At 72.0% G+C, this 55,942-nt stretch carries 55 protein-coding genes, 5 tRNA genes and 1 pseudogene (1 of these 61 cut by a window edge); 50 read left to right on the forward strand and 11 right to left on the reverse strand.

Annotation, left to right across the window (positions count from 1 at the left end):
- The first annotated feature begins 159 nt into the window (after window positions 1–159).
- The 6 genes from ABT106_RS00005 to ABT106_RS00030 all read left to right on the forward strand — a co-directional run bounded on the left by ABT106_RS00005 (window position 160) and on the right by ABT106_RS00030 (window position 1,471).
- On the forward strand, window positions 160–888 hold the full coding sequence (locus ABT106_RS00005; RefSeq protein WP_351269938.1) for an HAD family hydrolase: 729 nt from the start codon (window positions 160–162) through the stop codon (window positions 886–888).
- Window positions 889–974: 86 nt separating this feature from the next.
- Window positions 975–1,046: transfer RNA gene (locus ABT106_RS00010), tRNA-Gln, on the forward strand.
- A 28-nt stretch (window positions 1,047–1,074) separates the two neighbouring features.
- Window positions 1,075–1,147: transfer RNA gene (locus tag ABT106_RS00015), tRNA-Glu, on the forward strand.
- Between the two features lie 61 nt (window positions 1,148–1,208).
- Window positions 1,209–1,281: transfer RNA gene (locus tag ABT106_RS00020), tRNA-Glu, on the forward strand.
- 21 nt (window positions 1,282–1,302) lie between these two features.
- A tRNA-Gln gene (locus ABT106_RS00025) sits at window positions 1,303–1,374 on the forward strand.
- Window positions 1,375–1,398: 24 nt separating this feature from the next.
- Window positions 1,399–1,471, forward strand: a tRNA-Glu gene (locus tag ABT106_RS00030).
- A gap of 166 nt (window positions 1,472–1,637) precedes the next feature.
- Here the strand turns inward: ABT106_RS00030 and ndgR are convergent.
- On the reverse strand, window positions 1,638–2,354 hold the full coding sequence (ndgR, locus tag ABT106_RS00035) for an IclR family transcriptional regulator NdgR (RefSeq protein WP_150517662.1): 717 nt from the start codon (window positions 2,352–2,354) through the stop codon (window positions 1,638–1,640).
- A 184-nt stretch (window positions 2,355–2,538) separates the two neighbouring features.
- Here ndgR and leuC point away from each other — a divergent pair, with 184 nt between their 5' ends.
- From leuC to ABT106_RS00055, 4 genes are all read left to right on the forward strand, one after another.
- Window positions 2,539–3,966, forward strand: a complete 1,428-nt coding sequence (leuC, locus tag ABT106_RS00040; RefSeq protein WP_351269941.1) for a 3-isopropylmalate dehydratase large subunit — start codon at window positions 2,539–2,541, stop codon at window positions 3,964–3,966.
- A gap of 5 nt (window positions 3,967–3,971) precedes the next feature.
- A complete protein-coding gene (gene leuD / locus ABT106_RS00045; protein ID WP_351269943.1) occupies window positions 3,972–4,565 on the forward strand; it encodes a 3-isopropylmalate dehydratase small subunit in 594 nt (197 codons plus the stop codon).
- A gap of 137 nt (window positions 4,566–4,702) precedes the next feature.
- Window positions 4,703–4,930, forward strand: coding sequence for an SCO5555 family protein (locus ABT106_RS00050; RefSeq protein WP_351269946.1), 228 nt, complete (start codon window positions 4,703–4,705; stop codon window positions 4,928–4,930).
- Between the two features lie 145 nt (window positions 4,931–5,075).
- Window positions 5,076–5,765, forward strand: coding sequence for an HU family DNA-binding protein (locus ABT106_RS00055; protein WP_351269949.1), 690 nt, complete (start codon window positions 5,076–5,078; stop codon window positions 5,763–5,765).
- Between the two features lie 300 nt (window positions 5,766–6,065).
- Here the strand turns inward: ABT106_RS00055 and cofC are convergent.
- Window positions 6,066–6,713, reverse strand: a pseudogene (cofC, locus tag ABT106_RS00060) (2-phospho-L-lactate guanylyltransferase); the annotation flags it as partial.
- A 192-nt stretch (window positions 6,714–6,905) separates the two neighbouring features.
- Here cofC and ABT106_RS00065 point away from each other — a divergent pair.
- Genes ABT106_RS00065 through ABT106_RS00075 form a run of 3 tightly spaced genes read left to right on the forward strand, consistent with a single transcriptional unit; the run spans window position 6,906 to window position 9,862 of the window.
- Window positions 6,906–7,658 (forward strand): lysophospholipid acyltransferase family protein, encoded by a 753-nt coding sequence (locus ABT106_RS00065; protein ID WP_351269952.1) that lies wholly within the window; start codon window positions 6,906–6,908, stop codon window positions 7,656–7,658.
- A complete protein-coding gene (locus ABT106_RS00070) occupies window positions 7,655–8,665 on the forward strand; it encodes an NAD(P)H-dependent glycerol-3-phosphate dehydrogenase (RefSeq protein WP_351269954.1) in 1,011 nt (336 codons plus the stop codon). Before ABT106_RS00065 ends, ABT106_RS00070 begins: the two co-directional genes overlap by 4 nt.
- A 39-nt stretch (window positions 8,666–8,704) precedes the next feature.
- A complete protein-coding gene (locus ABT106_RS00075) occupies window positions 8,705–9,862 on the forward strand; it encodes a D-alanine--D-alanine ligase family protein (RefSeq protein ID WP_351269956.1) in 1,158 nt (385 codons plus the stop codon).
- 138 nt (window positions 9,863–10,000) lie between these two features.
- Here ABT106_RS00075 and ABT106_RS00080 read toward each other — a convergent pair whose 3' ends face one another.
- Window positions 10,001–10,495, reverse strand: a complete 495-nt coding sequence (locus ABT106_RS00080; protein ID WP_351269958.1) for a DUF3515 family protein — start codon at window positions 10,493–10,495, stop codon at window positions 10,001–10,003.
- 23 nt (window positions 10,496–10,518) lie between these two features.
- Window positions 10,519–10,752 carry an Lrp/AsnC family transcriptional regulator gene (locus ABT106_RS00085; protein ID WP_030011290.1) on the reverse strand — a complete coding sequence of 78 codons (234 nt, stop codon included), beginning with the start codon at window positions 10,750–10,752 and terminating at the stop codon, window positions 10,519–10,521.
- 245 nt (window positions 10,753–10,997) lie between these two features.
- Between ABT106_RS00085 and ABT106_RS00090 the strand changes: the two genes are divergently transcribed.
- Together ABT106_RS00090 and thiD are read left to right on the forward strand one after the other, a co-directional pair.
- Window positions 10,998–11,981 (forward strand): thiamine-phosphate kinase, encoded by a 984-nt coding sequence (locus ABT106_RS00090; protein WP_351269961.1) that lies wholly within the window; start codon window positions 10,998–11,000, stop codon window positions 11,979–11,981.
- Entirely contained in the window at window positions 11,978–12,778 is an 801-nt protein-coding gene (gene thiD / locus ABT106_RS00095) for a bifunctional hydroxymethylpyrimidine kinase/phosphomethylpyrimidine kinase (RefSeq protein ID WP_351269963.1), read from the forward strand. The genes ABT106_RS00090 and thiD overlap by 4 nt, the downstream gene beginning before the upstream one ends.
- A 121-nt stretch (window positions 12,779–12,899) precedes the next feature.
- On the opposite strand, the gene rpmB is transcribed toward thiD, so the two are convergent.
- Window positions 12,900–13,085, reverse strand: coding sequence for a 50S ribosomal protein L28 (gene rpmB / locus ABT106_RS00100; RefSeq protein ID WP_073911113.1), 186 nt, complete (start codon window positions 13,083–13,085; stop codon window positions 12,900–12,902).
- A gap of 240 nt (window positions 13,086–13,325) precedes the next feature.
- On the opposite strand from rpmB, the gene ABT106_RS00105 reads away from it, so the two are divergent.
- The 9 genes from ABT106_RS00105 (at window position 13,326) to mutM (ending at window position 22,418) form a co-directional block, all read left to right on the forward strand.
- Complete coding sequence (locus tag ABT106_RS00105) at window positions 13,326–14,978, forward strand: DAK2 domain-containing protein (RefSeq protein WP_351269967.1); 1,653 nt, start codon at window positions 13,326–13,328, stop codon at window positions 14,976–14,978.
- 26 nt (window positions 14,979–15,004) lie between these two features.
- A complete protein-coding gene (recG, locus tag ABT106_RS00110; RefSeq protein WP_351269970.1) occupies window positions 15,005–17,209 on the forward strand; it encodes an ATP-dependent DNA helicase RecG in 2,205 nt (734 codons plus the stop codon).
- A gap of 61 nt (window positions 17,210–17,270) precedes the next feature.
- On the forward strand, window positions 17,271–17,849 hold the full coding sequence (rsmD, locus tag ABT106_RS00115; protein ID WP_351269973.1) for a 16S rRNA (guanine(966)-N(2))-methyltransferase RsmD: 579 nt from the start codon (window positions 17,271–17,273) through the stop codon (window positions 17,847–17,849).
- 29 nt (window positions 17,850–17,878) lie between these two features.
- The gene (gene coaD / locus ABT106_RS00120) at window positions 17,879–18,358 is read left to right on the forward strand and encodes a pantetheine-phosphate adenylyltransferase (RefSeq protein ID WP_351270253.1); all 480 of its coding nucleotides are present in this window, start codon (window positions 17,879–17,881) and stop codon (window positions 18,356–18,358) included.
- A gap of 103 nt (window positions 18,359–18,461) precedes the next feature.
- On the forward strand, window positions 18,462–19,592 hold the full coding sequence (locus tag ABT106_RS00125) for a F0F1 ATP synthase subunit B (protein WP_351269975.1): 1,131 nt from the start codon (window positions 18,462–18,464) through the stop codon (window positions 19,590–19,592).
- 129 nt (window positions 19,593–19,721) lie between these two features.
- Complete coding sequence (locus ABT106_RS00130) at window positions 19,722–20,369, forward strand: YceD family protein (protein ID WP_351270256.1); 648 nt, start codon at window positions 19,722–19,724, stop codon at window positions 20,367–20,369.
- A gap of 2 nt (window positions 20,370–20,371) precedes the next feature.
- Window positions 20,372–20,545 (forward strand): 50S ribosomal protein L32, encoded by a 174-nt coding sequence (rpmF, locus tag ABT106_RS00135; protein ID WP_003965982.1) that lies wholly within the window; start codon window positions 20,372–20,374, stop codon window positions 20,543–20,545.
- 19 nt (window positions 20,546–20,564) lie between these two features.
- Window positions 20,565–21,425: a ribonuclease III gene (gene rnc / locus ABT106_RS00140; RefSeq protein WP_351269977.1), complete on the forward strand. Its 861-nt coding sequence runs from the start codon at window positions 20,565–20,567 to the stop codon at window positions 21,423–21,425.
- 132 nt (window positions 21,426–21,557) lie between these two features.
- Window positions 21,558–22,418 carry a bifunctional DNA-formamidopyrimidine glycosylase/DNA-(apurinic or apyrimidinic site) lyase gene (gene mutM / locus ABT106_RS00145; protein ID WP_351269980.1) on the forward strand — a complete coding sequence of 287 codons (861 nt, stop codon included), beginning with the start codon at window positions 21,558–21,560 and terminating at the stop codon, window positions 22,416–22,418.
- On the opposite strand, the gene ABT106_RS00150 is transcribed toward mutM, so the two are convergent.
- Window positions 22,391–22,798: a winged helix-turn-helix transcriptional regulator gene (locus tag ABT106_RS00150; protein ID WP_351269982.1), complete on the reverse strand. Its 408-nt coding sequence runs from the start codon at window positions 22,796–22,798 to the stop codon at window positions 22,391–22,393. The genes mutM and ABT106_RS00150 overlap by 28 nt on opposite strands.
- Window positions 22,799–22,931: 133 nt before the next feature.
- Between ABT106_RS00150 and ABT106_RS00155 the strand changes: the two genes are divergently transcribed.
- Window positions 22,932–23,543 carry a flavodoxin family protein gene (locus ABT106_RS00155; RefSeq protein WP_502979129.1) on the forward strand — a complete coding sequence of 204 codons (612 nt, stop codon included), beginning with the start codon at window positions 22,932–22,934 and terminating at the stop codon, window positions 23,541–23,543.
- Window positions 23,544–23,562: 19 nt separating this feature from the next.
- Here the strand turns inward: ABT106_RS00155 and ABT106_RS00160 are convergent, their stop codons facing one another.
- Window positions 23,563–24,549 carry a CAP domain-containing protein gene (locus ABT106_RS00160; RefSeq protein WP_502979119.1) on the reverse strand — a complete coding sequence of 329 codons (987 nt, stop codon included), beginning with the start codon at window positions 24,547–24,549 and terminating at the stop codon, window positions 23,563–23,565.
- A 103-nt stretch (window positions 24,550–24,652) separates the two neighbouring features.
- Here ABT106_RS00160 and ABT106_RS00165 point away from each other — a divergent pair, with 103 nt between their 5' ends.
- The 4 genes from ABT106_RS00165 (at window position 24,653) to ABT106_RS00180 (ending at window position 31,344) form a co-directional block, all read left to right on the forward strand.
- Window positions 24,653–24,934, forward strand: a complete 282-nt coding sequence (locus ABT106_RS00165) for an acylphosphatase (RefSeq protein ID WP_351269990.1) — start codon at window positions 24,653–24,655, stop codon at window positions 24,932–24,934.
- Window positions 24,935–25,283: 349 nt separating this feature from the next.
- Window positions 25,284–25,502, forward strand: a complete 219-nt coding sequence (locus ABT106_RS00170) for a hypothetical protein (RefSeq protein ID WP_351269993.1) — start codon at window positions 25,284–25,286, stop codon at window positions 25,500–25,502.
- A 193-nt stretch (window positions 25,503–25,695) separates the two neighbouring features.
- Window positions 25,696–29,658, forward strand: a complete 3,963-nt coding sequence (locus ABT106_RS00175; protein WP_351269996.1) for an AAA family ATPase — start codon at window positions 25,696–25,698, stop codon at window positions 29,656–29,658.
- A gap of 255 nt (window positions 29,659–29,913) precedes the next feature.
- Window positions 29,914–31,344, forward strand: coding sequence for a sugar porter family MFS transporter (locus tag ABT106_RS00180; protein WP_351269998.1), 1,431 nt, complete (start codon window positions 29,914–29,916; stop codon window positions 31,342–31,344).
- A gap of 48 nt (window positions 31,345–31,392) precedes the next feature.
- Here ABT106_RS00180 and ABT106_RS00185 read toward each other — a convergent pair whose 3' ends face one another.
- On the reverse strand, window positions 31,393–32,379 hold the full coding sequence (locus ABT106_RS00185; RefSeq protein WP_351270001.1) for an LLM class flavin-dependent oxidoreductase: 987 nt from the start codon (window positions 32,377–32,379) through the stop codon (window positions 31,393–31,395).
- A 63-nt stretch (window positions 32,380–32,442) separates the two neighbouring features.
- On the reverse strand, window positions 32,443–33,906 hold the full coding sequence (locus ABT106_RS00190; protein WP_351270004.1) for a cytosine permease: 1,464 nt from the start codon (window positions 33,904–33,906) through the stop codon (window positions 32,443–32,445).
- A 143-nt stretch (window positions 33,907–34,049) separates the two neighbouring features.
- Here ABT106_RS00190 and ftsY point away from each other — a divergent pair, with 143 nt between their 5' ends.
- Entirely contained in the window at window positions 34,050–35,273 is a 1,224-nt protein-coding gene (gene ftsY, locus ABT106_RS00195) for a signal recognition particle-docking protein FtsY (protein ID WP_351270007.1), read from the forward strand.
- Between the two features lie 97 nt (window positions 35,274–35,370).
- On the opposite strand, the gene ABT106_RS00200 is transcribed toward ftsY, so the two are convergent.
- Complete coding sequence (locus ABT106_RS00200) at window positions 35,371–36,039, reverse strand: bifunctional DNA primase/polymerase (protein ID WP_351270009.1); 669 nt, start codon at window positions 36,037–36,039, stop codon at window positions 35,371–35,373.
- Window positions 36,040–36,446: 407 nt separating this feature from the next.
- Here ABT106_RS00200 and nsdA point away from each other — a divergent pair, with 407 nt between their 5' ends.
- From nsdA to ffh, 5 genes are all read left to right on the forward strand, one after another.
- Window positions 36,447–37,937: a transcriptional repressor NsdA gene (gene nsdA, locus ABT106_RS00205; protein ID WP_351270012.1), complete on the forward strand. Its 1,491-nt coding sequence runs from the start codon at window positions 36,447–36,449 to the stop codon at window positions 37,935–37,937.
- A 312-nt stretch (window positions 37,938–38,249) separates the two neighbouring features.
- Window positions 38,250–39,590, forward strand: a complete 1,341-nt coding sequence (locus ABT106_RS00210; protein WP_351270015.1) for an ammonium transporter — start codon at window positions 38,250–38,252, stop codon at window positions 39,588–39,590.
- The gene (locus ABT106_RS00215) at window positions 39,587–39,925 is read left to right on the forward strand and encodes a P-II family nitrogen regulator (RefSeq protein ID WP_267717597.1); all 339 of its coding nucleotides are present in this window, start codon (window positions 39,587–39,589) and stop codon (window positions 39,923–39,925) included. The genes ABT106_RS00210 and ABT106_RS00215 overlap by 4 nt, the downstream gene beginning before the upstream one ends.
- 17 nt (window positions 39,926–39,942) lie before the next feature.
- Window positions 39,943–42,372 carry a [protein-PII] uridylyltransferase gene (locus ABT106_RS00220; RefSeq protein ID WP_351270018.1) on the forward strand — a complete coding sequence of 810 codons (2,430 nt, stop codon included), beginning with the start codon at window positions 39,943–39,945 and terminating at the stop codon, window positions 42,370–42,372.
- Between the two features lie 152 nt (window positions 42,373–42,524).
- On the forward strand, window positions 42,525–44,096 hold the full coding sequence (ffh, locus tag ABT106_RS00225; RefSeq protein WP_351270021.1) for a signal recognition particle protein: 1,572 nt from the start codon (window positions 42,525–42,527) through the stop codon (window positions 44,094–44,096).
- 116 nt (window positions 44,097–44,212) lie between these two features.
- Here ffh and ABT106_RS00230 read toward each other — a convergent pair whose 3' ends face one another.
- Window positions 44,213–44,932 (reverse strand): class I SAM-dependent methyltransferase, encoded by a 720-nt coding sequence (locus ABT106_RS00230; protein WP_351270023.1) that lies wholly within the window; start codon window positions 44,930–44,932, stop codon window positions 44,213–44,215.
- A gap of 130 nt (window positions 44,933–45,062) precedes the next feature.
- Between ABT106_RS00230 and proS the strand changes: the two genes are divergently transcribed.
- From proS to ABT106_RS00305, 15 genes are all read left to right on the forward strand, one after another.
- Window positions 45,063–46,475, forward strand: a complete 1,413-nt coding sequence (gene proS / locus ABT106_RS00235; protein ID WP_351270025.1) for a proline--tRNA ligase — start codon at window positions 45,063–45,065, stop codon at window positions 46,473–46,475.
- 203 nt (window positions 46,476–46,678) lie between these two features.
- Window positions 46,679–47,275 (forward strand): hypothetical protein, encoded by a 597-nt coding sequence (locus ABT106_RS00240; protein WP_351270027.1) that lies wholly within the window; start codon window positions 46,679–46,681, stop codon window positions 47,273–47,275.
- A gap of 168 nt (window positions 47,276–47,443) precedes the next feature.
- Window positions 47,444–47,884, forward strand: a complete 441-nt coding sequence (gene rpsP, locus ABT106_RS00245) for a 30S ribosomal protein S16 (RefSeq protein ID WP_267717590.1) — start codon at window positions 47,444–47,446, stop codon at window positions 47,882–47,884.
- A gap of 2 nt (window positions 47,885–47,886) precedes the next feature.
- On the forward strand, window positions 47,887–48,126 hold the full coding sequence (locus tag ABT106_RS00250; protein WP_150517622.1) for an RNA-binding protein: 240 nt from the start codon (window positions 47,887–47,889) through the stop codon (window positions 48,124–48,126).
- A gap of 93 nt (window positions 48,127–48,219) precedes the next feature.
- Window positions 48,220–48,771 carry a ribosome maturation factor RimM gene (gene rimM, locus ABT106_RS00255; RefSeq protein ID WP_267717589.1) on the forward strand — a complete coding sequence of 184 codons (552 nt, stop codon included), beginning with the start codon at window positions 48,220–48,222 and terminating at the stop codon, window positions 48,769–48,771.
- Window positions 48,771–49,592, forward strand: coding sequence for a tRNA (guanosine(37)-N1)-methyltransferase TrmD (gene trmD / locus ABT106_RS00260; RefSeq protein ID WP_351270031.1), 822 nt, complete (start codon window positions 48,771–48,773; stop codon window positions 49,590–49,592). The genes rimM and trmD overlap by 1 nt, the downstream gene beginning before the upstream one ends.
- Window positions 49,593–49,725: 133 nt before the next feature.
- Entirely contained in the window at window positions 49,726–50,076 is a 351-nt protein-coding gene (rplS, locus tag ABT106_RS00265; RefSeq protein ID WP_267717586.1) for a 50S ribosomal protein L19, read from the forward strand.
- 44 nt (window positions 50,077–50,120) lie between these two features.
- Window positions 50,121–50,843 carry a signal peptidase I gene (gene lepB, locus ABT106_RS00270; RefSeq protein ID WP_351270034.1) on the forward strand — a complete coding sequence of 241 codons (723 nt, stop codon included), beginning with the start codon at window positions 50,121–50,123 and terminating at the stop codon, window positions 50,841–50,843.
- Window positions 50,836–51,690, forward strand: coding sequence for a signal peptidase I (gene lepB / locus ABT106_RS00275; protein WP_502979122.1), 855 nt, complete (start codon window positions 50,836–50,838; stop codon window positions 51,688–51,690). The genes lepB (ABT106_RS00270) and lepB (ABT106_RS00275) overlap by 8 nt, the downstream gene beginning before the upstream one ends.
- A gap of 112 nt (window positions 51,691–51,802) precedes the next feature.
- On the forward strand, window positions 51,803–52,699 hold the full coding sequence (gene lepB, locus ABT106_RS00280) for a signal peptidase I (protein ID WP_502979123.1): 897 nt from the start codon (window positions 51,803–51,805) through the stop codon (window positions 52,697–52,699).
- Between the two features lie 43 nt (window positions 52,700–52,742).
- Window positions 52,743–53,525, forward strand: coding sequence for a signal peptidase I (gene lepB / locus ABT106_RS00285; protein WP_351270040.1), 783 nt, complete (start codon window positions 52,743–52,745; stop codon window positions 53,523–53,525).
- Window positions 53,515–54,063, forward strand: coding sequence for an NUDIX hydrolase (locus ABT106_RS00290; protein ID WP_351270043.1), 549 nt, complete (start codon window positions 53,515–53,517; stop codon window positions 54,061–54,063). Before lepB (ABT106_RS00285) ends, ABT106_RS00290 begins: the two co-directional genes overlap by 11 nt.
- A 13-nt stretch (window positions 54,064–54,076) precedes the next feature.
- Entirely contained in the window at window positions 54,077–54,385 is a 309-nt protein-coding gene (locus tag ABT106_RS00295) for a DUF2469 domain-containing protein (RefSeq protein ID WP_003965949.1), read from the forward strand.
- A 126-nt stretch (window positions 54,386–54,511) separates the two neighbouring features.
- Window positions 54,512–54,883, forward strand: a complete 372-nt coding sequence (locus ABT106_RS00300) for a YraN family protein (RefSeq protein WP_267717581.1) — start codon at window positions 54,512–54,514, stop codon at window positions 54,881–54,883.
- Window positions 54,883–55,942 carry the 5' portion of a YifB family Mg chelatase-like AAA ATPase gene (locus tag ABT106_RS00305; protein ID WP_351270046.1) on the forward strand. Its footprint extends 566 nt past the window's final position, so the window shows 1,060 of its 1,626 coding nt (coding positions 1–1,060); the start codon lies at window positions 54,883–54,885; the stop codon falls past the right edge of the window. The genes ABT106_RS00300 and ABT106_RS00305 overlap by 1 nt, the downstream gene beginning before the upstream one ends.

The raw sequence follows: 55,942 nt of genomic DNA on the forward strand, positions 1-55,942 counted from the left end.
GGCGAGCATCGCCTTGTCGAGGGCGGCGTCGCGGTCGAAGGAGCGGGGCCTGCCGCGCTGTCCGGTCACCATGCGCCGATTCTATAGCGGCCGCTTCCGGGGCCGGGCCTCTTCGCCGTATCCGGGGTGCGGCGGACGGCCTCCTCGCATACTTGGCCCATGGTGATCAGAGCCGTGCTGTGGGACATAGACGACACGTTGTTCGACTACACCGGAGCCGACCGGGCCGGGCTGGCGCGCCAGCTCGCCGACGAGGGCCTCGAAGGGCGGTACGGGTCTCCCGCACGGGCGCTGGCCCTGTGGCGGGAGATCACCGAGCGGAACTGGGCGCGCTTCGCCGCCGGGCAGGTGGACTTCCGGGAGCAGCGCCGCGACCGGGTTCGCGACTTCCTCGGCGCCCCCGCCATGACCGCGGCCGAGACGGACTCCTGGTTCGACCGGTACGTCGCGCACTACAAGGCCGCCTGGGTCCTCTTCCCCGACGTGGTGCCCGTACTGGACGCCCTCGCCGGCGGCTACCGGCACGGGGTGCTCACCAACTCCTCCGTCGCCAACCAGGACCCCAAGCTGCGCCACCTCGGGCTGCGCGACCGCTTCGAGGTCCTGGTCTGCGCCGCCGAGCTGGGGGTGAGCAAGCCCGAGGCCGCCGCCTTCCTCGCCGCGTGCGAGGCGCTCGGGCTGCCGCCGGGCGAGGTGGCGTACGTGGGGGACGAGCCCGAGATCGACGCCCGGGGGGCCCGTGACGCCGGCCTGCTGGCGGTCTGGCTGGACCGCGACGGGGCCCGCGGGCCGGGCCCCGGGGGGATCCACCGCATCGAGGGGCTTGACCGGCTTCCGGAGCTGCTGGCAGGGGATACCCGTTTTGGAGCACGGTCAGGCATCCGGTAATGTTCTTTCTGCGCCGCCGAAGCGGGCCGAAAGGCCGGACGGAGGCGCCACCCGAAAGAAAACCCCGACAAGGGGTTGACTTATGGTGGGGTATAGTGTAATTGGCAACACGAGGGTTTCTGGTTCCCTTATTCTAGGTTCGAGTCCTGGTACCCCAGCGCAGTGCAAGAAGTAACGCAGTGCTTTGCCCCCGTTGTGTAGCGGCCTAGCACGCCGCCCTCTCAAGGCGGTAGCGCCGGTTCGAATCCGGTCGGGGGTACAGATCCTTCCCGCGAGATCTCCAGGGTCGCACCCGGACGTCTTGATGCAGGATCGCTAGGGCCCCCGTTGTGTAGCGGCCTAGCACGCCGCCCTCTCAAGGCGGTAGCGCCGGTTCGAATCCGGTCGGGGGTACTGGTCTGGTCTAGACCATTTTGGGCTATAGTGTAATTGGCAACACGAGGGTTTCTGGTTCCCTTATTCTAGGTTCGAGTCCTGGTAGCCCAGCGCAGTACAGAGCAAGAGCAGCTAGCCCCCGTTGTGTAGCGGCCTAGCACGCCGCCCTCTCAAGGCGGTAGCGCCGGTTCGAATCCGGTCGGGGGTACGCATCGAAGAGGCCCTCCGCGATCATCGCGGAGGGCCTCTTCGCCGTTTCCCGACAAGGCCGGCGTGGCTGCAAGTGCGGGCCCGGAGGCGCGTGTTCGGACGTGTGCGGCGTCTGCGCGCCCCCGGGCCCGGGGGAGTGGCGGGGGATATGGGGAACGGGAGGGTCAGCCGGTGCGGCGCAGGGCCTCCGTGAGGCGTGCGGCCGCGTCGATGACGGCCTGGGCGTGCATCCGGCCCGGGTGGCGGGTCAGCCGCTCGATCGGGCCGGAGACCGACACCGAGGCCACCACCCGGTTCGAGGGGCCGCGCACCGGCGCCGATACGGAGGCCACGCCGGGCTCCCGCTCGCCGATCGACTGCGCCCAGCCCCGGCGGCGTACGCCCGAGAGCGCCGTCGCCGTGAAGCGCGCGCCCTGGAGGCCGCGGTGGAGCCGCTCGGGCTCCTCCCAGGCCATCAGGATCTGCGCGGCCGAGCCCGCCTTCATCGGGAGGGTGGAGCCCACCGGGACGGTGTCCCGCAGGCCCGACAGCCGCTCGGCGGCCGCCACGCAGATGCGCATGTCTCCCTGACGGCGGTAGAGCTGCGCGCTCTCCCCCGTCACGTCCCGGAGGTGGGTGAGTACCGGTCCCGCCGTGGCCAGCAGGCGGTCCTCGCCGGCCGCGGCGGCGAGCTCCGCCAGCCGCGGACCGAGGATGAAACGTCCCTGCATGTCCCTCGCCACCATCCGGTGGTGTTCCAAAGCCACGGCAAGGCGATGCGCCGTGGGTCGTGCGAGCCCTGTCGCCGCGACCAGCCCGGCGAGGGTGGCCGGACCGGACTCCAGTGCGCTCAGTACCAGAGCTGCCTTGTCGAGAACGCCGACGCCGCTAGAGTTGTCCATGAAACGATATTCGCGTCTCACACTGTGAAACGCAAGTTCAATTTTTCCAAGAACCAGCGAGTCTGTATGTGCGGGTCCACGAACCAATGGGTCCGAGCCGTCGTCCGGTGCGTGGGGTACGGGCGATCAGGCGCAACAGATCTCTATGAAGCGCCGGCCGGACCGGCCGGCCGGAGGGAAAGCGATGGGTAGGACACTCGCGGAGAAGGTCTGGGACGACCATGTCGTCCGGCGCGCCGAGGGCGAGCCCGACCTCCTCTTCATCGATCTGCACCTGCTGCACGAGGTGACCAGCCCGCAGGCCTTCGAGGGTCTGCGCCAGGCCGGCCGGCCCGTCCGGCGCCTCGACCTCACCATCGCCACCGAGGACCACAACACCCCCACCATCGACATCGACAAGCCGATCGCGGACCCGGTCTCCCGGGCCCAGCTGGAGACGCTGCGCAAGAACTGCGCCGAGTTCGGCGTACGCCTGCACTCGCTGGGCGACGTCGAGCAGGGTGTCGTCCACGTGGTGGGGCCGCAGCTCGGCCTGACCCAGCCCGGCACCACCGTGGTCTGCGGCGACTCCCACACCTCCACGCACGGCGCCTTCGGCGCGCTGGCCTTCGGCATCGGCACCAGCCAGGTCGAGCACGTGCTGGCCACCCAGACGCTCCCGCTGGCCCGCCCCAAGACGATGGCCATCACCGTCACCGGCGCGCTGGCCGAGGGCGTCACCGCGAAGGACCTGATCCTGGCCATCATCGCCCGGATCGGCACCGGCGGAGGCCAGGGCTACATCCTGGAGTACCGCGGCGAGGCCGTCGAGCAGCTGTCGATGGAAGCCCGCATGACCATCTGCAACATGTCGATCGAGGCCGGCGCCCGCGCGGGCATGATCGCCCCCGACGAGACCACCTTCGAATACCTGCGGGGCCGTGACCACGCGCCCGCCGCGGGCGAGGAGTGGGACGCGGCGGTCGCGTACTGGAAGACGCTGCGCACCGACGACGACGCGGTCTTCGACGCCGAGGTCGTCATCGACGGCACCACCCTGTCCCCGTTCGTCACCTGGGGAACCAACCCGGGCCAGGGCGCACCGCTGTCCGCCCGCGTCCCCGATCCCGCTTCGTACGAGGACGCTTCGGAGCGCAACGCCGCCGAAAAGGCCCTGGAATACATGGGGTTGACCGCCGGACAGCCGCTGCGGGACATCAGGGTCGACACCGTCTTCGTAGGTTCCTGCACCAACGGCCGCATCGAGGACCTGCGCGCCGTGGCCGGCATCATCGAGGGCCGCAAAGTCGCCGACGGCGTACGGATGCTGGTCGTCCCCGGCTCGGTCCGGGTCGCTCTGCAGGCCGTGGAAGAGGGCCTGGACAAGGTCTTCAAGGAGGCCGGGGCCGAATGGCGGCACGCGGGCTGTTCGATGTGCCTGGGCATGAACCCCGACCAACTGGCGCCGGGCGAGCGCTCCGCGTCCACCTCCAACCGCAACTTCGAGGGCCGGCAGGGCAAGGGCGGGCGGACCCACCTGGTCTCCCCGCAGGTGGCCGCCGCCACCGCGGTACTGGGCCATCTGGCCTCGCCCGCCGACCTGTCCGACGCCCACGCGACCGCCGGAGTCTGAACACCATGGAAGCCTTCACCACCCACACCGGCCGGGCCGTCCCGCTGCGCCGCAGCAATGTCGACACCGACCAGATCATCCCGGCCCACTGGCTGAAGAAGATCACCCGCGACGGGTTCGAGGACGGCCTCTTCGAGGCATGGCGCAAGGACCCGGAGTTCATCACCAACCGCCCCGAGCGCGCGGGTGCCACGGTGCTGGTCGCCGGCCCCGACTTCGGTACCGGCTCCTCGCGCGAGCACGCCGTATGGGCCCTGCAGAACTTCGGCTTCAAGACGGTCATCTCCTCCCGCTTCGCCGACATCTTCCGCGGCAACTCGCTGAAGAACGGTCTGCTGACCGTCGTGCTCCCGCAGGAGACGGTCGAGCGGCTGTGGAAGCTGACCGAAGCCGACCCGAACACCGAGATCACCGTCGACCTGGTCGACCGCCAGGTGCGTGCGCAGGGTGTCGTCGCGGAGTTCGAGCTCGACGACAACGCCCGCTGGAGGCTGCTGGAGGGGCTGGACGACATCTCCCTCACCCTTCAGAACGAAGCGGACATCGCCACGTACGAAAGCACCCGACCGGCCTTCAAGCCCCGCACGATTCGGCTCTGATTCCAGCCTGATCAGCGCTTATTCGCCATTTGGCGACCACATCGACAACACTGTGCCCCCCACCGTCCGGTGGGGGGCACAGCTGTGTGTTGAGGCCCCGTGAGGCGACAACTCGCCCCAGATGGCACAATCTGTGCATGGAACGCGACAGTCAACTTGAGCTCTACGAACTCGTCGCGGACCGACTGAAAGAAGCGCACACAAGGGTGCGCTCACTGCAAGTCCCGGAGGGCGTAAGGATGGCGCTGTCCCGGAAGCTGTTGGTCGCCACGGCTTCGGCGAAGCACGATCTCGCCGATGCGGCAAGGCGCCTGGACAGGTTGATGAAGGACCTCGACGAGGGTCGATTCCCTGAAGGCGACTGATGCGAAGGAACTCCGTAACGGCCTACAGCGTTGCGGCACTAGGGTGATTAGCCCGTTTCGTGTTTGATTTGCGGTATATATCCGCCTAACGTGCGAAATAAGCTTGAACACATTCGTTCTGGCGAAGTCTCCGAAGGGGAAGACGTTGAACAAGGCGCAGCTCGTAGAAGCGATTGCCGACAAGCTGGGCGGCCGTCAGCAGGCCGCGGACGCCGTCGACGCGGTACTGGACGCGATCGTCCGGGCTACCGTCGGAGGCGACCGGGTCTCGGTCACGGGCTTCGGCTCGTTCGAGAAGGTCGACCGCCCGGCCCGTTACGCCCGCAACCCGCAGACCGGAGAGCGCGTCCGGGTCAAGAAGACCTCGGTGCCCCGCTTCCGTGCGGGCCAGGGCTTCAAGGACCTGGTCAGCGGCACCAAGAAGCTGCCCAAGGGCGGCGAGGTGTCCGTGAAGAAGGCGCCGAAGGGCAGCCTGACCGGTGCCGCCTCCGCGACGGTCAAGAAGGCCGCCGCGAAGAGGGCCACGACCGCCAAGAAGGCCGCGGCGAAGACCGCGGTCGCGAAGAAGACCACGGCCACCGCCAAGAAGGCCGCCACCGCGACCGCCAAGAAGGCGGCGGTGAAGAGCACGGCCACCGCGAAGAAGGCGACGGCCACGGCGAAGAAGACCTCGGCCACCGCCAAGAAGGCCACCCCGGCGGCGAAGAAGACCACCGCCGCCGCGAAGAACACCGCTCCGGCCGCCAAGAAGGCCACCGCAGCGACGAAGGCGCCCGCCAAGAAGACGGCGACGCGCAAGGCCACCGCGAAGAAGACCACCGCCCGCAAGAAGTAGGGGCACGAGTCACACACGCCGGGCCGGCTTCCCCTCAGGGGGAAGCCGGCCCGCGGTGCTGTCCGGACGCCGTCGGGCGGTCGAAAGGCCAGGTCAGAAGGTTTGCAGCGTGACCAGGGTGATCCGCAGGCCCGCGCCCTCGCCGTCCGTCTCGATCCGGACCCGCTGTCCGGGCCGCAGCAGCCGCAGGCCGCCCGCGTCGAACGCCGGCGAGTCGAAGGACACCGGGGTGCCGTCGTCCAGCAGCACGCTGCCGCTGCGGGTCTGGGAGTCGTACGTGTACGCGGTCGCCTGCATACCGGCACTGTATCGGGCCGTGTGCCGGCCCACCCCGAGGACGAGCGCCGCCCGCAGATCGGCGCCGGTGTCCACGTCCCGGCGCACGCTGTCGACCCCCGACAACGCGATTTCCACCGCCCCCGACGCCGAATGCCTGGCCCTGGACGGGCCGCCGAACGAGGGTGCCAATTCCACGTACGGCGCAGCGGAAAGCAAGGTCGTCCCGATTCCGGCGGCATCCGCCAGAAAGGCCCGGGGAAATGCCGAAGCGTTATCGAGCACGCGTAGCAATTCGATGGGCCGAAGTGCCGGGAGATCGGCGTTCATCGCGGCCACCGCCGCTCCCGGCCGGGCCGTCCGCGCCGCCCGCGCCCCGTGGGCCAGCGCCGCGTTGAGCCCGGAGGCGGGGACGTCCGCGACGATCCGGGCCCCCAGCCGGGACAGTTCCCCGCCGGCCGCGCGGTCGTCCGTGACGACCACCACATCCGCGACCGCGGCGCAGGCCAGCGCCCCGGCCACGGTGTCCTGGGCGAAGGCCAGGGCCAGCCCCGGACGCGACGCCCCGACGGCCGCCGCGAGGCGGCTCTTGGCCACCGCGAGGGGCTTCAGCGGGACCACCAGACTCCAGACGGCGTTCGTGGCCGCTCCCTTCCCCGCGCGTGCTCCCACACCGGTTTATGCCATGGTCAGGTCATGGCCCGGTCACGTCTCGGCTCATTGTCGCCCTCCCCGGGCGACCCGGGGGACCGGTGGCACGAGCGGGGCGTACGGTGTTCTCGACAGAGACCGGGCCCGGGGCGACACTTGTCCGGCCGACGAGGTGGCCCGAGCCGCGCACCGGTCCTAGAGGAAGGTGTCCGAGTGTCCCGCCGCAGAATCGGCTTCTGGTACCGCCTGGCGGCGGTCATCGCGAAACCGCCGCTGGTAGTGCTCTTCAAGCGGGACTGGCGGGGAATGGAGCACATTCCGGCCGAGGGCGGATTTATCACCGCCGTCAATCACAACTCGTATCTGGACCCGCTCTCCTACGCGCACTTCCAGTACAACACCGGGCGCGTGCCCCGATTGCTCGCCAAGGCGGGGCTCTTCAGGGTCCCTATTGTCGGCACGATCCTGCGCGGCTCCGGTCAGATCCCGGTCTACCGGGAGAGCAGCAACGCCCTGGACGCATTCCGGGCCGCGGTGGACGCGATCGAGAGCGGCGAATGCGTGGCCTTTTACCCGGAGGGCACCCTCACCCGCGACCCGGAGATGTGGCCGATGGCCGGCAAGACCGGCGCCGCGCGCGTGGCGCTGATCACCAGGGCCCCCGTCATTCCGGTGGCCCAGTGGGGTGCGAACCTCGCGATGCCGCCGTACGCGAAGGAGAACAGGCTCCGCCTGTTCCCGCGCAAGACGCTCCAGGTGCTCGCGGGGCCGCCGGTGGACCTCTCCGCCTACTACGACAGGGAACCGACCCCGGAAGTCCTCAAGGAGGCCACCGAGGTCGTCATGGCGGCCATCACATCCCTTCTGGAGGAGGTGCGGGGCGAGAGCGCGCCCGCGCAGCCGTACGACCACCGCAAGGCCAGGGCACAGCAGCGGCGCAAGGCCGCAGGGGAGGGCAAGAAGTGACACGTCCCGTGAAGGCAGCCGTCTACGGAACCGGCTCCTGGGGCACCGCCTTCGGCATGGTGCTCGCCGACGCCGGCTGCGAGGTGACCCTGTGGGGCCGCCGCCAGGAGCTGGTCGACGCCGTCAACACCGGCCACACCAACCCGGACTATCTCCCCGGCGTGGAGCTCCCGGAGAACCTCCGGGCCACCACCGACCCGGCCGAGGCCGCGGCGGGCGCCGACTTCACCGTCCTCGCCGTCCCCTCCCAGACCCTGCGCGGCAACCTCGCCTCCTGGGCCCCGCTGCTTGCCCCCGACACGGTCCTCGTCTCCCTCATGAAGGGCGTCGAACTCGGCACCGCCAAGCGGATGAGCGAGGTCGTCGAGGAGGTCGCCAAGGTCGCCGCCGACCGGATCGCCGTGGTGACCGGCCCCAACCTGGCCCGCGAGATCGCCGCCCGGCAGCCCGCCGCCTCCGTCGTCGCCTGCGTGGACGAGGCCGTGGCCCGGCGCCTCCAGGCCGCCTGCCACACCTCGTACTTCCGGCCGTACACCAGCACCGACGTCCTCGGCTGTGAACTCGGCGGCGCGGTCAAGAACGTCATCGGCCTCGCCGTCGGCATCGCGGACGGCATGGGCCTCGGCGACAACACCAAGGGCTCCCTCATCACCCGCGGACTGGCCGAAGCGACCCGGCTGGGCGTGGCGATGGGCGCGGACCCGCTCACCTTCTCCGGCCTCGCGGGCCTCGGCGACCTCGTCGCCACCTGCTCCTCGCCGCTCTCCCGGAACCACACCTTCGGCACCAACCTCGGCCGCGGGATGACCCTGGAGGAGACCATCGCGGTCACCCGGCAGACCGCCGAGGGAGTCAAGTCCTGCCAGTCGGTGGCCGATCTGGCCCGGCGCCACGGGGTCGACATGCCGATCACGGACACCGTCGTCGACATCGTCCACCACGGCAAGCCGACCCTGGTCGCGCTCAAGGAACTGATGGGGCGCAGCGCCAAACCGGAACGGCGCTGACTCCTTTCCGGCCGTCCGAGCGGGTACCCTCGTGGCGATATGAGCAGCGAGAACCTCCCCCAGACCCCTGAGCAGCAGGGCCGCAAGCCCCGCGTGGCCGTCGTGTTCGGCGGCCGCAGCTCGGAACACGCCATCTCGGTCGTCACGGCGGGCGCGGTGCTGCGCTCCATCGACCGCTCCAAGTACGAGGTGCTGCCCATCGGCATCACCACGGACGGCCGGTGGGCGCTGACCGCCGACGAGCCCGAGCGGATGGCCATCGCCGACCGCCGGCTCCCGAACGTCGCCGAACTGGCCGACTCCGAGGACGGCGCCGTCGTGCTCTCGGTCGACCCGGCCAACCGCGAGGTCGTCTACACCGAGCCGGGCGCCGTCCCCAAGGCACTGGGCGAGGTCGACGTCGTCTTCCCCGTGCTGCACGGCCCGTACGGCGAGGACGGCACCCTGCAGGGCCTGCTGGAGCTCTCCGGCATCCCGTACGTCGGCTCCGGCGTCCTCGCCTCGGCCGTCGGCCAGGACAAGGACTACATGAAGCGGGTGTTCACGTCCTTCGGGCTGAATGTCGGCCCGTACGTGACCATCCGCCCGCGCGAGTGGGAAGCCGACCGGGACGCGGCGCGCGCCAAGGTCCTGGACTTCGCCGGCGAGCACGGCTGGCCGCTGTTCGTGAAGCCCGCCCGGGCCGGATCCTCCATCGGCATCACCAAGGTCGACGACGCCGGGGCGCTCGACGCCGCGATCCACGAGGCCCGCCGCCACGACCCGAAGGTCATCGTGGAGGCGCTGCTGCGCGGCCGCGAGATCGAGTGCGGCGTCCTGGAGTTCGAGGACGGCCCGCGCGCGAGCGCGCCCGCCGAGATCCCGCCGGTCTCCAGCCACGACTTCTACGACTTCGAGGCGAAGTACATCGACTCCGCCTCCGGGATCGTGCCCGCCCCGCTGACCCCGGAGCAGACCGCCGAGGTGCAGCGGCTCGCGATCGAGGCCTTCGAGGCCGCGTCGTGCGAGGGCCTGGTGCGTGCCGACTTCTTCCTCACCGAGGACGGCGAGTTCGTCATCAACGAGATCAACACGATGCCGGGCTTCACCCCGATCTCCATGTACCCGCGGATGTGGCAGGAGTCGGGCATCGAGTACCAGGAGCTGGTGGACCGCCTGATCCAGGCGGCCCTGCGCCGCTCCACCGGCCTGCGCTAGCAGCGCTCCGGAACAGCACACCGCCCGCCGGCCCGCCCTGAAGGGCGAGGGCCGGCGGGCGGCGGCGTGCCGGGACGGGGTCCGGCGCCGCGCGGACGCGGCGTGCGGGGCTCGGGAAGTCGCGGAGCCGGGGGCGGTTCAGTAGGAGGAGATGCCCTCGGGCACGGTCCTGGCGATCACATCGGACAGGCCGACCAGCATCCCGGCGTCCTCGGCGTGCTCCCGGTCGACCCGCACCTGCGTGTACGCGAGCCGGCCCCCGGTGGTGAAACGGAAGCCGCCGCCGTCGGGAAGCTTCTCCAGCAGCCAGGCCACGTCGTTCACGTGGACGCCCTCCTGTGCCGGATCGGCCATCTCGGGGGGCTTGGGGATCCCGCACCGCAGTACGATCGCCGAGCCGCCCCACGAGGCCGTCAGATCCGATGCCGGTTCGGTGGTGGTCCGCGCCAGGCCGGCCACCGTTTCGGGGAGTTCCTCGTGCAGCGCTGCACAGAACCCCGCGACGTCGGCGGGCGGCGTGGCGGGCGGATCCACCCGGGCCCGGGAACCGCCCGGTGAACACGCCGCGAGGGCCAGGACGGACAGCGCGGCGGGCAGGGCCAGGACACGGAGGGGCCGGTGGTGGAGGGACATCACCGGCCAAGAGTAGACGGGGGCTACAGATGGACCACCGGGCAGGTCAAGGTGCGGGTGATCCCCTCCACCTGCTGGACCTTGGCGACGACCATGCGACCGAGGTCGTCCACGGTGTCGGCCTGGGCGCGCACGATCACGTCGTACGGACCCGTCACGTCCTCGGCCTGGATCACCCCCGGGATCTGGCCGATGGACTCGGCGACGAACGACGCCTTGCCCACTTCGGTCTGGATGAGGATGTACGCCTGTACCACGGAACCTCCAGGGCGGCCACGAGGATCATTTCCCCTAACCTTCGGGTGGGCCCCACACGATCGAAGGGGCTGGGGGAAGAAGGGACGCCACGGTACCGCGTCGCCGAGGGCCGCGGGGAGACCCGCGAGCCCGGCGCCGCGCACGGCGGGGCGTGCGGAGAGCAGAAGTTGACGTATCTGTTGACGGTACCCAGAGCTGTGACGGCTCGCGACCGCAAGCGGACTGGGCAAGAAGGGGCACAGCGATGAAGGGCACTGTGGGCGAGCTGGGGGAGTTCGGGCTCATCAGGGAACTCACCTCACGGCTCACCACCACCCCGGCCGTCCGGCTCGGGCCGGGCGACGACGCCGCGGTGGTGTCGGCCCCCGACCGGCGGGTCGTGGCGAGCACGGACATCCTGCTGGAGGGCAGGCACTTCCGGCGCGACTGGTCCACGGCCTACGACGTCGGCCGCAAGGCCGCCGCGCAGAACCTCGCCGACATCGCCGCGATGGGCGCGGTGCCGACCGCGCTGCTCCTGGGCCTGGTCGTCCCGGCCGAGCTGCCGGTCACCTGGCCCACCGAGCTGATGGACGGCATCCGGGACGAGTGCCAGGTCGCCGGCGCCGCCGTGGTCGGCGGGGACGTGGTCCGCGGCGACACCATCACCGTCGCGATCACCGCCCTCGGCGACCTGCGCAACCACGAGCCCGTGCTGCGCTCCGGCGCCCAGCCCGGCGACGTCGTCGCCGTCACCGGCTGGCTCGGCTGGTCCGCGGCCGGCTTCGCGGTCCTCTCGCGCGGCTTCCGCTCGCCGCGGGCCTTCGTCGAGGCGCACCGGCGACCTGAACCGCCGTACCACGCGGGACCCGCGGCCGCCGGGCTCGGCGCCACCGCCATGACCGACGTCAGCGACGGCCTGATCGCCGACCTCGGGCACATCGCCGAGGCCAGCAAGGTGCGGATCGACCTGCGCTCCGCGGCCGTGGACATCCCCAGCCAGATGCACGACATCGGCCAGGCCGTCGGCGTCGACCCGCTCCAGTGGGTCCTCACCGGGGGAGAGGACCACGCGATCGTGGCGACCTTCCCGCCCGACGTGAAGCTGCCGGCCCGCTGGAAGGTCATCGGCGGAGTGCTCAACCGCTCCGCGCTGCCCCAGGTGACCGTCGACGGAGCGCCCTGGACCAGCACCGGCGGCTGGGACCACTTCGGCGCCGACCCGGCCTCCGAGGACGGCGCCCCGTGAGCACGGCGCCGCCGCTGTGCCTGACCGTCGCCGGATCCGACTCCGGCGGCGGCGCGGGCATCCAGGCCGACCTGAAGACCATGCTCGCGCTCGGCGTCCACGGCATGAGCGTGGTGACCGCCGTGACCGCGCAGAACTCCCTCGGGGTACGCGGAGCCTGGGAACTCCCCGCCGAGGCCGTGACGGCCCAGTACCGGGCCGTCGTGGACGACATCGGGGTACGGGCCGTCAAGACCGGCATGCTCTCCTCGGCCGTGCTGGTGGAGACCGTGGCCGCGCTGCTGGCCGAGACCCCGGCGCCGGCCGTCGTCGACCCGGTCGGCGTCTCGAAGCACGGGGACGCGCTGCTCGCCGCCTCGGCGCTGGACGCCGTACGCGGGGAACTGCTGCCGCGGGCCACCGTGGCCACGCCCAACCTGGACGAGGTGGCGCAGCTCACGGGCCTGCGGGTGGAGAGCGAGGACGACATGCGCCGGGCCGCCGACGCGGTCCTCGGCTTCGGGCCGCGCTGGGCGCTCATCAAGGGCGGTCACCTCGCGGCGAACGCGGACGAGGCGGTGGATCTGCTCAGCGACGGCACCGAGGAGCGCTGGCTGCGGGCCCCGCGCTACGACAACCGGCACACCCACGGCACGGGCTGCACCCTCGCCAGCGCCATCGCGGCGGGCCTCGCCAAGGGCCTGAGCGTCCCGGAGGCGGTCACCGAGGCCAAGGCATACGTGACCGGGGCCATCGCCGCCGGTTTCGCGCTCGGCGCGGGCATCGGCCCGGTGGACCACGCCTGGCGGTGGCGCTGAGCCCCGCCGGGCCCGCCGGATCCGGGGCGTCGCCCGGGTCCGGGAAAGGCAAAAGGCCGGTTCACCAGAGGTGAACCGGCCTTCTTGGCAACCGGAAAGGGCTGCGCTACGACGGGAGGCGTCAGCGCGAGACCTTGCCGGCCTTGATGCACGAGGTGCAGGCGTTGAGGCGCTTCGGCGTCCCATTGACCACGGCACGCACGCGCTGGATGTTCGGGTTCCAGCGACGCGAGGTACGGCGGTGCGAGTGGGAGATGCTGTTGCCGAAGCTCGGCCCCTTGGCGCAAACGTCGCAGTTGGCAGCCACAGGTCACTCCAAAGACTTCAGGTGCAATTACAGTGAAACCGGCGCACCGGATCCAGAGATCTGAAGTGGCTTGCCGGGGAATGGCCCGACTCTCATCGGGCAACCGGAGCAGCATACAACGCCTGCACCGGTCCAAGAAAACTACCATGGCCGCCGCCGCCCCCGCCCCGAGGTCCGGACGCCCCGGCGGTCCTTCGTTACCCTGCGGTGAACCCTGGCCCGCACAAGGAGGAACACCCGGTGCCGCACGAGCCGCAGCCGCAGCCCCCGGACGAGCTCGACGCCCAAGCGGTGCGCGCCTGGAGCTCGCTGGCCGTGGCCGCACTGGGCCGGGCCCGCGAGGACATCGACGCGATCAACGTCTACCCCGTCGCCGACGCGGACACCGGAACCAACCTCTACCTGACCGCCGAATCGGCCGACCGCGCCCTCGACGAGGCCCTCGGCGAGGTGACCGAGGGCACACCGCAGACCTCCCTCGCCCAGGCCGTACGGGCCTACGCGCACGGAGCGCTCGTCGGCGCCCGGGGCAACTCCGGGACGATCCTGGCGCAACTGCTGCGCGGGGTCGCGGACGTGCTCGGGGACGAGCCCGGCGCCCGGGGCCCCGGGGCCGTGCTGGCCCAGGCGCTGACCCGCGCCGCGGAATCGGCGTACGCGGCCGTCGCGCACCCCGTCGAGGGCACCATGCTCACCGTGGCCACCGCCGCGGCCCGGGCCGGCGAGGCCGCCGGAGCCGCCGCCGGGACCGCCGCCGACGTGGCCCGGGCCGCCTACGACGGGGCCCGCGCCGCCCTGGCCGAGACCCCGGGGCAGCTGGCCGTGCTCGGCCGGGCCGGGGTCGTCGACGCCGGGGGCTGCGGTGTGGTCGCCGTACTCGGGGCCCTGTGGCAGGCGCTGTCCGGGCAGGAGCCCGCCGCCGAACCGGTGCGCGGGCGGGCCGTGCCCGTACCCCGTCCCGCGGAGCCCTGCGCGAGCGGGCAGGACGGGCCGGCGTACGAGGTGATCTACCTGCTGGAGGCCGCGGAGCCGGCGGTGGCGGACCTGCGCGCCCGGCTCGACGGTCTCGGAGACTCCCTCGTGGTGATCGGCGGCGACGGCCTGTGGAACGTCCACGTGCACGTCGACGACCCCGGCGCGGCCGTGGAGGCCGGGGTCGTCGCCGGGCGGCCGTACCGGATCCGGATCACCCACTTCGGCGACGAGATGCGCCGGGCCCGCGGCGAGCGCGCCCAGCGGGCCGTGGTCGCCGTAGTCCCGGGGGAGGGGCTCGCGGGACTGTGCGCGCGGGCGGGCGCCACCGCCGTCCTCGCCCGCCCCGGGGAGGTCCCGACGGCGGCCGGGCTGCTCGACGCCATCCGCCGCGCGCACGCCCGCGAGGTGGTGCTGCTGCCCGGCGGCGCCGACGTGCGGGCCGTCGCCGCCGCGGCGGCCGAGCAGGCCCGGGCGGACGGCGTACGGGTGGCCGTGATCCCCACCCGCTCCGCCGTCCAGGGGCTGGCCGCGCTCGCCGTGCACGACCCGGACGGCAGCTTCGACGAGGACGTGGTCGCCATGACGGCGGCGGCCGGCGCCACCCGCTGCGCGGAACTGGCCGTCGCCGAACGGCAGTCCTTCACCTCCGCCGGGATCTGCCAGGCCGGTGACGTGCTCGGCCTCATCGACGGCGACGTCGCGGTCATCGGCGCGAGCCTGGCCGAGACCGCCGAGGCGGTCCTGGAGCGGATGCTCGGCTCCGGGGGCGAACTCGTCACCCTGGTCCTCGGCCCGGAGGTGCCGGACGCGCTCGCCGAGCGCCTGGAGGCGTACGTCCAGCACGGGCACCTGGCCGTGGACACGGTCACCTACCGGGGCGGGCGGCACTCGGCGCCGCTCCTCATCGGGGTCGAATAGCGGCCTTGTCAGCGGCATGGTGTGCAATGGAACACGTGCCCGCGCTCGACGAAGACCTCAAGAAGACGCTCGGCCCCGCCACCGCGAAGGTGCTGGCCGAGCAGCTCGGCCTGCACACGGCCCTGGACCTGCTCCACCACTACCCCCGGCGGTACGCGGAGCGGGGCGAGCTGACCCCGCTGACCGAACTCGCCGACCAGCTCGACGAGCACGTGACCGTCGTCGCCCAGGTCGCCGACGCCCGGATCCTGACCTTCAACGGCGGCCGCGGCAAGCGCCTGGAGGTGACCATCACCGACGGCAGCGGCCGGCTCCAGCTCGTCTTCTTCGGCGCCGGGGTCCACAAGCCGCACAAGGACCTGCTGCCCGGCACCCGCGCGATGTTCGCGGGCAAGGTCGGCATGTTCAACCGCAAGCTCCAGCTCGCCCACCCCGCCTACGAGCTGCTGAGCGCCGACGCCTCCGACGAGGACGCGGCCGGCGCGTTCGCGAGCCGGCTCATCCCGATCTACCCGGCCTGCGCCAAACTGGAGTCCTGGAAGATCACCAAGTGCGTGGACGCGGTCCTGCCCGCTGTCCGGGAAACCGTGGACCCGCTGCCCGCCGCCCTGCGCGAGGGCCGCGCACTGGTCCCGCTCACCGAGGCTCTGCTGAAGATCCACCGGCCGGCCACCAAGGCCGACATCGAGGACGCCCGCCGGCGCCTGAAGTGGGACGAGGCCTTCGTCCTCCAGGTCGCCCTGGCCCGCCGCCGCCACGCGGACTCCCAGCTCCCCGCCGTGCCCCGCCGTCCCACCCCCGGCGGCCTGCTGGACTCCTTCGACGCCAAGCTCCCCTTCACCCTCACCGACGGCCAGCTGAAGGTCTCCGCGGAGATCTTCGACGACCTGGCCACCAGCCACCCCATGCACCGCCTCCTCCAGGGCGAGGTGGGCTCGGGCAAGACGATGGTGGCCCTGCGCGCGATGCTCGCCGTCGTCGACTCCGGCGGACAGGCCGCGATGCTCGCGCCCACCGAGGTGCTCGCCCAGCAGCACCACCGGTCGATCACCGAGATGATGGGCGAGCTGGCCGAGGGCGGCATGCTCGGCGGGTCCGACCGCGGCACCAAGGTGGTGCTGCTCACCGGGTCGATGGGGATGCCCGCCCGCCGCCGGGCCCTGCTCGACCTGGTCACCGGGGAGGCCGGGATCGTCATCGGCACGCACGCCCTGATCGAGGACAAGGTGCAGTTCCACGACCTCGGCCTGGTCGTCGTCGACGAACAGCACCGCTTCGGCGTGGAACAGCGCGACGCGCTGCGCTCCAAGGGCAAACAGCCCCCGCACCTGCTGGTGATGACCGCGACCCCGATCCCGCGCACCGTCGCCATGACCGTCTTCGGCGACCTGGAGACCTCCGTCCTCGACCAGCTGCCCGCCGGGCGCTCGCCCATCGTGACCCACGTGGTGCCCGCCCAGGACAAGCCGCACTTCCTGGCCCGCGCCTGGGAACGGGTCCGCGAGGAGGTGGAGAACGGCCACCAGGCGTACGTCGTCTGCCCGCGCATCGGGGACGACGACGAGACCGCCGGCTCCAAGAAGAAGAAGGCCGCCGCCGAGGCCGACGGGGACAAGCGCCCCCCGCTCGCCGTCCTGGAGATCGCCGAGCAGCTCGCGCGCGGCCCGCTCGCGGGGATCCGCGTCGAGGTGCTCCACGGGCGGATGGACCCGGCCGACAAGGACGACGTCATGCGGCGCTTCGCCGCCGGCGAGGTCAAGGTGCTGGTCGCCACCACCGTCATCGAGGTCGGGGTGAACGTCCCGAACTCCACCGTCATGGTGATCATGGACGCCGACCGGTTCGGCGTCTCCCAGCTCCACCAGCTCCGCGGCCGCGTCGGCCGCGGCACCGCCCCGGGCCTGTGCCTGCTGGTCAGCGAGATGCACGAGGCCAGCCCCGCCCGGGCCCGGCTCGCCGCCGTCGCCGCCACCCTCGACGGCTTCGAACTCTCCCGGATCGACCTGGAACAGCGCCGCGAGGGAGATGTCCTGGGCCAGGCCCAGTCCGGGGTGCGCTCCTCGCTGCGCATGCTCGCCGTCATCGAGGACGAGGAGGTCATCGCCGAGGCCAGGGAGGAAGCCACCCGGGTCGTCGCCGAGGACCCCGGGCTGCAGGGCCTGCCGGGTCTGCGCACCGCGCTGGACGCCCTGCTGGACACCGAGCGGGAGCAGTACCTGGAGAAGGGCTGACCGGTACGACCTATCGTTGGAGCCCAGTAACCCCCCGCGACCGCCGTACGAAGGACACCAGATGACCCGCGTGATCGCCGGCAGCGCCGGCGGGCGACGGCTGGCCGTGCCCCCGGGCACCGGCACCCGCCCGACCTCTGACCGGATGCGGGAGGGCCTCTTCTCCACCTGGGAGTCCCTGCACGGCATCGAGGGGTCCCGGGTGCTCGACCTGTACGCGGGCTCCGGGGCGGTCGGCCTGGAGGCGCTGTCCCGCGGCGCCGGGCACGCCCTGCTGGTCGAGCCCGACGCCAAGGCCGCCAAGGCGATCCGGGAGAACATCGCGGTGCTGGGCCTGCCGGGCGCCGAGTTCCGGGCCGGCAAGGCCGAGCAGATCGTCGCGGCCGTTGCCGCCGGGGACCCGTACGACCTGGTCTTCCTGGACCCGCCGTACGCCGTCGGTCACGACGATCTTCGGGAGATCCTCCTCACACTCCGGTCCCAGGGCTGGCTCACCGGCGATGCGCTCGTCACCGTGGAGCGCAGCACGAGGAGCGGCGCGTTCCCGTGGCCCGACGGCTTCGAGCCGCTCCGGTCGCGGAAGTACGGCGAGGGCACCCTTTGGTACGGTCGCGCCGCCTTCACCAGCGAAGATTCATGACTTCCGTACCGGAGAGCGAGGGACTTCACGTGCGCCGCGCCGTCTGTCCGGGGTCGTTCGACCCCATCACCAACGGACACCTCGACATCATCGGGCGGGCCTCCCGGCTCTACGACGTGGTCCACGTCGCCGTGATGATCAACCAGTCGAAGCAGGGCCTGTTCACCGTCGAGGAGCGGATCGAGCTGATCCGCGAGGCGACCGCCGACTACGGGAACATCGAGGTCGAGTCCTTCCACGGCCTGCTCGTCGACTTCTGCAAGCAGCGGGACATCCCGGCCATCGTCAAGGGCCTGCGCGCCGTCAGCGACTTCGACTACGAACTCCAGATGGCCCAGATGAACATAGGGCTCTCCGGCGTCGAGACGCTCTTCGTCCCGACCAATCCCACGTACAGCTTCCTGTCGTCCTCGCTGGTCAAGGAGGTCGCGACCTGGGGCGGCGACGTGGCCCACCTGCTGCCCGCGCACGTGCACGCCGCCCTGCTGGAACGGCTGCGCGACCGCTGACCGTCCGCGGGGCCGTCAGCCGGTGCCGGTGGTCCGCCCGTCGGCCTTACAGTCGTTGCGTCCGACTCGGGAACCGCCCGAGGCCGAGAGAGTGCGAGTCCCCATGGACGTGCAGAAGAAGCTCGACGAGATCGTCGCGGCCGTCGGCGGCGCCCGCTCCATGCCGATGTCCGCCTCCTGCGTGATCAACCGTGCCGAACTGCTCGCCCAGCTAGAAGAGGTCCGCGCCGCGCTCCCCGGCTCCCTCGCGCAGGCCCGCGAACTCATCGGAGACCGGGAGCAGATGGTCGAGGAGGCCCGCCGCGAGGCGGACCGGATCATCGAGTCCGCGCACAGTCAGCGCGGTTCGCTGATCTCCGACACCGAGGTCGCGCGGCGCTCCCAGACCGAGGCGGACCGGATCCTGGAGGACGCCCGCCGGGAGGCGGAGGAGATCCGGGCCGAGGCCGACGACTACGTGGACAGCAAGCTCGCCAACTTCGAGGTCGTGCTCAGCAAGACCATCGGCTCGGTGGACCGCGGCCGCGAGAAGCTGCTGGGCCGCGGACCGGGCCTGGACGAGCAGGGCTACCCCGACGCCGAGGCACCCGAGCGCAGCCACGACCCCGAGACGCAGCGCCGGCAGGCCGACGCGTACGTGGACACCAAGCTGGCCACCTTCGAGGCGGTGCTCTCCAAGACCCTCGACGCGGTGGGCAAGGGCCGCCAGAAGCTGCTGGGCCGGATGCCCACGGACGACCTCGGCGCCCACATGGCCGCCCAGGACGCGGCGGGCTCCCAGCAGTCCCGCTCGTCGAGCGACGCGGACTTCCTGGCGGGCCTCGCGGAACCGGAGCGGGCCGCCGCGCCGGCCCAGCCGCTGATCCCCGCCCAGGCGCAGCCGGAGCCCGTCTACGACGCCTACGCCGCGCAGTACTCCGCCGGGCCCGACACCGGGCACCAGGACGCGTACGGCTACCAGGACCCGTACGGCGGCTACCAGCAGCAGCCCGACCCGTACTCGGGGGCCGGCTCCGTGGGCGCGCCGTACGCGGGCCACTACGACGCGCAGCAACAGCAGCACGACCCCTACGCGGCCTACCAGCAGCAGGGCCAGCAGTCGCAGCAGCCCCGGCACGACCAGCAGCACCAGCAGCCGCATCAGGCCCAGCAGCCCGCGCTCGACGAGACCAGCCTCTTCGACACGAGCATGATCAACCTGGACCAGCTGCGCCAGTACGAACAGGGGCGCTAGCTCCGGATTGGGCTCAGGGCTCCCCGGCGGGTATCCTGGCTGTTCGGTCGCGCGTATGCACCGCGATCCAGGCTGCCCATATGTGGCGGAATCTTTGATCTTGAGCAATCCGTGAAAGCAGGAACAGCCCTGAATACCCGCCTCGACCACCGCAACCCCCTCGTGTTCGACACGCACGAGCTGGGTCGGCGTCCTGGTGCCATGCAGAAGCTGTTCCGTGAGATCGCGGCACCGGCGGACCTCGGTCTCGCCGGGGTCATCGGAGTGCCGCAGGGCGCCCCGCTCAAGCTCAAGCTCCGCCTCGAGGCGGTCATGGAAGGGGTGCTTGTCACAGGCACCGCCCGTGCATCGGCCGTAGGGGAGTGCGTAAGGTGTCTGGAGGCCGTCGAGCGCGAGCTCAAGGCGGACTTCCAGGAGATGTTCTCGTACCCTGACGCCGACGACCGGACCCGCTCCAAGGCGGAGCCGGCCGACGACGCCGAGGACGACGAGGACACGCTCTTTCTCGAGGACGGCTTGTTCGACCTCGAACCCGTGCTGCGCGATGTGGTGGTGCTCGCACTGCCGCTGCAGCCGGTGTGCCGGGAGGACTGTCTCGGACTGTGCCCCGATTGCGGGCTCAGCCTGAACGACGACCCGGACCACCACCATGACGCCGTCGACATCCGTTGGGCGGCATTGCAGGGACTCGTCACCGATCAGGGCGTCGAGAAGGACAACATGAGCGGCACTGCCTCTGACGGAGTTCAGGGCGCCGCCGAGAAGCAGGAGAAGTAGCCGTGGCTGTTCCGAAGCGGAAGATGTCGCGCAGCAACACGCGCCACCGCCGGTCGCAGTGGAAGGCTGCGGTCCCCACTCTGGTTTCGTGTGAGCGTTGCCAGGAGCCGAAGCTCCAGCACATTGCGTGCCCGAGCTGCGGCACCTACAACAAGCGCCAGGTCCTCGAGGTCTGAGCGGCTGGTGAGAGGCGCAATGTCTGAGCTGTCCAACGCTGAGAAGCAGGCAGACAGTAAGAACGCGGCCTCGTCCCACACGCTTCTGGAAGGGCGGCTCGGGTACCAACTCGAGACCGCCCTTCTGGTGCGTGCGCTGACCCACCGCTCGTACGCGTACGAGAACGGCGGTCTGCCCACCAACGAGCGGCTGGAGTTCCTCGGGGACTCCGTGCTCGGCCTGGTGGTCACGGACACGCTGTACACGACCCACCCGGATCTCCCCGAAGGCCAGCTGGCCAAACTTCGGGCCGCGGTGGTCAACTCGCGCGCACTGGCGGAGGTCGGGCGTGGCCTCGATCTCGGTTCCTTCGTCCGGCTCGGCCGTGGCGAAGAGGGCACGGGTGGCCGGGACAAGGCCTCCATCCTCGCCGACACCCTTGAAGCGGTGATCGGCGCGGTCTACCTCGACCAGGGCCTCGACGCGGCCTCGGAGCTGGTTCACCGGCTCTTCGACCCGCTCATCGACAGGTCCTCGAACCTCGGTGCCGGCCTGGACTGGAAGACCAGTCTCCAGGAACTCACGGCGTCCGAAGGTCTTGGCGTACCGGAATACCTGGTCTCTGAGACCGGCCCGGACCACGAGAAGACCTTCACCGCTGCCGCTCGCGTCGGTGGTGTCTCGTACGGCACCGGCACCGGCCGCAGCAAGAAGGAAGCAGAACAGCAGGCCGCCGAGTCTGCCTGGCGCGGCATTCGCGCCAAGGCGGACGAGCGCAGCGGGGCAACCACCGCGACCGCATCGGCTCCTGTGGCAACGGCAACGGCGGCGGCTCCGGCCGACGCCGGGGCCGGGGAAGGCGGGGCGCCGACGCCCGCCGGCCCGACGCCCGACGCCTGACCCTTCCTTCGGGATCCCCCCGCCCCGTCACCTGCCCGCAGGTGGCGGGGCGGACCCGTTCCCGGGGCCCCGGACGGGGCCGGTAGGCTCGGACCCCGCGCCCGGACCGGCGCGTCCCCCCGAGGAGAACCCGTGCCCGAGCTGCCCGAAGTCGAAGTCGTGCGCCGGGGGCTGGAGCGCTGGGTCGCGGGGCGGACCGTGGAGTCCGTCGAGGTCCTCCACCCGCGCGCGGTACGCCGCCACCCCGGCGGCGGGGCCGACTTCGCGGCGCGGCTCGGCGGCCGGACCCTCGGGGTGCCGCAGCGGCGCGGGAAGTACCTGTGGCTGCCCCTGGAGGGGCGGGACCTGTCCGTGCTCGGGCACCTCGGGATGAGCGGGCAGTTGCTCGTACAGCCACGGGAGTCCCCCGACGAGAAGCACCTGCGCGTCCGCGTGCGGTTCGCGGACGACCTCGGCACCGAGCTGCGCTTCGTCGACCAGCGGACCTTCGGCGGACTCTCCCTGCACGAGAACACCCCCGACGGGCTGCCCGACGTCATCGCGCACATCGCCCGGGACCCGCTGGACCCGCTGTTCGACGAGGGCCTCTACCACCTGGCCCTGCGCGCCAAGCGGACCACCCTCAAGCGGGCACTGCTGGACCAGTCGCTGATCAGCGGGGTCGGCAACATCTACGCCGACGAGGCGCTCTGGCGCGCCAGGCTGCACTACGAGCGCCCCACGGCCACCCTCGCGCGCCCCCGGAGCGCGGAACTCCTCGGCCATGTCCGGGACGTCATGAACGCGGCCCTCGCCGTGGGCGGGACCAGCTTCGACAGCCTGTACGTCAACGTGAACGGGGAGTCGGGCTACTTCGACCGTTCGCTCGACGCCTACGGCCGCGAGGACGAACCCTGCCGCCGCTGCGGCACCCCGATGCGCCGCCGGCCTTGGATGAACCGGTCGAGCTACTTCTGCCCGCGCTGTCAGAGGCCGGCGCGCGCCGCGTCGTAGGTCCGCCGGGAGGCCAGCACGTCTGCCATGCTCCCCTCCAGGAAGTGGATGAGGGCGAGCAGCCGGTCCGCGACCTCCGTGCCGAGCGGGGTCAGCTCGTAGTCGACGCGGGGCGGGTTCGTCGGCTGTGCCTCACGGTGGACGATGCCGTCGCGCTCCAGCGCGTGCAGGGTCTGCGAGAGCATCTTCTCGCTCACGCCCTCCACGCGCCGGCGCAGCTCGTTGAAGCGGCAGGGGCCTTCGCGCAGCGCTCCCACCGTAAGACTGCCCCAGCGCCCGGTGACGTGCTCCAGGGTCTCCCGGGACGGACACGCGCGCGCGAAAACATCGAACGGGAGTTCTGATTCGAGGGCTTTCGTACAGCCGGCTGGTGTCTCCATGCCGTTAAGCGTACCTCTGTGCAGCGCTAACCCTCAGTTTGCGCTTTCAAAAAGTAAGTGCTTCTCTTCTTCTCGTCGCCCCGCACCTCGTGGGGTGGCGAAGACTTGTCCGAGGGAGACCGCTTTGTCCGCCATCTCGCACGCCCCCGTCGTCTCGATCGCCTACCACTCCGGATACGGCCACACCGCCGTCGTCGCCGAGGCCGTCCGCAGCGGGGCCCTCGACGCGGGCGCCACCGTGCACCTGATCAAGGTGGACACGATCGACGACGCCCAGTGGGAACTGCTCGACGCGTCCGACGCGATCGTCTTCGGATCGCCCACCTACATGGGGACGGCCTCCGGTGCCTTCCACGTCTTCGCGGAGGCCACTTCGAAGCGCTGGTTCGGCGACGTCTGGCAGGACAAGGTCGCCGCGGGCTTCACGAACTCCGGCTCCAAGAGCGGCGACAAGCTGCACACCCTGCAGTACTTCCAGACGCTGGCCGCCCAGCACGCCATGAGCTGGGTCAACCTGGGCCTGAAGCCGGGCTGGAACTCCACCGCCGGCTCCGAGAACGACCTCAACCGCCTGGGCTTCTTCTCCGGCGCGGCCGCCCAGACCAACTCCGACGAAGGTCCGGAAGGCGTCCACCAGGCCGACATCGCCACGGCCGAGCACCTGGGCCGCCGTGTTGCCGAGCACGCGCGCGTCGTCGTCGCGGGCCGCGCGGTCCTGGCCGACGCGGTGCTCGTCACCGCCTGACCGCGCTGCCGGGCGGGTCTCAGAAGCCGAAGTCCTGGGTCCACCAGGGACCGCCGGCGGCGAAGTGGGCGCCGACGCCCAGGGTGCGGAACTCGCAGTTGACGATGTTCGCCTTGTGGCCCGGGCTGTTCATCCAGGAGTTCATCACGGACGCGGCGTCACCCTGGCCGCGGGCGATGTTCTCGCCCCCGAGGCCGGAGAGGCCCGCCTGGGACGCGCGGTCCCACGGGGTGTCCCCGTCGGGATCGGTGTGGTCGAAGAAGCCGCGGACCGCCATGTCCTTGCTGAAGGCCCCGGCCAGCGCGGCGAGCGGCGGGTTGGCCCGGACCGGGCCGCACCCGGCCTGCGCGCGCGCCTGGTTCACCAGGGCCACCACGGCCGTCTCCTCGGCGGAGTGCCCGTCCCCGGGGGCGGGGGCGGTCGGCGCCGGGACGGAAGGCTTCGGGGGGACCGGCTTCGCGGGGAGCGGTTTCGGGTCCGGCTTCGCGGGGGCCGGCTTCACCGGGGCCGGGGCGGCGGTCTTCCGCGGCGCCTCGGTGGAGGGAGCGGGCGTGGCCGAGGGGCTCGGCGGCTCTTCCGGGGCGGAGGGCGACGCGGAGGCGGAGGGGCTGTGCGACGCGGAGGGGCTGGGCGACGTCGAAGGGGCCGGGGAGGCCGAGGAGGACGGGCTGCCGGGCGGGCTCGTGGCGGCGGCGCCCGAAGGGGTCCGGCCGGAGAGGTTGGCGAGGCCACCCTGCTGGTCGAGCGCGCTCTTGAGGGCCGGCGACGGCGCGCGGCCGGCCGCCGCCCCGCCGGGGGAGTCCGTACCCCCGACCCCTACATAGGGGAAGGAGTCGCCGACGGGCACCAGGCCCGTGGTGACGGCCGCGGCGCCGAGGGCGACGGCGACCGAAACGCCCAGCAGGCCGGTGCGCAGGGCGGTTCCGCGCCTGCCGTCGCGTCGCGGAGCGGCGTTCAGTCGGTGGCGTCCCATCGGCGTCGTGCCTTCCTCGAAGCTCAAGATCATCCTTTACTCACCCAAATGGGTGAGTTCATTGCTGCGCGACTGTACGGCATGGGGCCAGGGGGGTGATGTGCCCCGATTGCGGCCGCCCGGTTAGCGTTCACGCATGAACGAAGATGTCCGCCTGACCGTCTGGGTGCGCGGCCGCGTACAGGGAGTGGGCTTCCGCTGGTTCACCAGGGCCAATGCCCTGGAGATCGGAGGAGTGCTCGGTTTCGCGCTCAACCTCGACGACGGGCGGGTACAGGTCGTGGCCGAAGGTCAACGTGAGAATTGCCACCGGCTGCTGGAATGGCTGCGTTCCGCCGACACGCCCGGCCGGGTGGACGGAGTGACGGAGATCTGGGGCACACCGCGCGGCGGATATGACGGCTTCGCCATCCGGTGATCGATCGACTGATCATGTACTGATCACACGCATCCGCGGTGCGCACCCGGTCGGAACTGCGCATTCTTCGCCGACGCGTTGCCGACGGCCACGAAGCGTGGAAAGCTCGGAGGCGAGGATGATCTCCACGCCCCTTGTGGGGGCCGGGTCGCCCGCCGATACGGGGCGTGATCGTGTTGACCGTCAAACTTTTTGGTGAGACGCTGGAAGCCCCGCGCACCTGAGCTGTTTGGCAGTGTTGGCATTAGTAAGCGCAGTGACTGTCAGTCGCTGCCGGACATCCGCGGGTGCGATTCCCTCACGACCCACACCGCTTCGGTCGGTCACTCAGTGTGGAGGACCATCCATCATGGCAAAGGCGCTTCTCGGTTACGTCGGCGGTTCCGATCCGCGACTCCTCGCCGAGATGCGACGGCTTCAGCAGCGCGTCCAGGACCTTCAGTCCGAGCTCGTACGGATTCAGTCCGAAAATGACGCCCTGAACGCGGCCGCCGCTCAGCACGACGGAGACTCGCTGCTGGACAGCATCGATATCGACGTACCGCAGGCGGAGCCTGCGCTCACCTGATTCGCGCTCCCTGACGGCGCTGGACTCCCAGCCCCGCTTGATCTGCAAGGGACGCTTCGGCGTCCCTTCTTTCTTGAACGTCTGGACGCCGCGCCTCACGGCGTGGAGCCAGGCGGGGGCTGCTTCCTTTTGCGTCGGTGATGCCCCGCACCTTAACGGGCGAAACCGCACGCGAAAGGTAGAGTCCGGCGGCGTGCACCTCAAGTCCCTGACCCTGCGTGGCTTCAAATCCTTCGCCTCCGCCACGACCTTGCGCTTCGAACCCGGCATCACCTGCGTCGTGGGTCCGAACGGCTCGGGCAAGTCCAACGTGGTGGACGCGCTCTCCTGGGTCATGGGCGAACAAGGCGCCAAATCCCTGCGCGGCGGGAAGATGGAAGACGTCATCTTCGCCGGAACCACCGGGCGTCCGCCGCTCGGGCGCGCCGAGGTGTCGCTGACGATCGACAACTCCGACGGCGTGCTGCCCATCGAGTACGCCGAAGTCACCATCACGCGGATCATGTTCCGCGGCGGCAGCAGTGAATACCAGATCAACGGTGACACGTGCCGCCTGCTCGACATCCAGGAGCTGCTCTCCGACTCCGGCATCGGCCGCGAGATGCACGTCATCGTCGGCCAGGGGCAACTGGACTCCGTCCTGCACGCCGATCCCATGGGCCGCCGCGCCTTCATCGAGGAGGCGGCCGGCGTACTGAAGCACCGCAAGCGCAAGGAGAAGGCGCTGCGGAAGCTGGACGCGATGCGGGCCAACCTCGCGCGCGTCCAGGACCTGGGCGACGAACTGCGGCGGCAGCTGAAGCCGCTGGGACGGCAGGCGGCGGTGGCCCGGCGGGCGGCCGTCATCCAGGCGGACCTGCGGGACGCGCGGCTGCGGCTGCTCGCCGACGACCTGTCGTCGCTGCGGCGGGCGCTCGACGCCGAGATCGCGGACGAGGCCGCGCTGAAGGAGCGCAAGGAGACGGCGGAGGGCCGCCTCGCGGGGGCCCTGCGGCGCGAGGCGGAGCTGGAGGAGGCCGTACGGGAGCTGGCGCCCCGGCTCACACGGGCCCGGCAGACCTGGTACGAGCTCTCGCAGCTCGCCGAGCGGGTACGGGGAACGGCGTCCCTGGCGGACGCGCGGGTCAAGAGCGCGACGGCGCCGGCGGAGGAGGAGCGCCGCGGCCGCGACCCCGAGGACATGGAACGGGAAGCCGCGCGCGTCCGGGAGCAGGAGGCCGAGCTGACGGCCGCTCTGGAGGCGGCCTCGCGCGCGCTGGAGGACACCGCCGAGCACCGGGCGGAGCTGGAACGGGCCCTCGCCGAAGAGGAACGGCGCCTGCGGGACGCGGCCCGGGCCATCGCCGACCGGCGCGAGGGGCTGGCCCGGCTGACCGGCAGGCTGGGCGCGGCCCGCTCCCGGGCGGGGGCGGCGCAGTCCGAGATCGACCGGCTGGTCGCCGCGCGGGAGGAGGCGCGGACCCGGGCGGAGGCGGCCCGGGAGGAGTACGAGGCGCTGGCCGAGGAGGTCGGCGGCCTGGAGGACCCGGCGGTGGAGGGGGAGTACGAGGCGGCGCGCTCGGACCTGGCCGCCGCGGAGGCCGGGCTGACGGCGGCCCGGGACGCGGTGACGGCCGCGGAGCGCTCGCGCGCTGCCGTGTCGGCCCGGCGGGACGCGCTCGCGCTCGGGCTGCGCCGCAAGGACGGTACGGGGGCACTGCTCGCGGCGCGCGAACGGCTGGCCGGTCTGCTGGGACCGGCGGCGGAGCGGCTGACGGTGACCCCGGGGTACGAGGTGGCGGTGGCGGCGGCGCTGGGTGCGGCGGCGGACGCGGTGGCGGTGGCCTCGCCGCGGGCGGCGGCCGCGGCCATCCGGCACCTCCGGGACGGGGACGGGGGCCGGGCCACACTGCTGATCACGCCGGGGGCGGGGCGGGCGGCGGAACCTGGCCTGGGCACGGCGCCGGGACTCGTCCCGGGTCCGGTCCTGGGTCCGGCCCCGGCCCTGGGTCCGGCGTTGGTTCCGGGCCAGGCGGGTGGGCTCGCGGGGCTTGCCGGATCCGCCGGGCCCCCCGGGTCTCCCGGGCCCCCCGGGCCCGGTTTCCCCGGCCGGGCGGGTGACGATGCCGCCGCCGGGGGAGCGTTCCGCCATCCGGCCTCCGCCGGGGACGCGGAACCCGAGCCGCAGGGCGCCGGTTTCGGCCGCGGAGCCGGCGGTGTGCGGCGGGACCTCGGGCCCGCGGACCCGGTGGGTCCCGCCGTTCACGGCGCGGTCGGCGCGGTCGGCGCGGTCGGCGCGGTCGGCGCAACGGCGCCCGGTGCGGTCGGCGGTGCGCGGCCCGGGCCGGCCCCGGCCGGCGGGACCGTTCCCGTACCCCCCGTCGCCGCCGCCGGGCTGGTCGGCGGGGACGGCGCCGTGCTGCGGGCGGTGGCCTGGGTCCTGCGGGACTGCTTCGTGGTCGGCGGCCTGGACGCGGCCGAGGCCCTGGTCGCGGAGCGGCCCGACGCGGTGGCCGTGACCGTCGGGGGCGACGTACTCGGGGCGCACCTCGCGCACGGCGGCTCGGCCGGAGCCCCCAGCCTGATCGAGGTCCAGGCCGCCGTCGACGAGGCGGCGGCGGAGCTGGCCCGCCTGGACGTGCGGTGCGGGGAGCTCGGCGCGGCCCAGGAGGCCGCCGGAGCCCGCCGCCGGAGCGCGGCGGCCCTGGCCGACGAGCTCGCCGAGCGGCGCCGGGCGGGGGAGCGGGCCCGGGCCGGGGTCGCGCAGCAGCTCGGGCGGCTCGCCGGACAGGCGAAGGGCGCCGAGGGCGAGGCCGAGCGCACCGCCACCGCCGCGGCCAAGGCACAGGACGCGCTGGAGCAGGCACTGTTCGAGGTGGAGGAGTGCGCGGAGCGGCTGGCGACGGCCGAGGAGCTGCCGGTGGAGAACGAGCCGGACTCCTCCCGGCGGGACCGGCTGGCCGCCGACGGCGCCAACGCCCGGCAGACCGAGATGGAGGCCCGCCTCCAGCTCCGTACCCACGAGGAGCGGGTCAAGGCGCTGGCCGGGAGGGCCGATTCGCTCGACCGGGGAGCCCGCGCGGAACGGGAGGCCCGGGCCCGGGCCGAGCGCCGCCGCGCCCGGCTGCGGTACGAGGCCGAGGTGGCCCGGGCGGTGGCCGACGGCGCCCGGCAGCTGCTCGCGCACGTGGAGGTGTCGCTGCGCCGGGCCGAGGAGGAACGGGCCCGCGCCGAGCACGCCAAGGGCCTGCGCGAGCGGGAGCTCGCCGAGGCCAGGAACAGCGGACGCGCACTGAAGGGCGAGCTCGACAAGCTCACCGACTCCGTCCACCGGGGCGAGGTGCTCGGCGCGGAGAAGCGGCTGCGCATCGAACAGGTGGAGGCCAGGGCGCTGGAGGAGTTCGGCATGGACGCGGCCGGGCTCATGGCCGAGTACGGGCCCGACCGGCCCGTGCCCCCGTCCCCGGCCGCGGACGGCGAGGAACTCCCCGGCGACCCCGAGCACCCCCGCAACCGGCCGGGCCCCTTCGTACGGGCCGTGCAGGAGAAGCGGCTCAGGGCGGCCGAGCGCGCCTACCAGCAGCTGGGCAAGGTCAACCCGCTCGCGCTGGAGGAGTTCGCGGCGCTCGAGGAGCGCCACCGGTTCCTCAGCGAGCAGCTGGAGGACCTGCGCAAGACGCGGGCCGACCTCCTTCAGGTCGTGAAGGAGGTGGACCGGCGCGTGGAGCAGGTCTTCACCGAGGCGTACCACGACACGGCCCGGCAGTTCGAAGGGGTGTTCTCGCGGCTGTTCCCCGGCGGCGAGGGGCGGCTGATCCTCACCGACCCCGACAACATGCTGACGACCGGCGTCGACGTCGAGGCCCGGCCGCCGGGCAAGAAGGTCAAGCGGCTCTCGCTGCTCTCCGGCGGTGAACGCTCCCTGACGGCCGTGGCGCTGCTGGTCTCGATCTTCAAGGCGCGGCCCAGTCCGTTCTACGTGATGGACGAGGTCGAGGCCGCGCTCGACGACACCAACCTGCAGCGGCTGATCCGGATCATGGAGGAGCTCCAGGAGAGCTCGCAGCTGATCGTCATCACCCATCAGAAGCGCACGATGGAGGTCGCCGATGCCCTGTACGGCGTCTCCATGCAGGGCGATGGAGTGTCCAAAGTGATCAGTCAGAGGCTCCGTTAGCACCACTGGTCGTTCAAATGTTGAACAGCTGGACCGCGCAGTGGGGGTATCTGTCGAGTTCATGGCGGCCAAATGTGTTCTTCACATCCTATTGACTTCAAGAAGTGAATGAATAGGCTCTCCTCTGTCCCCCGGCGTGTTCAGGTGGTGGCGCACTGTTTGGTGTGCGCCACTGGTGGAACACGATCAGGCGACGACACGAGTACCAACACCCCCCACGCTGCCCGCCGTCGGCGCCGGGCCCAGGAGCGCACCTTGACCAGCACAGCGAACGCACCCGCGGCAGGCGGTGGAAGCTCGTCCCAGCCCGACCACCTCGGGCACGTCATCTTCATCACCGCGGCCGCGGCCATGGGCGGTTTCCTCTTCGGCTACGACAGCTCCGTCATCAACGGCGCCGTCGAGGCCGTCCGCGACCGGTTCGACGTCGGCTCCGCCGCTCTCGCCCAGGTGATCGCGGCCGCCCTCATCGGCTGCGCCTTCGGCGCGGCGACCGCCGGCCGCATCGCCGACCGGATCGGCCGCATCCGCTGCATGCAGATCGCCGCCGTCCTCTTCACCGCGAGCGCCATCGGATCGGCCCTGCCGTTCGCCCTCTGGGACCTCGCCATGTGGCGCATCATCGGCGGCTTCGGCATCGGCATGGCCTCCGTGATCGGTCCCGCCTACATCGCCGAGGTCTCCCCGCCCGCCTACCGCGGCCGGCTCGCCTCCTTCCAGCAGGCCGCCATCGTCATCGGCATCGCCGTCTCGCAGCTGGTCAACTGGGGCATCCTCAACCTCGCCGACGGTGACCAGCGCGGCGAGATCGGCGGCTTGGAAGCCTGGCAGTGGATGCTCGGCGTCATGGTCGTCCCGGCCGTGCTCTACGGCCTGCTGTCCTTCGTCATCCCGGAGTCCCCGCGCTTCCTCGTCTCGGTCGGCAAGATGGACCAGGCCAAGACGGTCCTGCGCGAGGTCGAGGGCGAGCGCATCGACGCCGACGCCCGGGTCCGCGAGATCGACGCCGCCATCCACTCGGAGCAGAAGTCGACCTTCAAGGACCTGCTCGGCGGCCGCATGGGCTTCCTGCCGATCGTCTGGATCGGCATCGGCCTCTCCGTCTTCCAGCAGCTCGTCGGCATCAACGTGATCTTCTACTACAGCTCCTCGCTGTGGCAGTCGGTCGGCATCGACGCGAGCTCCTCGTTCCTGTACTCCTTCGAGACCTCGGTCGTGAACATCATCGGTACGGTGATCGCGATGCTGTTCGTCGACCGGATCGGCCGCAAGCCGCTCGCCCTCATCGGCTCCGTCGGCATGGCGATCTCCCTCGGTGTCGCCGCCTGGGCCTTCTCCTTCCGGTCCGGCGTCGGCGACGACATCACCCTGCCGCAGACCCAGGGGCTCGTCGCCATCATCGCGGCCAACTCCTTCGTCCTCTTCTTCGCCCTGTCCTGGGGCGTGGTGGTCTGGGTCCTGCTCGGCGAGATGTTCCCGGGCCGCATCCGCGCCGCCGCCCTCGGCGTGGCCGCCGCCGCCCAGTGGATCGCCAACTGGGTCATCACCGTCACGTTCCCGACACTGTCGGACTGGAACCTGTCCGGCGCGTACGTCATCTACGCGGTCTTCGCCGTGCTCTCGATCCCCTTCATCATCAAATGGGTGCCGGAGACCAAGGGCAAGGCGTTGGAGGAGATGGGGTGATCCACCCCGCCAACACCCCCTCTTCTCTCGTACGGGTGCTGCCCCGGCTCAGTCCTTGAGCCGGGGCAGCACCCGTTCGCACAGCAGGTGCAGGCTGCGCCAGCCCTCGTCCGGCGGCATCCCGCCGCACAAGGGGTGCAGCACCAGGTTCCCCGCCTCGCCGGCCCCCTTCGCGTACGCGACCGCCTCGTCCGGGGTCAGGACGCGGTACACGCCCTCCGCGCGCAGCTCCGCCACCGTGCGGGCGCCCGACCGCACGGCGCTGCGGATGTCCTTGGACTGCCAGGACGCGTACATGCCCGCCTCGTGCAGGAAGTGCCCGCCGTGCTCGGCCCAGACCCGGTCCGGGTCCTCCGCGATGTGCAGCAGCGGGGTCTCGGCGGCGGGCATCATGCAGAAGCCCTCCGTCCCGTACTCCGCGAGCTTCGCCCGGTAGTACGCCTCCAGATCCGGCAGGTGCGCGCTCGGGAAGAACGGCAGCCCCAGCCGGGCCGCGCGCCGCGCCGCCGCCTCGGAGCTGCCGCCGACCAGCAGCAGCGGGTGCGGCCGCGTGAAGGGCCGCGGGGTGACCCGTACGGTACGGCCGCGAAACTCGAACGGCTCCCCCGTCCACGCCTTCAGCAGCGTCTCCAGCAGCTCGTCCTGGAGCCGGCCGCGCCGGCCCCACTCCACGCCGTGCTGCGCGTACTCCTCGGGCCGGTAACCGATCCCCGCGACGGTCACCAGGCGGCCGCCGCTGAGCAGGTCGAGCACGGCGATGTCCTCGGCCACCTTCAGCGGGTCGTACAGCGGGCCGATGATCGCCGAGACGGTGACCGCGATCCGGCGGGTGGCGCCGAAGACCGCGCCCGCGAAGGCGAAGGGGGAGGGCAGCCAGTTGTTGGCCGTGCCGTGGTGCTCCTCGGTCTGGACGGTGTCGATCCCGCGGTCGTCCGCGTACCGGGCCATCTCCAGCGCCGCCTTGTAGCGGGCGGAGAGCGACTCGGGGGTGCCGTTCGGGTCGACGAGATTGAACCGGGCCACGGTGATGGGCATGGAGAAGTCCCCCTTCGCCGGAGGTGGGTGGGCGGGCGAAGGGGGACGTTAGCTGACGTGGCGTCAGTTGGACAGGGTCCCGGCGGGCTCGCGGTCCGCGGCCGGCTCTCCGGCGGCGGCGGCCGGGGCGGGCGTGCGCGGCAGTACCGCGTACAGCACGGCGGAGGTCACGATGCCGGCCACCCAGCCGAGGCCGTTCTCCCCGATCCAGGTGGCGGACAGCGGCCCGCTGAACCAGTCCACCGAGGTGAAGAGCAGGCCGACCGCCAGGGCGAGTGCCCACGCGGTCATCGCCTGCCAGGCGAAACCGCCCTTGTACCAGTAGGCGCTGGTCCGCGTGGTGTCCAGCAGGGCGGCGCCGTCGTAGGTCTCCCGGCGCAGCATGTCCACGCCGAAGACGCCGATCCAGGCGGAGAACGCCACGGCCAGCAGGGTCAGGAAGGAGATGAACGAGCCGAAGAAGCTCGTCGCGACCACCATCAGCAGGAAACCGAAGACCAGGCTGATGACGGCGTTGACGCTGACGGCCCAGGCGCGCGGGACCTTGATGCCGAGGGTCTGCGCGGTGAACCCGGCCGAGTACATCGACATCGAGTTGATCAGCAGCATCCCGACGAGCGCGACGAGCAGGTACGGGACCGCGATCCAGATCGGCAGCAGCTCGCCGATGAACGAGACCGGGTCCTGCGCGGTGGCCAGGTCCGGCGTGCCGACGGCCATGACCGCGCCCATCAGCACCATGGGCAGGACGACCACGCCGGCGCCGCCGATGGTGGCACCGACCACGCCCCTGGACGAGGCCGTGCGCGGCAGGTAGCGGGTGAAGTCCGGCCCGGACGGGACCCAGCTGATGCCGCCGGCCGCGATGGTGCCGATGCCCGCGATCATCATCGCGGTGGAGCCGGCCGGCTTGCCGAAGACGGCGGACCAGTCGGTCGTGGCGACCAGGTAGCCGAGCACGAGCACGCTGAAGGTGCCGAAGAGGTACGTGGACCACTGGGAGCAGACGCGCAGCGCGTTGATGCCCAGGCCGGAGACCACGAAGGTGCAGCCCACGAAGAAGAGCAGGGTGACCACGATCAGGGCGGTGCTGCTCTTGACGCCGAAGAGCAGGTCCAGAACGGTCAGCACGGCGTAGGCGCCGCTGACGGCGTTGATGGTCTCCCAGCCCCAGCGGGCCACCCAGATCAGCGCCCCCGGGAAGAGGTTGCCGCGCTGTCCGAACACCGCCCTCGACAGGGCCATGCCCGGGGCGCCGCCGCGCCGGCCGGCGATGGAGATCACCCCGACGATCCCGTACGAGACGACCGGCGCGGCCACCGCGACGACGAGCACCTGCCAGATGTTGAGCTTGTTGAAGATCACCAGGCCGGCGCCCATGGTGAGCAGCAGCACGCTGATGTTGGCGGCGACCCACGTCGGCACGAGCTCACGGACCCGGCCGGTGCGCTCGCCGTCCGGGACGGGCTCCAGCCCGCGGGTCTCGATCGCGGTCTCTATCGCACCGTCGGCGGGCTCGGCAGGCATGCGGTACTCCGGTGGGGGAGATGGGGCGGGGAGTCGCCCATCATCGTAGATGTGCCGCTAAGACCACAAATAGAGGATTCGGTCCTGGTGCGGCGCTCCCGGGTCCCGGGTCCGGGGCGCCCGTGGCCGATACTGGGGACGTTATGGAAATCCTCATCCTTGCTGTAGTCATCGCCCTGGTCGCGGTCGGCATGATCAGCGGGCTCGTGGTCAGCAGCCGCAAGAAGAAGCAGCTGCCGCCCTCGGCACCGTCGAGCACGCCGACCATCACTGCCCCGCCCGCCGAACCGCAGGTGGGGGAGGACGCCGCACCGACGGCGCAAGAGCCGCGCCGCACGATCGAGGAGGTCACCCTCCCCGACACCGCGGCCGCCACCGACTCCCCGGTCGCCGTCGAGGACCCCGTCGTCGAGGCGCCGGCCGCACCCGAGATCGAGGTGCCCGAGCCCACCGCCGGCCGCCTGATCCGGCTGCGCGCCCGCCTCGCCCGGTCGCAGAACTCGCTGGGCAAGGGGCTGCTCACGCTGCTCTCCCGCGAGCACCTCGACGAGGACACCTGGGAGGAGATCGAGGAGACCCTCCTCATCGCCGACGTGGGTGTCGTGCCCACCCAGGAACTGGTCGACCGGCTCCGCGCACGGGTCAAGGTGCTCGGCACCCGCACCCCCGCGGACCTGCGCACCCTGCTGAAGGAGGAGCTGCTGACCCTGGTCGGCACCGACTTCGACCGCGCCGTGAAGACCGAGAGCGGCGTGGACACCCCCGCCGTCGTGATGGTCGTCGGCGTGAACGGCACCGGCAAGACCACCACCACCGGCAAGCTCGCCCGCGTCCTGGTGGCCGACGGCCGCAGCGTCGTGCTCGGCGCCGCCGACACCTTCCGCGCCGCCGCCGCCGACCAGCTCCAGACCTGGGGCGACCGGGTCGGGGCGCGTACCGTGCGCGGACCCGAGGGCGGCGACCCCGCGTCGATCGCCTTCGACGCGGTCAAGGAGGGCATCGCCGAGGGCGCCGACGTGGTGCTCATCGACACCGCCGGCCGCCTGCACACCAAGACCGGCCTCATGGACGAGCTCGGCAAGGTCAAGCGCGTCGTGGAGAAGCACGGCCCGCTGGACGAGATCCTGCTCGTCCTGGACGCCACCACCGGGCAGAACGGCCTCACCCAGGCCCGTGTCTTCGCCGAGGTCGTGGACATCACCGGCATCGTGCTGACCAAGCTCGACGGCACCGCCAAGGGCGGCATCGTCGTCGCCGTCCAGCGCGAGCTGGGCGTCCCGGTCAAGCTCGTCGGCCTCGGCGAGGGCCCGGACGACCTGGCCCCGTTCGAGCCGGAGGCGTTCGTGGACGCCCTGATCGGCGACTGAGCGCGGTCCCCTCGCGCACGCGTCCTCTCCCGTACGTGACGGTGCCCCGTGATCCGGCCGGATCACGGGGCACCGTCACGTACGGGGGCCCACGGCACTAGCCGCGCGAGCGGTGGCAGATGTACGCCAGGGTGCCGAGCAGCAGCCGGGCCTGCGGCGGGTCCCCGGCGGAGTCGAGCGACGGCGGCCGGAGCCAGCCGACCGGCCCGAGCCCGCCCCGGTCGGAGGGCGGGGCCGTGACGAAGGCCCCCTGGCCCAGCGCCCGCAGGTCGAGGTCCGCGTCGTCCCAGCCCATCCGGTACAGCAGCTGCGGCAGCCCCGCGGCGGCCCCCGGGGCCACGAAGAACTGCGCCCGGCCGTCCGGGGTCGCGGTGACCGGGCCGAGCGGCAGGCCCATCCGCTCCAGCCGGACCAGCGCGCGCCGGCCGGCCTCCTCGGAGACCTCGATGACGTCGAAACAACGGCCCACCGGGAGGAGCACCGCCGCGCCCGGGTAGTCGCCCCAGGTCTCCGAGACCCCGTCGAGGGTGGCCCCGGCCGGGACCACGGGGGCCAGGGCCAGGGGGTGCGCCCCGGGCGCCGCGCACCGCGCGTCGCCGCAGGAGCAGTCCCGGCCGGGGGCGGCGGCGCGGGCGCCGGGGACCGCGTCCCAGCCCCACAGCCCGGTGTACTCCGCCACCGCCGTGCACTCCGCGGTCCGGCCGCGCCGCCGGGCGCCGGAACGGAATTCCCTGGTGCTTCGGCTGCCGCCGATCGTGAAGCCCATGCCCATGCCCCCTCCAACGGGTCGGACGCGCCGGTGGTTACGACGTCGGCGGGACCTGCCGTCGGAGGTCCGCCGCGGGATGCCCTCCGGTGCCGCCCGGCGCACTCCTCGCCGCGCGCGCCCCTGGCGCACTCCAGTCCAACCGATCCGTTCCGCCTCGGTGTCAAGTGAATCGCGCCTGGCAGGTGGCGAGTTCATTCGAAGGGGTGGCGAATGGTGGCGTTTCCACGGTCGACCTCGCGGGAGGGGTGATCGTAGGATTACTTTTTGTGCACGAGACCCGAAGGCGGGGCCCACGTGGGTATGCCGGAGGCAATGTGTGAAGGACTTGTGAAGGCCCCCTGCGGCATCCGCCGCCCCGGCCAGGGTTTCGTGTGGAAGATGCGTGAGTGGATGGGGGCGTTCCAGTGAGCGGCAACGGCGCAAGCGGAACGAACGAGGAGTCTGCTGCGCGCAACGAACAGCTCAGCTCGTGGTTCGTCCGCAGCGGCTGGTCCAAAGGCGAACTCGCCCGCCAGGTCAACCGCCGGGCCCGCCAGATGGGCGCCCACCACATCAGCACCGACACCTCCCGTGTGCGCCGCTGGCTCGACGGCGAACAGCCCCGCGAACCCGTCCCGCGCATCCTGTCCGAGCTGTTCTCCGAGCGGTTCGGCTCCGTCGTCGCCATCGAGCAGCTCGGACTGCGCACCGCCCACCAGACCCCCTCCGTCTCCGGCGTCGACCTGCCGTGGGCCGGCCCGCAGACCGTCGAACTGCTCGGTGAGTTCTCCCGCAGCGACCTGATGCTGGCCCGCCGCGGCTTCCTCGGGACCTCCCTCGCCCTGTCCGCCGGACCCGCCCTCATCGAGCCCATGCAGCGCTGGCTCGTCCCCGTGGCGCCCGCCGAACCCGGGCAGCGCGAGGCGGGCCCCTCGGGCTCCACCGGCGGCCCCCGGGCGCCCCGGCTCTCCGAGCCCGAGCTCGACCTGCTCGACGCGACCACCGTGATGTTCCGCCAGTGGGACGCCCAGTGCGGCGGCGGCCTGCGCCGCAAGGCCGTCGTCGGCCAGCTCCACGAGGTCACCGACCTGCTCCAGGAGAACCACCCGGCCCCGGTCATGAAGCGGCTCTTCAAGGTCGCCGCCGAACTCGCCGAACTCGCCGGCTGGATGAGCTACGACATCGGCCTGCACCCCACCGCGCAGAAGTACTTCGTCCTCGCGCTGCACGCCGCGAAGGAGGGCGGGGACAAGCCCCTCGGCTCGTACATCCTCTCCGGCATGAGCCGCCAGATGATCCACCTCGGGCGCCCCGAGGACGCGCTGGAACTCATCCACCTCGCCCAGTACGGCAGCCGCGACTGCGCCGGCCCCCGCACCCAGGCCATGCTGTATGCGATGGAGGCCCGCGCCTACGCCAACATGGGGCAGCCGAGCCGCTGCAAGCGGGCCGTGCGGATGGCCGAGGACACCTTCTCCGACGCCGGCTTCGGCGACGAGCCCGAGCCCGACTGGATCCGCTTCTTCTCCGAGGCCGAGCTGAACGGCGAGAACTCCCACTCGTACCGCGATCTGGCCTACGTCGCCGGGCGCAGCCCCACGTACGCCTCCCTCGCCGAGCCCGTCATGGCGCGGGCCGTCGAGCTCTTCGGGAAGGACGACGAGCACCAGCGCTCCTACGCCCTCAACCTCGTCGGCATGGCCACCGTCCACCTGCTCCAGCGCGAGCCGGAGCAGGCCGCCGTCCTCGTCGGCCGGGCCCTCGACGTGGCGGGAAAGGTGCGGTCCGAGCGGGTTAACACGCGCCTGCGCAAGACCGTCGACGCCGCCGCCCGTGAATACGGCGACGTCGCCGACATCGTCCGGCTCACCGACCACCTCGCCTCCCGGCTCCCCGAGGCCGCGGAGGCCGTCTGACGGCCTCCGCGGCCGCCCCCAAGGCCCCGGCCGCGGCAGTTCACCCCGTGAAGCCCGATCAGGCTCCCCCAGCCAGGACGTCCGGGTACTGCCGCGGCCGGTCTCGTTTTCCGCCCGAACCGGCGTTCATCACGTCGTAACACTCCGGACGCCTTCGTCATCGGCGTGAAACACCCAGCGGCGCCGCCGGAAACCGGCCTGCGTGAATCTCAGGGCAATAACCGGCCAGCCCCCACCAGGCCGGAGCCCTTAACGCCGCTCAGGTTTTCACGATCGCCCGCACGCGAACGTACCGACGACGAGGAGACGCCGATGGCATCAGCCATCACGACCCTCGCGGCAGACGCCCCGACGCTGTCTGCCGCGAACACCGGGTTCATGCTCATCTGCTCCGCCCTGGTCATGCTGATGACCCCGGGACTCGCCTTCTTCTACGGAGGCATGGTCCGCGTCAAGAGCAGTCTCAACATGCTGATGATGAGCTTCATCAGCCTCGGGATCGTCACGATCCTCTGGGTCCTCTACGGCTTCAGCCTCGCCTTCGGCACCGACTCGGGCTCCCTGATCGGCTGGAACTCCGACTACGTGGGCCTCAGCGGCATCGGCATCACCGAGCTGTGGGACGGCTACACCATCCCGGTCTACGTCTTCGCCGTCTTCCAGCTGATGTTCGCCGTCATCACCCCCGCCCTGATCAGCGGCGCCCTCGCCGACCGGGTCAAGTTCAGCGCGTGGGCCCTGTTCACGGCCCTGTGGGTCACGGTCGTCTACTTCCCCGTCGCCCACTGGGTGTGGGGCGCCGGAGGCTGGCTCTTCGAGCTCGGCGTCATCGACTTCGCCGGCGGCACCGCCGTCCACATCAACGCCGGCGCCGCGGCCCTCGGCGTGATCCTGGTCATCGGCAAGCGCGTCGGCTTCAAGAGGGACCCGATGCGCCCGCACAGCCTCCCGCTCGTGATGCTCGGCGCCGGCCTCCTGTGGTTCGGCTGGTTCGGCTTCAACGCGGGCTCCTGGCTCGGCAACGACGACGGCGTCGGCGCGGTCATGTTCGTCAACACCCAGGTCGCCACCGCCGCCGCCATGCTCGCCTGGCTCGCCTACGAGAAGCTGCGCCACGGCTCCTTCACCACGCTCGGCGCCGCCTCCGGCGCGGTCGCCGGACTCGTCGCCATCACCCCCTCCGGCGGCGCGGTCAGCCCGCTCGGCGCGATCGCCGTCGGCGCCATCGCCGGTGTGCTGTGCGCCATGGCGGTCGGCCTCAAGTACAAGTTCGGCTACGACGACTCCCTCGACGTGGTCGGCGTCCACCTCGTCGGCGGTGTCGCCGGCTCCCTGCTGGTGGGCCTCTTCGCCACCGGCGGCGTCCAGTCCGACGTGGCCGGCCTCTTCTACGGCGGCGGACTGGAACAGCTCGGCAAGCAGGCCATCGGCGTCTTCGCCGTCCTCGCCTACTCTCTCGTGGTGTCCGCGGTCCTCGCCTTCCTCCTCGACAAGACGATCGGGATGCGGGTCACCGAGGACGTCGAGGTCGCCGGCATCGACCAGGTCGAGCACGCCGAGACCGCCTACGACTTCAGCGGAGCCGGCGGCGGCGCAGCCTCGCGCAACACCGCCGCCCCCGCCCCCGCCGCGAGCAAGAAGGTTGACGCATGAAGCTGATCACCGCGATCGTCAAGCCGCACAAGCTGGACGAGATCAAGGAGGCCCTCCAGGCCTTCGGAGTCCAGGGGCTCACGGTCACCGAGGCCAGCGGCTACGGCCGCCAGCGCGGCCACACCGAGGTCTACCGCGGCGCCGAGTACCAGGTCGACCTCGTACCCAAGATCCGCATCGAGGTGCTCGTCGACGACGCGGAGGCCGAGGAGCTGATCCGGGTCATCGTGAGCGCCGCCCAGACCGGCAAGATCGGCGACGGCAAGGTGTGGAGCGTCCCCGTGGACTCGGTCGTACGGGTCCGCACCGGCGAGCGCGGCGCTGACGCGCTCTAGGTGACGGGAGCTCCCGGGTGACGAGCGTCGAAGAGACAACGGACCACACGGCCGACTCGGGACCCGGCGGATACGCCGCGGCCCGGCTGCGACTCCTCCAGGAGGAGTCGCGGTCCGGGCCGTCACGGCGTTCCGCCCTGGCCGGGCTGACCGACGACTGGCTGAACGGCCTGTTCAAGACCGCCGTACGGGAGACGGGCGTCCGGGGCGCCGCCCTGGTGGCCGTCGGCGGCTACGGGCGCGGGGAGCTCTCCCCGCGCAGCGACCTCGACCTCGTGCTGCTGCACGACGGCAAGGCCGAGCCGCGGGCGCTGAGCGCGCTGGCCGACCGGATCTGGTACCCCGTGTGGGACCTCGGCCTCGCCCTCGACCACTCGGTACGGACCCCGGGGGAGGCCCGCAAGACCGCCGCCGAGGACCTGAAGGCACACCTGGGACTGCTCGACGCGCGGCCCGTCGCCGGTGACGCCGGGCTGCTGGCCGGCCTACGGACCTCGGTCCTGGCCGACTGGCGCAACCAGGCCGCCAAGCGGCTCCCGCAGCTGCACGCGCTCTGCCGGGAGCGGGCCGAACGCTCCGGGGAGCTCCGCTTCCTGCTCGAACCCGACCTCAAGGAGGCCCGCGGCGGCCTCCGGGACGTCACCGCGCTGCGGGCGGTGGCCGCGTCCTGGCTGGCCGACGCCCCGCGCGAGGGACTCGGCGAAGCGCGGCGCCGCCTGCTCGACGCCCGCGACGCCCTGCACCTGGTGACCGGCCGGGCCACCGACCGGCTCTCCCTCCAGGAACAGGACCAGGTCGCGGGGCGCCTCGGCCTCCTCGACGCGGACGCGCTGCTGCGCGAGGTGTACGAGGCCGCGCGCGTGGTCTCGTACGCCGGTGACGTGACCTGGCGCGAGGTAGGCCGGGTGCTGCGGGCCCGCGCGGCCAAGCCCCGGCTGCGCGGCCTGCTCGGCGCCCGCGGCCCGGCCGCCACCGAGCGGGCGCCGCTCGCGGAGGGCGTGGTAGAGGCCGACGGCGAGGCCGTACTGGCCCTGGCGGCCCGGCCCGAGCGGGACCCGGTGCTGCCGCTGCGGTTCGCCGCGGCCGCCGCGCAGGCGGGCCTGCCCGTCTCCCTGCACTCCGTACGCCGGCTCGCGGCGCAGGCCAAGCCGCTGCCCGTGCCGTGGCCCGCCGAGGCCCGGGAACAGCTGCTGACGCTGCTGGGCGCGGGGGAGCCGATGGTCGGCGTCTGGGAGGCCATGGAGGCGGAGGGGCTGATCACCCGGCTGCTGCCCGACTGGGAACGGGTCCGCTGCCGCCCGCAGCGCAACCCCGTCCACACCTGGACCGTCGACCGCCACCTGATCGAGACGGCCGTGCGCGCCTCGGCGCTCACCCGCCGCGTCGGCCGCCCCGACCTGCTGCTGACGGCCGCCCTGCTCCACGACATCGGCAAGGGCTGGCCCGGGGACCACTCGGTGGCCGGCGAGACCATCGCCCGCGACGTCGCCGCCCGCGTCGGCTTCGCGGCCGAGGACGTCGCCGTGCTCGGGACGGTCGTACGCCACCACCTGCTGCTGATCGACACCGCGACCCGGCGCGACCTGGACGACCCGGCGACCGTCCGCGCGGTCGCCCAGGCCGTGGGGTCCACCTCCACGCTGGAGATACTGCACGCCCTCACCGAGGCGGACGCCCTCGCCACCGGGCCCGCCGCGTGGAGCACCTGGCGGGGATCGCTGGTCGCCGACCTCGTCGCCCGGGTCGCCGCCGTACTGCGGGGCGCCACCCCCGCCGTACGGGAGCTGGAGATCCCCACGACGGAGCAGGAACGCCTCGCGATCGAGGCCCTGCGCACCGGGGAACCCGTGCTCGCCCTGCACGCCCGCCGGGAGGAGGACGACGCGGTCGGCGTGGAGCTGGTCGTCGCGGTCCCGGACCAGCCCGGGGTGCTCCCCGCGGTGGCCGGGGTCCTGGCCCTGCACCGGCTCACCGTACGGGCGGCCGAACTGCGCTCCCTGGAGCTGCCCGGCCGGCTGGGGGAGGTCCTCGTCCTGCGCTGGCGGGTCGCGGCGGAGTACGGCTCGCTGCCCGAGTCCGCCCGGCTGCGCACCGACCTGGTCCGGGCCCTGGACGGCTCGCTGGACGTCCCGGCGAAGCTCGCCGACCGCGAGGCGGCCTACCCGCGGCGGCGCGGGGTCGTCCCCCCGCCGCCCCGGGTCACCGTGGTCCCGGACGTCTCCTCCCTGGCCACGGTCCTGGAGGTGCGCGCCCCCGACGCGGTCGGGCTGCTGCACCGCATCGGACGCGCCCTGGAGGCGGCGGGCGTCCGGGTCCGCAGCGCCCACGTCTCGACACCGGGCGCCGACGCGGTGGACACCGTGTACGTGGTCGACGGCGACGGCAAGCCCCTGCCCGCCGCGGGAGCGGCGGCCCTGGCCCGTTCGGTGCAGGCCGCGCTGGCCTGACCGCCGCGCTCCGGCCTCCCGTTCCCCGCGGTCCGCCCGGGGGAACGGGAGGCCGGAGCGGGGGAATGCGGCCCGAAGGGCCGGGCCGGCGGCGCGGCCCGATACCCTGGGGGACGACCACACCGCCCCCGACCCGAGGAATCGCGACCACCGTGTTCGATACGCTCTCCGACCGCTTGGCGAATACCTTCAAGGGCCTGCGCGGCAAAGGCCGGCTGTCCGAGGCTGACATCGACGCCGCGGCCCGGGAAATCCGTATCGCGCTCCTCGAGGCCGACGTCGCCCTCCCCGTCGTCCGCTCCTTCATCGCGAACGTCAAGGAACGCGCGCGCGGCGAAGAGGTCAGCAAGGCCCTGAACCCGGGCCAACAGGTCCTCAAGATCGTCAACGACGAGCTCGTGACGATCCTCGGCGGCGAGACCCGGCGGCTGCGGTTCGCCAAGACCGCCCCCACCGTGATCATGCTGGCCGGCCTCCAGGGCGCCGGTAAGACCACCCTCGCCGGAAAGCTCGGCCTGTGGCTGAAGGGGCAGGGCCACTCCCCGCTCCTCGTGGCGTGTGACCTCCAGCGCCCCAACGCCGTCAACCAGCTCTCGGTCGTGGCCGAGCGCGCGGGCGTCGCCGTCTACGCGCCCGAGCCGGGCAACGGCGTCGGAGACCCGGTCGCGGTCGCCAAGGACTCCATCGAGTACGCGCGCACGAAGCAGTTCGACATCGTCATCGTCGACACCGCCGGCCGGCTCGGCATCGACGCCGAACTGATGCGCCAGGCCGCCGACATCCGTGACGCGGTCAGCCCCGACGAGATCCTCTTCGTCGTCGACGCGATGATCGGACAGGACGCGGTCAACACCGCGGAGTCCTTCCGCGACGGCGTCGGCTTCGACGGCGTCGTGCTCTCCAAGCTCGACGGCGACGCCCGCGGCGGCGCCGCGCTCTCCATCGCGCACGTCACCGGCAAGCAGATCATGTTTGCCTCGAACGGCGAGAAGCTCGACGAGTTCGACGCCTTCCACCCGGACCGCATGGCGGGCCGGATCCTCGACATGGGTGACATGCTCACCCTCATCGAGCAGGCCGAGAAGACCTTCTCGCAGGCCGAGGCCGAGAAGATGGCGGCCAAGCTCGCCAAGGGCCCCAAGGAGTTCACGCTCGACGACTTCCTGGCCCAGATGGAGCAGGTCCGCAAGATGGGCTCCATCTCCAAGCTGCTCGGCATGCTCCCGGGCATGGGCCAGATCAAGGACCAGATCAACAACATCGACGAGCGCGACGTGGACCGCACCGCCGCGATCATCAAGTCGATGACCCCGGCCGAGCGCCAGGATCCGACGATCATCAACGGCTCGCGCCGCGCCCGCATCGCCAAGGGCTCCGGTACCGAGGTCAGCGCCGTCAAGTCGCTCGTCGAACGCTTCTTCGACGCCCGCAAGATGATGTCCCGCATGGCGCAGGGCGGCGGCATGCCGGGGATGCCGGGCATCCCCGGCATGGGCGGCGGCCCCGGTCGGCAGAAGAAGCAGATCAAGCAGGCCAAGGGCAAGCGCAAGAGCGGCAACCCGATGAAGCGCAGGGAAGAGGAGGCCGCCGCGGCGGCCCGCCGCGAGCAGGGACCGCAGGCGATCGAGCCCGCGGCCGCCGGCAACCCCTTCGGCCTCCCCGAGGGCGGCCAGGGCGGCGGGGACTTCGACCTTCCCGACGAGTTCAAGAAGTTCATGAAGTAGCGGACGCGCCGCGGTCGTCCCGACCGCCCGCACGAGGGCCCCGCCCGGGAGGTTTCCGGGCGGGGCCCTTCTGTGCGGACGGCCGTCGCGCCGCCCGGGTCACGCCGTCCGGCCGGTCACGTCACCCGGGCGATCACGTACCGGAAGATGTTCGGCAGCCAGACGGCGCCGTCGGTCCGCTCGTACGGGTGAAGGGCCTCCGTCAGCTCCTTCTCCGCCAGCGAGGAGTCGGCCATCCCGCAGGGCGCGGCGCTCTCCCCGGCCTCCCCGTCGTCCGCGACGGGGTACAGCCCCGTGGACAGCAGCCCGCGCACCGCGCTGTCCACGTCCGCGTACCCGAAGGGGCAGAACACCCGCCCCGACCCGTCCGGCCGCAGCCCGGCCCGCTCCACCAGCGCGTCCAGGTCGCGGGGCGCCGGACCGCCGCCCAGGACCGACGGCACCGTGCAGCGTTCCGCCGGGCCCCAGTCGGCCAGCACCACCGCCCCGCCCCGCCGGACGGCCGGCAGGGCCGCGGCCAGGGCCGCCGGGTCCGGGGAGAACGCCAGCAGGGCGTCGTACGGGCAGGCCGGGGCCGGCGGGTCCTCCAGCACCTCCAGCAGCCGTTCGCGCGCCAGGGCCCGCCGGGCCGGATCCGCCTCCACGCCCGTGGCCGCGGCTCCCCGTCCCGCCGCCAGCAGCAGGGGAAGCCCCGCCCCGCAGTCGAGGTCCAGCAGCCGGTCGCCCGGCCCGACCTCCAGCCGGTCGTAGACCGCCTCGTACAGCGGTACCAGCATCCGTTCCTGGATCTCCGCCCAGTCTCGGGCGGAGAGCGTCGCCGTCGGCGTCGGTGTCATCGAAAGAGCGCTCCTGATTCCATGTCGCCCCCCTGCCCCCGTTGACAGAGAACTCCCGATTTGCCCTCGCGTCCAGAGGAGGAGCCACCCGATTCACGCTCGGTGCGCCCGGCGCCGTACCATTCGCGCCATGGCAAAGGCACCCGTTCTCACCCCGCAGGCGGAGGATTTCCCCCGCTGGTACCAGGATCTGATCAACAAGGCCGAGCTGGCCGACAACGGTCCGGTCCGCGGCACCATGGTCATCCGGCCGTACGGCTACGGCCTGTGGGAGCGGATGCAGCAGGAGATGGACGCGCGCATCAAGGACGCGGGCGCCCAGAACGCGTACTTCCCGCTGTTCATCCCGCAGTCGTACCTGACGAGGGAAGCGGAGCACGTCGAGGGCTTCGCCCCCGAGCTCGCGGTCGTCACGCACGGCGGCGGCAAGGAGCTGGAAGAGCCGGTCGTGGTCCGGCCCACCTCCGAGACGATCATCAACGACTACTTCTCCAAGTGGATCCAGAGCTACCGTGACCTGCCGCTGCTGATCAACCAGTGGGCCAACGTGGTCCGCTGGGAGATGCGCCCGCGCGTGTTCCTCCGTACGAGCGAGTTCCTCTGGCAGGAGGGCCACACCGCCCACGTCACGTACGAGGAGGCCCGCGACTACGCGGCCCGGATCCACCGCGACGTCTACGGCGACTTCATGACGAACGTGCTCGGCATCGACGTCGTGCTCGGCCGCAAGACCGCCAAGGAGCGCTTCGCCGGCGCCATCAACACCCTCACCCTCGAGGGCATGATGGGCGACGGCAAGGCCCTCCAGCTGGGCACGAGCCACGAGCTCGGCACCAACTTCGCCAAGGCCTTCCACACGCAGTACCTGTCGAAGGAAGGCAAGCAGGAACTCGTCTGGCAGACCTCGTGGGGCGTCTCGACCCGCATGGTCGGCGGCCTGATCATGTCGCACGGCGACGACAACGGCCTGCGGGTCCCGCCGCGCCTCGCGCACGTCCAGGTCGTCGTCATGGCGATCAAGGGCGACGAGGCCGTGGCGAAGGTCCGCGAGCTGGGCGCGCAGCTGAAGGCCGCGGGCCTTCGGGTGCACGTCGACGACCGCGTCGACACCCCCTTCGGCCGCCGCGCCGTGGACTGGGAGCTCAAGGGCGTACCGGTCCGCGTCGAGATCGGCCCCCGCGACCTGGAGGCCGGCACCGCGATGCTGGCCCGCCGCATCCCGGGCGGAAAGACCCCGGTGCGGATCGACGCGCTGGCCGACCTGCTGCCCAAGCTGCTGGAGGAGGACCAGGCGCAGTTGCTGCGCGAGTCCCGCGAGCGCCGCGAGTCCCGTACGTCGGACGTGGCCACCATCGAGGAGGCCGCCGAGGCCGCCATCGCCGGCGGCTGGGCGCGCATCCCGTGGGCGGACCTCGGTCCCGAGGGCGAGGCGAAGCTGGCCGAGCAGGCCGTCTCCGTCCGCTGCCTGATCGCCGCCGACGGGTCGGTCCCGGAGACGGACGACGCCCCCGGTACCCTCGCGATCGTCGCGCGCTCGTACTGACCGGATCCCTGATCCGGACCCTGCGCCCCGGCGCGCGGCTCAGACCGCGCGCCGGGGCGTAGTCGTCGTTACGTACCGACTCCTCCGGGGATCTGCGCACCCGTCCTCGTCATGACGCATGAGACTGAACTGACTGGTACGTGCAAAAAATTTGGAATGGCCCGGAATCGGAACACCGGGGCACCCCGGCTCGTTGATACGACGTGAGCACGACACCACCTGTTCTCGCCGCAGAGCTGGCGCAGGCGTGGGCCGATATTCAGCGGTACCACCCCGAGCTGCCTGACCTTGCCGCGCCCGAGTCCCTGATCGGAGAGTCGTCGTCCGCCTGTGGCGCCGCACTCTCCTTCGAGCGACTGCTGCACGAGGCAGTCCACGGCATCGCCGCCGCCCGCGGCGTCCGTGACACCTCGCGCGCCGGTCGGTACCACAACCGCAGATTCCTCGCGATCGCCGAGGAGATGGGGCTGGACCACTCCGACGAGCCGCATGCCAGCAGCGGCTTCTCCCTGGTCACCCTCAATCCCGAGGCCAAGAAGCGCTACCGGCCCACGATGGAGCGGCTCCAGCGGGCCCTGAAGGCCCACACGGCCGCGACCGCCGCCGACACCAAGCGCAGCTTCCGCGGACCGGCCGCCCGGCACGGCTCCTCCGGCGGCGGGGTACGCGTCAAGGCGGTCTGCGACTGCGGGCGCAACGTGCGGGTCGTCCCCTCCGTACTGGCCCAGGCGCCGATCGTCTGCGGGGGCTGCATGAAGCCCTTCCGCATCCCCGAGGTCGCGATCGCGGTCGCCTCCTGACCGCGCGCGGTACCCCCGCGGGCGTATGGCACAATGGACAGCTGTACTCGACAGTCGCATAGGACCCCTCTCTCCTCCGGCTGACGCGTCCATCGGGCACCCGAGTACCGCAACCCCACGTGGCATCTCATGTGCCCAACCACGTCAAGTTCAGGAGACACCACTCCAGTGGCAGTCAAGATCAAGCTCAAGCGCCTCGGCAAGATTCGCCAGCCGCACTACCGCATCGTCGTCGCCGACGCCCGCACCCGCCGTGACGGTCGCGCGATCGAAGAGATCGGTATCTACCACCCGACGTACAACCCGTCGCGCATCGAGGTCAACGCCGAGCGTGCGCAGTACTGGCTGTCCGTCGGCGCCCAGCCCACCGAGGCTGTGCTCGCCATCCTGAAGCTGACCGGTGACTGGCAGGCGCACAAGGGCCTTCCGGCCCCCGCGCCGCTGCTGCAGCCGGAGACCAAGGAGAGCAAGCGCCGCACCTTCGACGAGTTCGCCAAGGCCCTCGAGGGCATCGGCGAGGGCAAGGGCGACGCCATCACCCAGAAGGCGAAGAAGGCCGACAAGAAGGCGGACGAGGCTGAGGCCACCGCCGAGTCGACCGAGGCCTGATCATGCTCGAGGAGGCTCTTGAGCACCTCGTGAAGGGCATTGTGGACAACCCCGACGACGTGCAGGTCGCCTCGCGCGATCTGCGCCGCGGACAGGTGCTCGAGGTCCGGGTCCACCCGGACGACCTCGGGAAGGTGATCGGCCGCAACGGCCGCACCGCACGTGCGCTGCGTACCGTCGTGGGCGCCATCGGCGGGCGAGGCATCCGTGTCGACCTCGTCGATGTGGACCAGGTCCGCTGAGACCGCGTCCATCGCAAGATTGAATCACCGGCACGGGCCGGGGAGGGCATACGTGCCCGCCCCGGCCCGTCGTCGTCTGAACAGGAGAGCACAGTGGAGCTGGTAGTCGCGCGGATCGGCCGCGCCCACGGGATCAAGGGCGAGGTCACCGTCGAGGTGCGTACCGACGAGCCCGAGCAGCGGCTCGGCCCGGGCGCCGTCCTGCGGACCGACCCGGCGTCGGCGGGACCGCTGACCATCGAGACGGGCCGGGTGCACAGCGGCCGGCTGCTGCTGCGCTTCGCCGGCGTCAAGGACCGCACCGGCGCCGAGGCGCTGCGCAACATCCTGCTGATCGCCGAGGTGGACCCGGCGGAGCTGCCGGAGGAGCCCGACGAGTACTACGACCACCAGCTGATGGACCTCGACGTGGTCCTCGCCGACGGCACCGAGGTGGGCCGGATCACCGAGATCTCCCACCTGCCCTCGCAGGACCTCTTCATCGTCGAGCGGCCCGACGGCACCGAGGTGATGATCCCCTTCGTCGAGGAGATCGTCGCCGAGATCGACCTGGAGGAGCAGCGCTGCGTCATCACGCCGCCGCCCGGGCTGATCGACGACCGGGCGGAGGTCGCCTCGGCGCGCGACGCCGGGGAAGAAGCCTGATGCGTCTCGACGTCGTCACGATCTTCCCCGAGTACCTGGAGCCGCTGAACGTCTCGCTCGTCGGCAAGGCCCGCGCCCGCGGCCAGCTCGACGTGCACGTCCACGACCTGCGCGACTGGACGTACGACCGGCACAACACCGTCGACGACACCCCGTACGGCGGCGGTCCCGGCATGGTCATGAAGACCGAGCCGTGGGGCGAGGCCCTGGACGCGGCGCTGGCCGACGGCTACGAGTCCGGGGCGCGCGGACCGGTCCTGGTCGTGCCCACGCCCAGCGGCCGCCCGTTCACCCAGGAACTGGCCGTCGAACTCTCCGAGCGGCCCTGGCTGGTCTTCACGCCGGCCCGTTACGAGGGCATCGACCGCCGGGTGATGGACGAGTACGCGACGCGGATTCCGGTGTACGAGGTGTCCATCGGCGACTACGTGCTGGCGGGCGGCGAGGCCGCCGTCCTGGTGATCACCGAGGCGGTGGCGCGGCTGCTGCCCGGCGTGCTCGGAAACGCCGAGTCGCACCGGGACGACTCCTTCGCGCCCGGCGAGATGGCGAACCTGCTGGAGGGGCCCGTCTACACCAAGCCCCCCGAGTGGCGCGGCCGGGAGATCCCGGGCGTGCTGGTCAGCGGCCACCACGGGAAGATCGCCCGCTGGCGGCGGGACGAGGCCCTCCGGCGGACCGCGGGCAACCGTCCGGACCTGATCGAGCGCTGCGAGGCCGCCGCGTTCGACAAGAAGGACCGCGAGATCCTCTCCATCCTGGGCTGGAAACCGTCCGGCGACGGACGATTTTGGCTCAGGCCGCAGGCCGTGGAAGAATAGGCGGCTGCTGTGTGCTCGTGGACGCCCCTGCCACAGGGGGACCGTCGTCTGCAGGGTGACACGGCTCCCGAATTCTCTCCGGAAACCCGCACCGGCGACCTGTGGCGTCGTGCGAAGAAAGCAGACGAAGAACATGTCTCACCTGCTCGATGGCGTCAACGCCGCCGCGCTCCGCTCGGACCTCCCGGCCTTCCGCCCGGGTGACACGGTCAACGTCCACGTCCGCGTGATCGAGGGCAACCGCTCCCGTATCCAGCAGTTCAAGGGCGTAGTCATCCGCCGTCAGGGCGCCGGCGTCTCCGAGACCTTCACGGTCCGCAAGGTCTCCTTCAGCGTCGGCGTGGAGCGTACCTTCCCGGTCCACTCCCCGATCTTCGAGAAGATCGAGCTCGTCAGCCGCGGTGACGTCCGCCGCGCCAAGCTGTACTTCCTCCGTGAGCTCCGCGGCAAGGCCGCGAAGATCAAGGAGAAGCGCGACCACTGAGGTCCCCTCCGGGGTCCGGGGGCGGCCGGATAGGCTCCCTCTCGATGGACACCGAGGCACCTCACACGCAGCGCGGCCACTCTTCCCCCGGCGAGGGGGAGGAGCGGCCGCGTTCTGCGTTCTCCCGGGGCCGCCGGCCGTACTCGTGGCGTCGGGCCGCCGCGCTGGGTGTGACCTGCACCGTCCTTCTGCTGCTGGTCAGCAATTTCGTGGTGCAGCCCTTCCTGATCCCGAGCCGCTCCATGGAGCCGACGCTCGAGGTCGGGGACCGGGTCCTGGTCAACAAGCTGGCGTACCGCTTCGGCGACGGGCCGCGCCGCGGGGACCTCGTGGTCTTCGACGGCACGGGCTCCTTCGTGCCGGAGCGGCCCGAGGACAACCCGGTCGGCGAGGCCCTGCACGGCGCGGCGTCCGCGCTCGGACTCGCCGAGCCCTCGGACTCCGACTTCGTGAAGCGGGTGGTGGGAGTCGGCGGTGACGACGTGGTGTGCTGCGGCGCCGACGGGCGGATGCGGGTCAACGGGGTCCCGCTGGACGAGCCCTACCTGTATCCCGGCGACGCGCCCTCACAGGTGCCCTTCCGGATCGTGGTCCCCCTGGGGACCCTGTGGGTGATGGGGGATCATCGTTCCCAGTCCCGGGACTCCCGGGACCACCTGGGGCAACCGGGCGGGGGGATGGTGCCGGTGGAGAACGTGATCGGGCGGGCCGACTGGATCGGCTGGCCGGTGACCCGCTGGGGTTCCGCGGGCGGCGGCCGTGGGTAGCCGGGGGCGCTCCAGACGCGACCGGGAACCCGAACCGCCCCCCGAGCCGGAGCCCGAGCCCGCCGCGGCGGAGGGCGGCCGCGCCCAGCGGCGCCGGCTGGCCCGCCGCGTACGGCGGCGCCGCCGTACCCGCCGGGCCGGCGAACTGCCGCTGCTCGTGGTCGTGGCGCTGTGCATAGCCCTGGTGCTCAAGACCTTCCTGGTGCAGGCGTTCTTCATCCCGTCCGGCTCGATGGAGCAGACCATCCGGATCGGCGACCGGGTGCTGGTGGACAAGCTCACCCCCTGGTTCGGCTCCGCCGTGCAGCGCGGGGACGTCGTCGTGTTCAAGGACCCGGGCGGATGGCTCCAGGGCGATGCGGCCCGGCCCGCCCAGGACCCCGTCGGGGTCAAGCAGGTCAAGCAGACCCTGACCTTCATCGGCCTGCTGCCCTCGGCCGACGAGCAGGACCTGATCAAGCGCGTCATCGGCGTCGGCGGGGACACCGTCGCGTGCTGCGACGGCCGGGGCCGGGTCACCGTCAACGGCGCGCCGCTCGATGAGCCGTACGTGAACCCGGGCAACGCCCCCTCCGAGATCCGTTTCGAGGTGCGGGTGCCGGCGGGGCGGCTGTTCGTGATGGGCGACCACCGGGCCAGGTCGGCGGATTCCCGCTTCCACCTCGACGAGGCATTCGAGGGCACCATCGACGAGAACGGCGTCGTCGGCGAGGCCGTCGTGATCGCCTGGCCCATCGGACACTGGCGCAGGCTGGAACAGCCCGCGACCTTCCGCACGGTGCCGGATCAGGCGCGCCGCGGGGGACGCGGCCGTCGTGGGCGCGGACGGGGCACGCCGTTCGCATAGTGTGTCCTCGGTCTCCCGCGCCTTAGGGAACTCCCGCTCGTTAGGGGAGGGGAGGGCCCGTGTCTGAAACCGGCGGGCGGCGATTTCCGAGTGAGGAGTGGATGTGGGGGATGTGGCGGTAGGCGCACGATCCGGACGCGACGAGGGCGAGGAGCGGCCGGACGACGCCGTCGAGCGCGAGGCCGAGGACGGCGGGGCCGCGGCGCATCCGCACCGCTCGTTCTGGAAGGAGCTCCCGCTCCTCATCGGCATCGCCCTGCTGCTGGCCCTCCTGATCAAGACCTTCCTCGTGCAGGCGTTCTCCATCCCGTCCGACTCCATGCAGGACACCCTGCAGCGGGGCGACCGGGTGCTGGTGGACAAGCTGACCCCGTGGTTCGGCTCCGAGCCCGAGCGCGGTGAGGTCGTGGTGTTCCACGACCCGGCGGCCTGGCTGTCCGGAGAGCCCACCCCGGAGCCCAACATCGCGCAGAAGGCGCTCAGCTGGATCGGTCTGATGCCCTCCGCGGAGGAGAAGGACCTGATCAAGCGGACCATCGCCATCGGCGGGGACACGATCGAGTGCAAGAAGGGGGGACCGGTCGTCGTCAACGGCAAGGAGCTGGACGAGCCGTACATCTTCCCCGGCAACACCCCGTGCGACGACATGCCGTTCGGCCCGATCACCGTGCCCGAGGGCAAGATCTGGGTGATGGGCGACCACCGGCAGAACTCCCAGGACTCCCGCTACCACATGCAGGACTCCACCAAGGGCTTCGTGCCGGTCGACAAGGTCGTCGGGCGGGCCGTCGTGGTCGCGTGGCCGATCACCCGCTGGTCCACGCTGCCGGTCCCGGACACCTTCGACCAGCCGGGCATCGGCAACCAGGCCGCCGCCGTCGCGCTCGGCCTCGGCGCCTCCGGGCTGGCCCCGGCCGGGATCGCCCCGGCCGCGCTGGGGCTCACCGGCGCGGTGCCGCTCGTGATGTGGCGGCGCCGGAGGCTGACCAGCGGTCGTACCGACCGGTAAGGTGCCGCCCAGGTCGACGATCTCCGAGGGTGGGGGCGCTGCAATGGGCGGAACACAAGCAATACGCGGTGGCGGCAACGGCCACGGTGGTCTCGGCAACGTGCTGTCGGGGATCGCCGTGGCCGTCGGCTTCGCGCTCTTCCTCGGCGGCTTCGTGTGGGGGGCGGTCGTCTACCGGCCCTACACCGTGCCGACCGATTCGATGATGCCCACGGTGCGGCCCGGGGACCGGGTGCTGGCCCAGCGCATCGGGGGCGATGAGGTGCGCCGCGGGGACGTGGTCGTCTTCACCGACACCGCGTGGAGCGACCTGCCCATGGTCAAGCGGGTCGTCGGCATCGGCGGCGACACCGTGAAGTGCTGTGGCGCGGCCGGCGAGCTGACCGTGAACGGCACGGCCCTGGACGAGCCCTACGTCGACGACACCCGGCCGGACCCCGGTACGGCCCTGCCGCCCGGGCAGCCCGCGCCCGGCGGCATCCCCTTCGAGGTCACGGTGCCCGAGGGGAACCTCTTCCTGCTGGGCGACCGGCGGAGCGCCTCGCTGGACTCCCGGTCCCACCTCCAGGAGGCCGGGCAGGGCACCGTGCCGCGGTCGGGGGTCAACGCCCGGGTCGACGCGCTGGCCTGGCCCTCCGCGGGCATGCTGGAGCGGCCGAGGACGTACGAGGCGCTGCCCGGCGGCGTGTCCCGGCCCGGGCCGCTGCCGCTCCAGGTGGCGGCGGTGGCCGCCGGAGCCGTACTGGTGGTGCTGGGGGCCGCGTACGGGCCCCTCGTACGGGTCCTGGGACGCGGGCGGCGCCGGGAGCGGGCCGATGCAGGCTGACCCGGCGGCCGGCCCCGGGGTGCGCCGGGTCGCGCGGGTGGTCCTGCTGGACCCCGCGGACCGGATCCTGCTGCTGCACGGCTTCGAACCGGCCGACCCGGCCGAGACCTGGTGGTTCACCCCGGGCGGCGGCCTGGAGGGGGCGGAGAGCCACGAGGAGGCCGCACTGCGGGAGCTGGCGGAGGAGACGGGGATCACACAGGTGGAGCTGGGACCGGTGCTGTGGCGCCGGTACTGCTCCTTCCCCTTCGACGGACGCCGCTGGGAGCAGGACGAGTGGTACTTCCTGGCCCGTACCGCCCAGACCGTGACCGCGATGGGCGGGCTCACCGAACTCGAGCGGCGCAGCGTCACCGGAGCGAGGTGGTGGACCTCCGGGGAACTGCTCTCGGCACGTGAGACGGTGTACCCGACCAGACTCGCCGAGCTGCTCCGTACGCTGCTCGACGACGGTCCTCCGGGTGCGCCGGTGGTCCTGGCCCCGGAAATCGTTCGGGGGCGCGGGGGCCTGGCGCACAATAGGGGGACGCACGGCTGAAGGGGAACATGCCATGAGTGCCGAGGACCTCGAAAAGTACGAGACCGAGATGGAGCTGAAGCTCTATCGGGAGTACCGCGACGTCGTCGGGCTGTTCAAGTACGTGATCGAGACCGAACGCCGTTTCTATCTCACCAACGACTACGAGATGCAGGTGCACTCGGTCCAGGGGGAGGTCTTCTTCGAGGTCTCGATGGCCGACGCGTGGGTCTGGGACATGTACCGGCCGGCCCGTTTCGTGAAGCAGGTACGGGTGCTGACCTTCAAGGACGTGAACATCGAGGAGCTCAACAAGAGCGACCTCGAACTTCCGGGCGGCTGAGGCCCCGTCCGGCACCGCTGTCCTCCCTCCTGAGGGTGACCGGGATATCCACAACGCCGCGGTTGTCCACCAAGATCCACGGGATGGGCGGGGGCGGGGGATCGTCGGTGCCGGAGGTGGTGCCGAATGGACACGAAGGATGTGGCACGGCAGGCGCTCGGGCGCTACGGCGAAGAGCTGGCGGCGCGCCGGCTGACCGAGGCCGGGATGACCGTGATCGCGCGGAACTGGCGGTGCCGGGGCGGCGAGATCGACATCGTGGCGCGGGACGGGGACGCCCTCGTCGTCTGCGAGGTCAAGACCCGCCGGGCGGGCGTTTTCGAACACCCCATGGCCGCGGTGCGGCCCGGCAAGGCCGAGCGGTTGCGCGGACTCGCCGGGCGCTGGCTCCTCGACCACGGAGGACCGCCCCCGGGCGGGGTGCGGATCGACCTCGTCGGTGTCGTGCTGCCGAGGCGCGGGGCGCCCGTGGTGGAACACGTCCGGGGGGTGGCGTGATGGGGTTCGCCCGGGCCTGTTCCGTGGCCCTGGTGGGCGTGGACGGCGTGGTGGTGGAGGTCCAGGCCGACCTGGAACCCGGAGTGGCCGCCTTCACCCTGGTGGGGCTGCCCGACAAGACCCTGGTCGAGAGCCGGGACCGGGTGCGGGCCGCCGTCGTCAACTCGGGGGCGGCCTGGCCGCAGAAGAAGCTCACGGTCGGGCTGAGCCCCGCCTCCGTACCGAAGTCCGGAGCCGGCTTCGACCTCGCCGTGGCCGCCGCGGTGCTGGGGGCCGCCGAGGTGGTCGACCCGGAGACGATCGCCGATCTCGTACTGATCGGCGAGCTCGGCCTGGACGGCCGGGTCCGCCCGGTCCGGGGGATCCTGCCCGCCGTCCTCGCGGCGGCGGAGGCCGGCTACCGGCAGGTGGTCGTACCGCAGCAGTGCGCCTCCGAGGCCGCTCTCGTGCCCGACGTCTCGGTGCTCGGCGTACGCAGCCTGCGGCAGCTGATCGCGGTGCTCACGGGCGGGGAGGTTCCCGAGGAGGAACACCTCGGCCCGCCGGGGCGGCCCGATCCGATGCTGGCCGGGCTGGTGCTCCCGGGGGCGGGGCTCGGCACCGGCATCACCCCGGGCCGGGGCGACAGCGCCGACGTCCCCGACCTCGCCGACGTGGCCGGGCAGCACGGCGCGCGCCACGCGCTGGAGGTGGCGGCCTCGGGGGGCCACCACCTGTTCCTCAGCGGGCCGCCCGGGGCGGGCAAGACGATGCTGGCCGAGCGGCTGCCCTGGATCCTCCCGCCGCTCGGGCGGCGGGAGTCGGTGGAGGTCACGGCCGTCCACTCGGTCGCGGGAATCCTCCCGCCCGGCGAGCCGCTGGTCTCCCGGCCGCCCTACTGCGCGCCTCACCACTCCGCCACCATGCAGTCCCTGGTGGGCGGCGGGAACGGGGTACCCCGGCCGGGCGCGGTGTCCCTGGCCCACAGGGGTGTGCTGTTCCTGGACGAGGCCGCGGAGTTCCACGGCCGGGCGCTGGACGCGCTGCGCCAGCCCCTCGAATCGGGCCACGTGGTCATCG

The sequence above is a fragment of the Streptomyces sp. NPDC002044 genome (assembly GCF_040296725.1).
Lineage (GTDB): Bacteria > Actinomycetota > Actinomycetes > Streptomycetales > Streptomycetaceae > Streptomyces > Streptomyces antarcticus.

Bases quoted from the DNA above. Each gene is read 5' to 3' on its own strand.
- proS (WP_351270025.1), top strand. From the start codon at position 45,063: ATGGCAAAGGCACCCGTTCTCACCCCGCAGGCGGAGGATTTCCCCCGC.
- ABT106_RS00295 (WP_003965949.1), top strand. From the start codon at position 54,077: ATGAGTGCCGAGGACCTCGAAAAGTACGAGACCGAGATGGAGCTGAAG.
- rplS (WP_267717586.1), top strand. From the start codon at position 49,726: ATGTCTCACCTGCTCGATGGCGTCAACGCCGCCGCGCTCCGCTCGGAC.
- ABT106_RS00165 (WP_351269990.1), top strand. From the start codon at position 24,653: ATGAACGAAGATGTCCGCCTGACCGTCTGGGTGCGCGGCCGCGTACAG.
- lepB (WP_351270034.1), top strand. From the start codon at position 50,121: ATGGACACCGAGGCACCTCACACGCAGCGCGGCCACTCTTCCCCCGGC.
- ABT106_RS00150 (WP_351269982.1), bottom strand. From the start codon at position 22,798: ATGGAGACACCAGCCGGCTGTACGAAAGCCCTCGAATCAGAACTCCCG.
- trmD (WP_351270031.1), top strand. From the start codon at position 48,771: ATGCGTCTCGACGTCGTCACGATCTTCCCCGAGTACCTGGAGCCGCTG.
- ABT106_RS00090 (WP_351269961.1), top strand. From the start codon at position 10,998: ATGAAGGGCACTGTGGGCGAGCTGGGGGAGTTCGGGCTCATCAGGGAA.
- ABT106_RS00080 (WP_351269958.1), bottom strand. From the start codon at position 10,495: ATGTCCCTCCACCACCGGCCCCTCCGTGTCCTGGCCCTGCCCGCCGCG.
- rsmD (WP_351269973.1), top strand. From the start codon at position 17,271: ATGACCCGCGTGATCGCCGGCAGCGCCGGCGGGCGACGGCTGGCCGTG.
- ABT106_RS00250 (WP_150517622.1), top strand. From the start codon at position 47,887: ATGCTCGAGGAGGCTCTTGAGCACCTCGTGAAGGGCATTGTGGACAAC.
- leuC (WP_351269941.1), top strand. From the start codon at position 2,539: ATGGGTAGGACACTCGCGGAGAAGGTCTGGGACGACCATGTCGTCCGG.
- ABT106_RS00005 (WP_351269938.1), top strand. From the start codon at position 160: ATGGTGATCAGAGCCGTGCTGTGGGACATAGACGACACGTTGTTCGAC.
- rnc (WP_351269977.1), top strand. From the start codon at position 20,565: ATGTCTGAGCTGTCCAACGCTGAGAAGCAGGCAGACAGTAAGAACGCG.
- ftsY (WP_351270007.1), top strand. From the start codon at position 34,050: ATGGAAATCCTCATCCTTGCTGTAGTCATCGCCCTGGTCGCGGTCGGC.
- ABT106_RS00215 (WP_267717597.1), top strand. From the start codon at position 39,587: ATGAAGCTGATCACCGCGATCGTCAAGCCGCACAAGCTGGACGAGATC.
- leuD (WP_351269943.1), top strand. From the start codon at position 3,972: ATGGAAGCCTTCACCACCCACACCGGCCGGGCCGTCCCGCTGCGCCGC.
- ndgR (WP_150517662.1), bottom strand. From the start codon at position 2,354: ATGGACAACTCTAGCGGCGTCGGCGTTCTCGACAAGGCAGCTCTGGTA.
- recG (WP_351269970.1), top strand. From the start codon at position 15,005: ATGGAACACGTGCCCGCGCTCGACGAAGACCTCAAGAAGACGCTCGGC.
- ABT106_RS00125 (WP_351269975.1), top strand. From the start codon at position 18,462: ATGGACGTGCAGAAGAAGCTCGACGAGATCGTCGCGGCCGTCGGCGGC.
- ABT106_RS00170 (WP_351269993.1), top strand. From the start codon at position 25,284: ATGGCAAAGGCGCTTCTCGGTTACGTCGGCGGTTCCGATCCGCGACTC.
- ABT106_RS00290 (WP_351270043.1), top strand. From the start codon at position 53,515: ATGCAGGCTGACCCGGCGGCCGGCCCCGGGGTGCGCCGGGTCGCGCGG.
- ABT106_RS00200 (WP_351270009.1), bottom strand. From the start codon at position 36,039: ATGGGCTTCACGATCGGCGGCAGCCGAAGCACCAGGGAATTCCGTTCC.
- ABT106_RS00160 (WP_502979119.1), bottom strand. From the start codon at position 24,549: ATGATCTTGAGCTTCGAGGAAGGCACGACGCCGATGGGACGCCACCGA.
- ABT106_RS00300 (WP_267717581.1), top strand. From the start codon at position 54,512: ATGGACACGAAGGATGTGGCACGGCAGGCGCTCGGGCGCTACGGCGAA.
- ABT106_RS00185 (WP_351270001.1), bottom strand. From the start codon at position 32,379: ATGCCCATCACCGTGGCCCGGTTCAATCTCGTCGACCCGAACGGCACC.
- lepB (WP_351270040.1), top strand. From the start codon at position 52,743: ATGGGCGGAACACAAGCAATACGCGGTGGCGGCAACGGCCACGGTGGT.
- ABT106_RS00230 (WP_351270023.1), bottom strand. From the start codon at position 44,932: ATGACACCGACGCCGACGGCGACGCTCTCCGCCCGAGACTGGGCGGAG.
- ABT106_RS00050 (WP_351269946.1), top strand. From the start codon at position 4,703: ATGGAACGCGACAGTCAACTTGAGCTCTACGAACTCGTCGCGGACCGA.
- ABT106_RS00075 (WP_351269956.1), top strand. From the start codon at position 8,705: ATGAGCAGCGAGAACCTCCCCCAGACCCCTGAGCAGCAGGGCCGCAAG.
- ABT106_RS00210 (WP_351270015.1), top strand. From the start codon at position 38,250: ATGGCATCAGCCATCACGACCCTCGCGGCAGACGCCCCGACGCTGTCT.
- ABT106_RS00190 (WP_351270004.1), bottom strand. From the start codon at position 33,906: ATGCCTGCCGAGCCCGCCGACGGTGCGATAGAGACCGCGATCGAGACC.